This is a genomic window from Sphaerisporangium sp. B11E5, from assembly GCF_039871875.1.
In the GTDB taxonomy this organism is placed as follows: Bacteria; Actinomycetota; Actinomycetes; order Streptosporangiales; family Streptosporangiaceae; genus Sphaerisporangium.
The window spans coordinates 114,262-171,108 of record NZ_JBDPMD010000008.1; the positions used below are offsets into that span (position 1 = coordinate 114,262).

Below are 56,847 nucleotides of genomic sequence, written 5' to 3' on the forward strand. Positions count from 1 at the left end.
CTGGCCACCTCCACGGCGGTGGTGGCGGACGCCGCGGGGTCCCAGGTCCACAACTTCACCGCGCCGACCCGGTCGATGTGGTCGCCGAACACGGTGTCGCTCAGGCCCGGCGTGGTGGACGTGGCGTAGACGTACTCCAGCACCTGGCAGCCGCGCGGCAGGGTGGTCCCGGAGCACTTGCCGGCGTCGTCCACGCCTGGCTGGGCCGGGTTGACCACCCGTTTGAGCAGCATCCTCCCGCCGGAGGTGTCGTAGCCGTAGCGGGTGGTGGTACTCCCCGCCGCCGCCCAGGTGGAGGCGAGGGCCCAGACGCCGGCCTGCTGGGTGAACTCCGACACCGTGCCGTCGGTGTCGGACAGCCGGTACGTGCCGGCGTCGACCCGCGTGAGCGACAACTCCTCCACACCCGGTTCCGGGGTGAACGTCGAGCCGTCCGCGTTCCGGGAGAACGTGATCCAGCCGCCGTCGATGGTGTTCACCTGCGCGACCGACGGCTCAGGGAAGGCCAGCGTCGTGTACGTGGCCGCGGCCGGGCCGCCGGCGATCCCGGTGGACCACGCCGGGCCGAACGGCGCGACGATCTCGGTGAACGACAGGTTGTCCCAGTAGACCTTCTTCCCCGAGCCGCCCTGCGCGCCGTTGTACAGGCGGAAGAACGCCTCGGTCGCGCCGGCGGGCACGGTCATGTCGACCGACAGCTCCTGCCAGCCCTCGGTGAACCCCGCCATCGGCGAGGCCACCTCGTGGTAAGTGGTGCCCACCCGGTGGAAACCCACGACGCGCAGGCCGCGCGAGGCGAACGCCGGTGCCAGTCCGGTGCTCGCCGGCACGTAGATCCAGCCGGTCATCCGGTACGTCCGGCCGGGCTGCATGCCGAGCCGCAGGCCGCCGCTGTCGCCGCCCACCGCGACGAAGGTGTCGTTGCTGGTCGTGGTCACCGGCGTGATCTCCAGCGAGTCGACCGGGGTCTCCTCGCCCTGGCCGTACGCGGTGGACCGGGCCGCCGAGGACATGGACGGCACGGTGAACCCGGTCAGGTCGGAGATCTGCTGCTGGCCGGCGGTCAGCCGTTCCGGCATCGTCACGTAGCCGGTGGACGCGCCCCGCGAGGAGGCCGTCCGCGTCACCGTCAACCCCATCTCGTCCACGTCGGTGGCGGACAGGCCGTGATCACCGGTGAGCAGGTTGACCATCCCGGGGCCGATCTCCTCGTCGGCGCCGTGCGCTCCGCTGGTGTCCACGGTGATCCGCACCCAGGGCGTGTCGTAGACCGGCGTGGTGGAGGACGCGGTGAAGATGCGGGCGCGGACCTCGACGACACCGCCGATCTGCCCGAGGGTGGCGGCGGCGTTCCAGACGGCATGCCCGCCGAGCGCGGTGAAGGGCACCGGGGCGGCGGCCGTGGCGGTGATCGGCGCGCCACCGGCCGAGGTGAGGTTCGCCGAGGGAATCGGCCGTGCGGGGGCGCCGGGCCCGCGCCGGTATTCGAAGTACGCCCGGGTGTAGCCGGCGACCGGTGTGGTGATCTGCAGCTTGGTGCGCCTGACGACGTTCGCGCCCGGCAACGGCTGGGCGAGCGCCGCGTTGCCCGCGGAGAAGGTGTAGAGGTTCGGCTCCGACAGGTTGCCGGCCCGGTCCTTCGCCTGCACCGTCAGGACGCGCTGCCCGTCCCGGGGCTTGAGCGACACGCCGACGGGGCCGGTGGCGGCCACGGTCGTCGTGTCGCTGTCGGTGTCGAGGCGGTAGATGAACCCGGCCAGATCGGTCGTGTCCGCGGCGGGGGTGAAGGTGAACGTGTCCGCCTGGCCGGCGCCGCCATGCGGCTGGCCGTCGTCCTTGTAGATGAGCGCGGACACGAACGGCACGCCCGGCTGGCCGGTGTCGACCCTCAGGTCGGCCCATCCGGTCCATGGGCCGTAGCCGTGCGGGTCCTTCGCCCTGACCCGCCACTGGTACGTGTTCGCGCCGTTCAGATCGGTGGTCAGTTGCCAGGACGCCGGCGATCCGTTGGTCCACGCCGGACTGCCGGACCGCAGGCCGGAGACGGCCACCGCGGCGCCGGTCATCTTGTCGCGGACCTCGAACTCGGCCTGCAGGGTCTGGCCCGCGTTGCCGTCGTTCAGCTTGGCCGACAGCGTCGGCCGGGTCGCCGAGGTCCACGCGTCCGCCTCACAGGCGGCGTAGCACGGGGCCACCGACATCGCCGACGGCGTGGTCGGCGCGGCGTTGTAGGTGATGGAGACCGACGGCGGGTTGGCTCCCTCGGAGGAGTGGAACCGCTTCCAGGACAGGTGGTTGGTCTCGCTGGTGCCGCGCAGCATCAGGCTCACGTCGTTCCACCGCGAGCTCGCCGCGGACTGCAGCGCCTTGCCCACGTCGACGGACACCCAGCCGTCACCGCAGGAGGAGCTGTACCCCTTGGTCTGCGTCGACGTACCGACCTTCTCCCGGGCCACGGGCTGGGAGCCGATCCGGACGGAGGCGTCCACCCGGTCCGTGCGCCACGCTTCCCAGCTCGCGGCGGAACAGGACCACGAGTGGTAGTTGTACAGCCGTAACTGGGCTCCGATGACCTGCGTGTTCCAGATGCCCGTCGTGTCGAACCGCAGGAACGACCGCGCCACCCACGAGCCGCCGTCGTCGGAGTACCCGAGCTTCAGATCGCCCGTTCCCGACTGGTCGGAGGTGTACCCGGTCTGCACGAAGGTGTCGAACGCCACCGGAAGCGACGACGGCGGGTCGATGGTGACCGGGAACTGGAGGTCCGCGCGGTCCAGGAAGGCGGCGTCCGGGGTCAGCGTCATCGTCGCGCGCCCCGCTCCCCGGGTCTCGGTGGCCAGGCCGACCTCGCCCCGCTTGCGGTGTTCCAGCGTCTGCGGCGAGACCTCGGCGTCCCACATCGCCGGTGTCTGAGCGCGGGACACCGTCTGCCCCGACTTGTCCTTGAAGACCATCCCGCCCATGCCGTCCGGAGCCGCGGTCAACCGTCCGGTCCGCATCGGCAGCGAGAGCCGGCGCACCTGGGACAGCGCGGCCCGGTCCTTCACCACGAAGAACTGCTGGTAACCGGTGGCGTGGGCTTCCAGCACCAGGTCCACGCCCGGCAGCACGCCGGGGTAGGTGGCGACCCGCCCGGACAGCACCGGGTCGGGAAGCGGGCCCGTCCACGACACGCTGGTCCGCGTGTCCCCCTCACCGAGCCAGACCACCTCGTGCTCGCCGGGGGCGGTCGTCGCCCCGGAGAAACGCAGGCCACGCGGGTGCGCCTTCGGAGCCACCGACCCGTCGGCCTGCCGCTGCAGGGTCAGGTCGACGGGCACCCACGCGTCGCCGCGCTTGACCCGTACCGGCGCCAGCGACTGCTCCCGGGTCAGGGTGCCGTCCGGGTTGGCGAACACCTGGGTGGTCTCGGTGCGCAGGTCGGCGACCTCCACCCGGCCGCCACACAGCCGCGCGGCCACCGCGGCGGAAACCGCGTCGGCCCGCTCAGGCGCGCACTGCGGCTTCCGCGCCGCCTGTTCCCGCGCGGCCTGGGCCGCCTTCGCCGTCGCGGCTGAGGCGGCCTCCGCCGGGGGTACCGCGACCGCGGCCAACGTGACGGCCATGACCACCGCCATGGCCGAACAAGTGATACGGATCCACCACGATCGCCATCCGTGGCTGGTGGTGGACATGCGAAACAGAAGCCCTGGCATCAGAATTCCCCGTTTGATCGACCGGCAGGCGCCGTGATGGCTCGAACTGATGGCCGGTGCGGTCCCGAGACTCCGGGCACCGCGACGGCACTCGTGTGGTCAGTTGTGGATCATGTGGACGAGCAGGTCGCCTGGGAAGACCGCCTCTCGATCAGCGCTCGCGAGCGCTGCCTACAGCATCGGGAGATATCCGAGGGATGTCATTGACCGTGAGTGCTCCGCGCTTGACGATGCGTGCTGACATCACGCGTCGCGGTCTCGCGTTCAGGCCGCGCGGAGGGTCGGAGGGTGCTGGTCGAGATGGTGGCGTCTGCTGGGTGGACGGGACACACGAAGGGCCAGACGGCAGGGGCGAGGTCATCGGCGGTGTGGCGAACGCGTCCGCCGCCGGGGAACTCGATCTCCCATTGCTCTAGATCTTGACCGTTACGGCACCAAGTTGCAAGACCTCACGTGAGCGATCACTGCCGTGGGGGGGCCAGCCGTACGCCGGATACACCAGGTGGCCTCATTGAGCTGGGGATCTGTCCTCACGAGACTGATCAGCATCCCTCCAGAGAGGTCGCCATGGACGCCAAGCCGTACGCACGAGGCTTCACCGGTGCCAGGATCACGGCTCTGGCGATCATCGTGATCATGGTGGTCGCCCTCGGGTACGTGAGCGTGCGAGGCGAGGCGAGGCCGGTGGTGCCCGCGGGTGCCAGGGCGGGGACGCTGACCCTGAAGGGCTGCACGTACGACACCGAGGCCGGAGCCCTCCCGGCCGACTGCGGCACGCTGGTGGTTCCGGAGAACCCCCGGGTCCCCGGTTCGCGCCTGATCGCGTTGCCGGTGACCCGCGTCCGGGCCACGGGGCCGAATCCGGCCGAGCCGATCTTCCGGCTCGCGGGTGGGCCCGGCCAGTCGAACATGTCCTTCCCGGAGGCGAGCCGTCTGACCGAGCGGCACGACGTCGTCCTGGTCGGGTACCGGGGCGTCGACGGGTCGGTGGTCCTCGACTGCCCCGAGGTGACCTCGGCGCTGCGGCACTCGGCCGACCTGGTCGGGGCGGAGTCGTCGCGTCGCGTGTCACAGGCGTTCACCGAGTGCTCGGGGCGGCTGACCAGGGGCGGCGTCGACCTCGACGGGTACTCGCTGCCTCAGCGTGCCGACGACCTGGAGGCGGCGCGCACGGCCCTCGGCTACCGGCGGGTCAACCTGCTCAGCCAGAGCGCGGGAACCCGCACCGCGATGATCTACGCCTGGCGGCATCCCGAGTCGATCCGCCGGTCGGTGATGTTCGGTGTCAACCCGCCGGGCCACTTCCTGTGGGATCCCGCGATCACCGACGACCAGCTCGCCCACTACGCCGAGCTGTGTGCCGCGGACGACGGGTGCGCCGCGCGTACCGACGACCTCACGGCCTCCCTCAGGGCCACCGCGGCCCGCCTGCCGGACCGCTGGGGCCTGCTGCCCGTCAAGGACGGCAACGTCCGCGCCGCGACACTGTTCGGGCTGGTCAACTCCACGAAAGCCGCCGCGCCGCTCAACGCGCCGACGGTGCTCGACGCCTGGCTGGCGGCGGCCGACGGCGACCCGAGCGGGTTGTGGGCCCTCTCGGTGCTGGCCGACCTGTCGTTCCCGGCGTCCTTCGTCTGGGGGGAGTCGGCCTCGGCCGGCATGATCGACGCCGGGCCGGTCGACCGCTACTACGCCGCGGGCGGCGACCCGGGCTCGATCCTCGGCAACGCCGGCGCGGACCTGCTGTGGGCCGGAGGCGGTCTCACCAAGGCGTGGCCGATCAGCCCCGGCAACCGGGAGTACCAGACGGTCCGGCCGACCGGCGTGGAGACCCTCCTGATCAGCGGTAGCGTCGACTTCACGACCCCGGCGCAGCCGGCCACCGACGAGCTGTTGCCCGCCCTGTCGAACGGCCGTCAGGTGATCCTCACCGAGCTCGGGCACGGCACCGACTTCTGGCGCTACCAGCCTGAGGCGAACCGGCGGCTGCTGACCGCGTTCTTCGACGACGGCCAGGTCGACACCTCCCGGTACGAGACCCACAGGGTCGAGTTCGAGGTCGGGCCCCTCAGTCTGCCCACCGTCGCGAAGGTCCTCGTGGGCGTCCTGGCCGGCTTCGCGCTGATCGCCGTCGCCCTGCTCGGCGCGATGGCGTACCGGGTGCGCCGCCGGGGCGGCTTCGGCCCGAGGGCCGGCGTCTGGCTGCGTGTCCTGACCCCGATGTTCCTCGGCCTCGGCGGCTGGTCCACGGCCGTGCTGATCGTGTCGATCCTGTGGCCGGCGGCGTTCCCCGGCGACCTGCTCGTGACCGTGCCCCCCATCGGCGCCGCCATCGGGCTCGGCGCCTACCTGGCCTGGGTGCGGCGCGACCGGCCCCCCCGGATCCGGCATCGAGGCCTCGCAGCGGCACTGGCCGGTTCGTTCGCCGGCGCGTGGCTCGGTTCCTCCGCCGCCGAGGGCCTCGCCGGGACGATGACCACGATCGTCGGCGCGGCCGCCATCGCCAACCTCGCCCTTCTCGTCCTGGACGTCTTCTTCGCCCCCGGCCGATCGGCCCTCCCGGTCCCGGCCGCACCCTCCCCGACGGCCACCGCCACGAAGCCCGCTGGAGTCCCACCCAAATAGCAGGCCCGACTCGAACGTGTCACCACCGGCGCCGCTCGGTCTGTCCGTCCGCGAACTGGCGCGCCTCGACGACCCCGTCTCAGTCCGTACCGTCAGCAGAAAAGGCGGGAAAGCGACCACTTGAGGATGCGCTTGAACCCAGTCTCTCAATTCAGGCCCGAGCGCACCGTAAAGCTCGGCCTCCACCATCGTCGAGCACTGTCCCACCCGCGCCAGCAAATCCGCCACCCGCGCGTTGTGCGCCAGAGCCGCCGCCGTGTCGGCGTACTCCTCCAGGACCAGGTAGCTGCCGTCATCCGACGTGAAGAACCGGTAGGTGAGAGTGCCGGGCTCATCTTTCGTACGTTCGCGTAATTCCTGCACCAAGCCTTCGAATTCCGCTCGTCGCTGGTCCTGGACGTTGAACCGCGCTCGGGCAAAGATGCTCATATCCGTATTCGACCAGATCGTCAGCCGATCTGGTCACGCCGGCTGGGCGGCGCCCACGACACCCAAGGCTCGTGACTCACTCTTCGCTGAAGTAGGAGAACGGCGCGACTGACACACCTTCGGACACGGCTCTCTCGTCGTCCTCTCCGGCGTCCGGATCGAGGTCCAGGGCCCACAGCGAGTGCATGGACCACACGGAGAAACCGGCGTGGAAGTGGAACCCGATGTCGGACGGGACGCTCGTGTACCCCTTGGCCGCCAGGTCGGCGACGACGTCGTCAAGGAACCGGAAGGTCAACTGGACCCCGTCGAAGAAGACCTCCCCACCCCCGCGGCCGCCGTACCCGAGCTCGACCAGCTCAACGGTGTCGTCCCGGTCGTAGTGGACGACCAGGGCCGGCGTGGTGGGGTAGACGGCACGCGCACGGCCTGGCCCGTGCGCCGGTTCCCCGACGCGCTCCTCGACGTCCGCCCGGGTCTCCCCGATCTTCGCCAGAGCCACGCCCCGCCCAGGAATGATCTCCATGGACCGACATGCTGCCAGAGGCTCGCCGAGCTCACACAGGCGACGCCACCTCGAACCAGACGACCCGCGCCGCACCGTCCCGCTCCCGTCCCCAAGCTGTGGACAACTCCCGCACCAGCCCGGCCGGATCTCATGCGGCCCATATTCGTGATGCCCTGTGTGAGATGGCAGAAAGCCCATCGCCGAGAGCTATGAGAATGGGGGTCACGTGAACACATGCAGGCGATGCTCGCTCCGGCCGGCTGACTTACAGGATTTGATTTGGGGGACTGATGGAGGGCTTGTCCATCAGGGATATGACGATGCGCGATGTCCGCCAGGTGTCGACGGTTCGTATCACAGGGTGGAAAGCGGCTTACGTTGGCATGGTTCCTCAGGAGTATCTGGACGGGCTCAGCGTCGAGGCCGACATGGAGCAGCGGAGGAAGCTGTTCGGGAGGGATGCTCGGGTTCACGATGTCGTGGCGGAGCACGGTGGTGCGGTGGTGGGCTGGGCGGTCCTGGGGCCCTGCCGGGATGAGTGGGGTACCGGGCGGGACGGTGAGATCTATGCGCTGTACGTCGCTCCGGAGCTGATCGGGAGAGGTGTCGGACGCGGGCTCGTGCGTGAACTGGTGTCTCGTGCCCGGCGAGCGAACCAGGAGTTCCTTCACGTGTGGGTCATCGAGGAGAACCACCGGGCCCGGCGCTTCTACGAACGTGCGGGCTTCACGCCGGACGGCGAACGGGAGCTGTGGGATGTGGGCGGGGCGTCCGTGCCGGAACTGCGGTACGTCCGGGCACTGAGCGAGGCCGGACAGAGAGCCCGGCGGGACTGACGGCGGCGTACGCGTCGACCGCGCCACCCCTCTCCGCGCGACCTGGCCCCTTGACGGGAGGCCGGGTGTGCGCAGAAACTCATCACATGTTGAATTCAGTGGCCGTGGCCGTGGCCGTGGAAGGACTGCGGGTGCGGCGAGGGGGACGGGAAGTCCTCCATGGAATCGGGCTGTCGGTGCCTCGGGGAAGTGTCACGGGGCTCATCGGGCCGAGTGGGTGCGGGAAGACCACGCTCATGCGGGCGGTCGTGGGGGCGCAGGTCGTGCAGGGGGGGACGGTCACGGTGCTGGGGGAGGCGGCGGGCAGTTCGTCGTTGCGGCGGCGGGTGGGGTACGCGACCCAGCATCCGTCTGTCTACTCGGACCTCACCGTCGTGGAGAACCTCCGGTACTTCGCGGCGGTGCTCCGGGCGCCTCGGGGGGACGTCGAGAGGGTGATGGCCGAGGTCGGGCTGGAGGGGCACGGGAACCAGGCGGCGGGGCGGCTCTCCGGAGGGCAACTGTCGCGGACGAGTCTCGCGGTGGCGTTGCTCGGCGAGCCGGAGCTGCTGGTGCTCGACGAGCCCACGGTCGGGCTGGATCCGCTGCTCCGGGATGAGTTGTGGGGCCTGTTCCGGGGGCTCGCGGGGCGGGGGGTCACGCTGATCGTGTCCAGTCACGTGATGGACGAGGCGGCGCGGTGTGAGCGGCTGGTGCTCATGCGGGAGGGCCGGGTGCTCGCGGACGACACACCTGAGGCGTTGCGGGCGGGGACCGGGGCCGACGATCTGGAGCAGGCGTTCCTGCGGCTGGTGCGGGAGCGGGAGGCGATGGCGTCATGAGCGTTTCGCTGACTCTCGCGACGGCGCGGCGGATCCTCAGCCAGTTCCGGCACGATCCGCGGACGGTGGGGCTGATGGTGCTGATGCCGTCGGTGCTGCTCGTGCTGCTGCGGTACATGCTGAACTCCGAGCAGGCGTTCAGCCGGGCCGCGCCGGCGCTGCTTGCCGTGTTCCCGTTCGCGATCATGTTCATCGTCACGTCGATCACGACGCTGCGTGAGCGGACGTCGGCGACGCTGGAGCGCCTGATGACGCTGCCCATCGGGAAGCTCGACCTGCTGACCGGGTACGCCATCGCGTTCGGGCTGGTCGCGGTGGCGCAGGTATGCGTGGCGGCGGCGGTGTCGCTGGCCTGGCTGGGGCTGGACATCCAGGGCTCGGTGGGGCTGCTGCTGGCGATCGCGGTGCTGGACGCGCTGCTCGGGACGGCGCTCGGGTTGTTCGCCAGCGCGTTCGCGCGCACCGAGTTCCAGGCCGTGCAGTTCATGCCGGCGTTCGTGATGCCGCAGGTGCTGCTGTGCGGGCTGTTCATCCCCCGGGACGCGATGACGCCGGTGCTGGAGTGGATCTCGGCGGCGCTGCCCCTGTCGTACGCCGTGGACGCGCTCACGCAGGTCACGACGTCGAGCGAGGTGAGCGGCACCCTGCTGCGCAACCTGCTCATCGTGGCCGTGTGCGCGTTGCTGGGGCTCATCCTCGGCGCGGCGACGCTGCGGCGGCGGACCGCCTGAGCCGACGGAAGTCGTCCTGGCCGCCTACTTCGGTCGGCCGGGACGGCTTTTTCCGCTACCGGCGTCGGGTGGTCCGGTGCCGACGGCCGATTTCCGGGGGGACGGCGGGGGCCTAGCGTTCCCGTATGGACGAGACCGTGGTCGCGGCACGGCCGAGAGGCCTGGCGCGGGTGGCGCCCGCTGTGGGGTTGTTCTTCCTGGCGCCGCTGGTGGGGGAGTACCTGCTGGGCAACGTGCCGACATCGGAGATCCTCGCGATCCCCTTCCTGGCGCCCATGTACGGAGGCGGGGCCCTGCTGGTCCGGGAGGTCGCGCGGCGGGCCGGGCGGGGGTGGCCGACCATGCTGCTGCTCGCCGCCGCCTACGGGGTGTTCCAGGCGGGCATCCTCGACCAGTCGCTGTTCAACTCCGACTACGACGGCCGGTACGACTTCACGAGCATCGCGGCGGTGCCCTGGCTGGGCGTCAGCGCCTACCACGCCGAGGCCTTCGTGGCAGGGCACGTGATCTGGAGCATCGGGATCCCGATCGCGCTGGTCGAGGCGCTGGTGCCGCGGCGGCGGACGGCGCCGTGGCTGGGGTGGGGCGGGCTGGCGGTGACCGTCGTGCTCTTCGCGTTCGGCTGCAAGATCATCTTTGACGACCACACGCGGACCTTCATGGCGTCCGCGCCGCAGTTGGCCGGGGCGGCGGTGGTGACGGCCGGCCTGGTCGCCGCCGCGTTCGCCGTGCGGAAGGTCCCGGTCAGCGGACGGCGGACGCCCCGGCCCGTGGCGGTCGCGTTGATCATGTGTGTGCTGAGCGGGGTGTTCGCGGCCCGGTCGGAGAGCTGGGGAGGCGCGGTGCTCGGCGCCGTGCTGCTCGCGGCGATGGCGGTGCTGCTGGTCCGCTGGTCGGGGCGGGAGAAATGGAGCCCGCTCCATGTGGTCGGGGCGGCGGGGGGCGCGCTGGTGACGTACATGTGGCTCGGGTACCTGCTGCTGTACCTGACCGGGGTCGCGACGCCGGCCAACCTGGTGGGGCAGACCGTGCTGGTGGTGGCCGTGGCCGGCCTCGTGGTGCTCGCCGCCCGTCAGTCGTGGCGGGGGCGGCCGGAGAGTTCGTGATCGGCGTGGGAGAGGGCCTCGGCGATGAGGGCGCGGACGTGGGAGTCCCTCGCGCGGTAGCGGACGTGCCGCCCTTCTCTGCGGGTGTCGACCAAGCCGGCGAGGCGCAGCTTGGCGAGGTGCTGGGAGACGGAGGGGCGGGGCGCGCCGAGAGCCTCGGCGAGGGAGCCGACGTCGTACTCGCCGGAGGAGAGGAGCCACATCAGGCGCAGGCGGGTGGGGTCGCTGAGCATGCGGAACGCCTCTACGGCGGTGGTGACCTGGGCGGGAGTGGGTTGCTCCTGCGAGTGACTGGCACCTGATAGATTGTCGCGTGCGCACATGAATACATATAGTGGAGGCACTGGGACGTCGTTGGCAAATCGAGGGGCCTCTCATGCATGGTCACGGGCACGGTCACGGTCACGGGCACGGTCATGGGCACGGACGGGGAGTCCTGGGGAGGGTGCGGCGGGTGTTGGTGCCGCACAGCCATGACAGCGCGGACAGGACGGACGCGGCCCTGGAGGGCAGCGAGCGGGGGATGCGCGTGCTGGCCGTGTCGTTCGCGGTGCTGGTGGGCACGGCGGCGGTCCAGGCGGTGGTCGTCGGGGTGTCCGGGTCGGTGGCGTTGCTCGGCGACACGTTGCACAACTTCGCGGACGCGTTGACGGCGGTGCCGCTCGCCATCGCGTTCTCGCTGGGACGCCGGGCCGCCACACGGCGGTTCACCTACGGGTACGGGCGGGCGGAGGACCTGGCGGGCATCGTCATCGTGCTGGTCATCGCGGCGTCGGCGGCCCTGGCCGGGTTCGAGGCGGTCAGGCGGCTGCTTCATCCACAAGATGTGCACGCCCTGGGCTGGGTGGCGGCGGCGGCCCTGATCGGCTTCGCGGGCAACGAGTGGGTGGCCCGGTACCGGATCAGGGTGGGACGCGAGATCGGGTCGGCGGCGCTGGTCGCGGACGGCCTGCACGCCCGTGCGGACGGCTTCACGTCGCTGGCCGTGCTGCTCGGCGCCGGAGGCGCGGCACTGGGCTTCCCCCTCGCCGACCCTCTCGTCGGGCTGCTCATCACCGGCGCCATCTGCTTCGTGCTGCGGGACGCCGCGCGGGAGATCTACCACCGCCTGATGGACGCGGTGGACCCCTCCCTGATCGACGCCGCCGAGCGCATCCTGCTGGCGGTCCCCGGTGTACGCGGCGCCGGCGCGGTCCGGCTGCGCTGGATCGGCCACGCCCTGCACGCCGAGGTCGAGATCCTCGTCGACCACGACCTCACCCTGGTCGAGGCCCACGCGGTCGCCGTCGAGACCGAACACCGCCTCATCCACCACCTCCCCCGCCTGCGCGCCGCCACCGTCCACACCGACCCCCACGACCCCACCGGCGCCGACCACCACGCGGCCCTCTCCACCCACCGCTAGGTTCGGGGCATGCGCGTGTTGTTCGTGAGTCTTTCTTCGGCGGGACACACCTACCCGCTGGTTCCGCTGGCCGTGGCGGCGCGGGACGCGGGGCACGAGGTGCGGTTCGCGGTGGGGGAGGGCATGCACCCGGCGCTGGAAGGGCTGGGGGTGAGGCCCTTCCGGGTGGCGGACTCGTTCTACGAGGTCTACGCGGAGGACATGGAGCCGGAGCTGCGGCGGTGGCGGCCCGATCTCGTGGTGCACGGGTGGGGGGTGCCGGGCGCGGCCGTGGCGGCCGTCAGGGCGGGGGTGCCCGGGCTCTGGCACGGGTTCGGGCGCATGTTCCCCGACGGCATCGGGCTGGAGCCGCCGGCGCGGAACGCCGAGACACGCGGGCGGCCGCACATCGACATCTGCCCGGCGTCGCTGCAGGACAAGGAGTTCCTGGAGACAGAGGAGCGCGTCCCGCTGCGGCCGGTGCCGTTCTCGGGGACACACGGGCCGAAGGGATGGGACGTATCACCGGGGCCGGTCGTCTACGTGACGCTCGGGACGGCGTTCGGGACGCCGGAGCTGCTGCGCATGCTGATCGACGGGCTGGCGGTCACGGCCGCGCGGGTCGTGGTGGCGGCGGGCCGGGTAGCGGTGGAGGAGGTCGGGGCCGTGCCGGGGAACGTCACGGTGCGCACGTGGGTGGACCAGGCGGAGTTGTGGCCCCATGTGGACGTGGTGGTGCACCACGGGGGGAGCGGGACGACGCTCGGGGCGCTCGGCGCGGGGGTGCCGCAGGTGATGCTGCCGCAGGGGGCCGACCAGTTCGCCAACGCCGAGGCGGTCGCGGCGGCGGGGGCGGGGCTGCGGCTGCTCCCGGGGGAGGTGACCGCCGGCGCCGTCGCCGGGTGTGTCGCCGAGGCGCGGCACGGCGGGTACCGGGACGCGGCACGGGCGATCGCCGAGGAGATCGCCCGTATGCCCTCACCGCGGGAAGTGGCCCGCCGCCTGCCGGAGTTCGTCTAGAGCGTCACCAGGCGAAGGTGGTCTCCAGGTCGAGCACGCGGCCGGTGCGGGCCCTCGTCCTGAAGCGTCCACCACCGGGGCACGAGCAGATGCCGAGGAGTGACCGTCATGGGCCCCCGCCACCGGGACGCCGGCCGCGTCACCTGGCCGGCGAGCCGTGCGGCGTACTCCCGCCGGGCCGTGTGTGCCTATCCATGGGTCACCGGCTTCTCCGTCCCGGTTCAGTCCGCGCGCAGCGCCTCGTCGAAGACGTGGCGGTGGTCGCGGAGGTAGGTGATGTCGTTCAGGTACAACGAGTCGTGGCCCTCCGCGATGTGGTTCTGGAAGGCGGTCACGCCCGCGTCCGCCTGGGCGCGCATGAACGTCACCAGGGCGTCGAGGCGGCGGATCACGGTGTCCACGAGATCGCGGCGGGCGTCCGGGCGCAGGCCGTAGTGGTCGCAGAAGGCACGGGTCCGTGTGGCCTGTTGTTCCGGGGTGCCGAAGCCGGAGGGGTTGGCGGGGGCGGTGATGGGGGCCCAGCGGTAGGTGGCGTAGGCGACGTCCCAGAGGCGGGGACCGGGGGTGGCGGTGTCGAAGTCGATGACGCCGACCACTTCTGTGCCGTCGAGGACGCAGTTGTAGGGGGCGTAGTCGTTGTGCAGGACGACTTCGGCGGGCGACATCGCGGGGAACATCCACCCCGTCTCGTGGCCGGGGACGTAGGCCGCGGTGACGTCGTGGTAGGCGCGGAGGAGTTCGGCGGCTGATCTCAGGGCTTCGGTGGAGGTGACGGCCTCGGTCAGGGGGTACTCACCGACCTCGCCGGGGAGGTGGTCGAGAATCTCCAGGCCGTCGGGGGTCGTTCCGTGGACGCGGGGGGAGGCGGTGAAGCCCTCGTGCTCCAGGTGGCGAAGCAGGCCGTGAACGGCGGGGGTCCAGGGGCCGGTGGGGCGGTGGACGGTGAGGCCGACGCGCAGGACCTGGTTGACGCCGCCTCGCAGAGGGATTGGCTCCGTCATGTCGTCCATTCTCGGGAGTGAAAGCGCGGGAGCGCGGGGTTGACCTTGACGTCGGTGTCAGGGGTTACGTTCGGGGTGGCCACGGATCAGGGAGGGTCTGTGCGGATCGGGGAACTGGCGGCGCTCGCCGGGACCAGTGCGCGGGCGGTGCGGTACTACGAGCAGCAAGGGTTGCTCGCGGCGCGGCGGTCGGCGAACGGGTACCGGGAGTACGACGAGAGCGACCTTCGGGTGGTGCGGGAGATCCGGTCGCTGATGGCGGCGGGGTTCTCGCTGGAGGACGCGCGGCCGTTCGTGGAGTGCCTGCGGGACGGGCACGCCACGGGCGACGCGTGCCCCGAGTCGGTCGCGGTGTACCGGCGGCGGCTCGCGGTGCTCGACGCGGAGATCCACGCCCTGGTCCGCCGGCGGGCCGAGGTGGCCGAGCAACTGGCGCGGGCCTGCCCGGGCTGTGCCGTGGACCCGGAGGGAAACAATGATCACGTTGACGAGCGAGAACTTCGACGAGCAGGTGCTGCGCGCAGGCAAGCCGGTACTGGTCGACTTCTGGGCGGAGTGGTGCCCACCGTGCCGGATGATCGCCCCCGTCCTTGAGGAGATCGAGAAGGAGTACGGCGACCGCCTCACCATCGCCAAGCTCAACGGCGACGACCACCCGGACATCGCGGCGCGGTACGGCGTGATGGGGCTGCCGACGCTGAACCTCTACCGGGACGGCGAGGTCGTGCGGCAGGTCGTCGGGGCGCGGACCAAGCGGATGCTGCTCGCCGAGCTGGACGGCTGCTTCTAGATCAACCCGTGGTCGCGGGCGTAGACCGCGGCCTGGGTGCGGTCGCGGAGGCCGAGGCGGGTGAGGATGCGGGAGATGTGGTTCTTCACTGTGCCTTCGCTCAGGTAGAGGGTGGTCGCGATCTCGCGGTTGGTGGAGCCGGTGGCGATCAGGCGGAGGACCTCGGTCTCGCGGGGGGTGAGGACGGGGTCGAGGTCGGGTGGGCGGGAACCGGTGAGGTGGTGGGCGACGGTGGAGTCGATCTGGGTGACTCCGGCGTGGGCCAGTCTCACGGCTTCCGCGAGGTGGCCGGCGGGGAGGTCCTTCAGCAGGTAGCCGGCGGCGCCGGACCGGAGGGCCTGGAGGACGTACTCCTCGTCGTCGAAGGTCGTGAGCATGATGACGCGGCAGGCGGGGACCTGGCGGCGGAGGGCGGCGGTGGCTTCGACGCCGTTCATCACGGGCATGCGGACGTCCATCAGCACGACGTCGGGACGCAGGGTCAGCGCGGCTTCCAGCGCCGCCGCGCCGTCGGGGGCCGTGCCGACGACGGCGATGCCGGGCTGGATGGCGAGGAGGGACGCGATGCCTTCCCTGACGAGCTCCTGGTCGTCCACCACCAGGACCCGCACAGCGGTCACGCTCCCGTGTCCTGGCCGTCCCTCGCCGGGACGTGCGCCGGTCACGCGCGGGCTCCCGCGTCCCGGCCGTCCGCCGTCAGGGCGGGGACGCCGGTCGCGCGGGGGATCGTGACGGTGACGGTGGTGCCGGTGCCGGGGGCGCCGGTGACCGTGACGTCGCCGCCGAGGGGACGGACGCGTTCGCGCATGCCGCGCAGGCCGTAGCCGTCGGGGGGCGACGGGGGCAGGCCGCGGCCGTCGTCGGCGACGACGAGGCGGGCCTCGGATTCGCCGCAGGTGAGCGACAGGGTGACACGGGTCGCGGCGGCGTGCCTGCGGGCGTTGGTGAGGGCTTCCTGGGCGGCGCGGTACAGGACGGTGAGCACGGCGGGGGTGTACCGCGACTCCTCGCCGCTGATGTCCACGGTGACGCTCGGGTCGTGGCGGACCAGATCGGTGAGGGCGGCGCCCAGGGAGAACGGCTCGCCGTCCTCGCGCAGGGTCCGCACGGACTGCCGGACCTCCGCGAGGGCCCGTGCGGCCGACCAGCGGGCGTCGGCGAGCGCCCGCTCGGCCGCGGCCCGGTCGCGGTCCAGGAACGCCGACGACTTCTCCAACTGGATGCCGATCGCCGTGAGGTGGTGCCCCAGGCTGTCGTGGATCTCCCGGGCGAGCCGGTTGCGTTCCGTGGCCGCGGTCAGCTCCGCCACCCGGCCCGCGTACGCCGCCAGCCGCGCGTGGGACTCCTCCAGCCGCGCCTGGGCCCGCCGCGCGCTCACCGCGACCGCGGCCATGGAGAGCGCGAGCACCACCCCGAGGGTGAACATCAGCAGGTCGGAGAGGTACGCCGGCTCCAGCCACCACCCCGGCGCCGAGACCGTGAACCACACCCCGAGCAGCACGGCGGACGCGGCCCCGAGCGCCACCCCGGCCACCGGGCCGAACGCGAAGTACGCCGTGAACGGCACCAGCACGAACAGCACCCGCGACAATCCCGCGGCGTCGAACGCCGTGACCCCCACGTACAGCGCCAGGCGTACGCAGAGCAGCACCGCGGCCGCTCCGGCCCGGACGGGGTGGCGCCGCCGCTCCCACGCGTCCACCGCGAACAGTGCCGCCAGCGCGGCGGCGAACCCGGCGAGCCGCCCCGCCTGTGGCCCGTCCGCGCCGAACAGCTCGTAGTACACCCCGGCGGCCAGCACCGCCCCGTACAACACCGACGGCACCCACGGCACCGGCGGCCCGGGCCGCGTCATGACGGGTGCCACTCCCGCACCTCCGTGATAGCGGTTCGTGTGCAGGCTACGCCGAACCTGCCGCCATCTGGAGTGCGCACGGCAGACTCCGGCCATACGGCACGTGCCGGACGGCCAAGCACATGAGGCGGCCCGGCACTTACCGCCCGCCTCCGCCGCTCCCTACGTTCGAAGGCGTTCCCCCCTTCGTCGAATGGAGGCGCCATGCCTTCGTGGTTGCTGCGTTTCGGTGTGGTCTGCGGAGTCCTGACCGGTCTCACGCTCGGCCCACCCGCCCTGGTCGAGGTCTTCACCGGCGAGACCACCGCGACGAGCTTCGTCATCGGCCTCGGCACCGTCTTCGGCCCCCCGGCCCTGACCGCCCTCTACCTGCACCACGGCCTCGCGGCGGACCGGTTCTCCGCCGTCGCGTACGCGATGAACATCCTCGGCCTCACCTTGTTCGGCGCCGTCGCGTTCAGCCTGAACATCGTGCTCTTCCACCTCGACCAGCCCACCGTCGCCCGCCTGCTCGCCGGCCCGGCGCGGCTCGCCCTGCTCACCGCCGCCGTGGTCTTCGTCGCAGGCACCGTGCTGTTCGCCGCCTCGATGCTCCGTTCCCGCAGGTTCCCCCGCGTCCCCGTCTACGCCTACGCCGTCTCCCTCCCCCTGCTGGCCCTCCTCGCCCGCCTCCCCGACACCCCGCTGACCAGCGCCGTGCACGTCACGGCCGCCGCCGCCCTGATCTGGCTCTCCCTGTCCGCCTGGCCGGGGACGGGGGGCATTGCGGTGGCCCGGCGCGGCGGGACAGAATCAGGTCACGTCACTCGGGGGAGAGGCTGAGGCGTCACGAGCGGGGCGGGTTCCGGGTCGTGTCGGCCGGTGCGCGAAAGGCTTCACAGTGGTGTTCCAGCGGCGGGGGCGGCGCGTCGCCGAGGCGGTGCGCCGCATCACGGCCGCACAGGACTGGGACGAGTACGCCGCCGCCGTCCGGGAGTGCCCGCCTGAGCTGTTGCGGCCGGTGGAGGAGGTGCTCGTCGAGGGGTTGCGGCGGGCCAGGGAGGCCGAGGGGGACTCCGCGGACGTCCGCGCCTTCGAGCGGCTCACCTGGGCCCTCAACGCCTACCGCACCGGGCGTGCCACCGGCGGGTGGCCGTTCGGTGAGCCGTACCCCGGCGCCGTGGACCTCGCCGGCCCGCTGCGGGTCGTCGTCGACTCGGCCGACGCGGACGAGGTGCGCCGGGCCGTCGCCGAGCACCCTGAGCTGCTCACCCCGGAGACCGACGCCCTGCTGGCCGGGCTGCAGGGCGACCTGGAGGGCGCGTTCGAGCAGGAGTCCGCACATCAGGTGGCCCGGCGCCGGCGCATGCTGGCCGGGCTGCGGCGCACCGGCGAACTGGAGGACGGCGAGTTCGTCCCCGCCGAGGAGTCCGAGCGGGAGATGCTCGGCCTGCTGTCCGGCACGCAGGGGGCGCTCGCGACATACCGGTGGACCGGCGACGACACCGCGCTCGACCGGGCGGCGGGGCTCGCCCGGCGCATGACGGGGCACCGCATGTGGCACTCGCTCGACCGGGTGGCCCGGGCGTCCCTGGTGCACCAGGTCGCGATCGCCCTGCAGGACCGGTACGAGCGACAGGGCGAGGCCGCCGACATCGAGGCGGCCGCGCACCTGCTCGGGGTCAACGCCGCCACGTTCCCCGTGGACCACGTCGACCGGCCCGGCGCCGTCGGCAACTTCGGCAACGCCCTGCGGCTGCGGTTCCGCGAGTCCGCCGACCCCTCCGACCTCGACGCCGCGGTGCGGGAGCTGGAGGACGCGACCGTGACGTTCGGCCGTGACGACCCGTTCGGCCCGCTGTCGCTGAACAACCTCGGCAACGCGCTGCTCGACCGGTACCTGATCCGCGCCGACGGCGCCGACCTCGACCGGGCGATCGCCGCGTTCACCCTGGCCACCCGAGCCCACGCGGACGAGGAGTACCCCGTCTACCTGAACAACCTCAGCCGCGGCGCCCTGCACCGGTACCTGCGTGACGGAGCCGCCGGTGACCTGCGTCTGGCACAGGAGACCGCGGAACGCGCACTCGCGGCGGAAAGCGCGTCGCAGCGGCACTACCACCTGGCTCACGCGGCCGAGGTGCTGCGCGCACGGTTCCACCAGGACCGTGACGTGGCCCTGCTGCGCCGGGCCCGCGCCCTCGTGACGGAGGCGCTCGAACTGGTCCCGCACGGCCCGGGCACTCCCCGGCACACCTTGGTCCGCGAGCTGATCGACGACGACCTCGCCGCCGTCGCCGCCGGAACCGAGCCGCGTCCCCTGCGGGAGAGCCTCAGCGGCCTCACCCCCGGCCCGCCCGGCCCGTACGACGCCCTGCGCGAGCAGGTGAACTCGCTGGTGCTGCGGGAGGACCACCTCGGCGACCCCGCCGACCTGGAGCGCCTGATCGCCCTGCTGGAACGGGCCGTGGACACCGTGCCGCCCGACCGGCCCGAGCACGCGGGGTTCCTCAACAGCCTCGGGGCGTCCCTGCACGACCGTTACGCGCGCGACGGCGACCCCGCCGACCTGGAGCGGGCCGTCGCCGTGCTGGGGCGGGCCGCGCGCCTCGGCCCCGGCAGCGCGCCGGCGTCGTCCAACCTGGGTCTCGCCCTGCTGAAGCGCCACCTGCGCACCGGGGAGCCCGCCGACCTGGACCTGGCGGTGGGGCACATGGAGGAAGCCGTACGGCGTGCCCCCGGCGACGCGACGTACCTGTCCAACCTGAGCGAGGTGCTGCGCAGCCGGGCCGAGCACACCGGGAGCGTCGCCGACCTGGACCGCGCGGTCACCCTGGCAGGGGACGCGGTGCGCGCCGGGACCACCGGGCGCGGGCGGACGGCGACGCACCTCGCCAACCTCGGCAGCGCCCACCAGTTGCGTGCCGAGCGCACCGGCGCCGAGGCCGACCTGGACGAGGCGGTCACCTACCTGGACCGGGCCGCGCGTACCGTCCCCGCCGGCCACACCGCCGAGGTGGGCATCTGGTCGAACCTGGGCAACGCCCTGCGGATCCGCTACGAACGCACCGGCGAGGCCGCCGACCTGGACCGGGCGATCGAGGCGGGCCGCCACGCCGTCGGCGCCACCGCGCGCGACCACATCGACGGCGCGATGGCCAGGTCCAACCTGGCGAACGCCCTCCAGCACCGCCACCTGAGGAACGGAGCCCCTGCGCAGGCCGGCCGGGATGACGGTGTCCCATCGGACGGTGTCCCATCGGACGGTGTCCGGGAGGGTGTCCTTGACGCGGCGGCCGGCCATGGCACGTCCGACCTCGACGAAGCCATCGGGCATCTGTACGCCGCCGTGCGCGGGCTGCCCGCCGGGCACCCCTTTCTCGCCAAGTGCCTGTCCAACCTGGCACTGGCACTGGAGGACAGGTTCGAGCGCGGCGGCGACCCCGCCGACCTGGACGAGGCGCTGGCCCGCCTGGAGGAGGCCGTGCGGATCAGCCCGGCGGGCTCGGCGGGCCGGTGGATGTATCTGTCCAACCTCGCCAACGCGCTGCGCTCCAGGTTCACCCATGCCGGGGACCTCGCCGCCCTGCGGCAGGCGATACGCCACCTCGACGACATCCTCGCCGCGGCGCCGACCGACCACCCGAACCGTGCCGCCTACCTGACCAACCTCGGCAGCGCCCTGTCCGCCCTGCACGACCACGACGGCGACCCCTCACACCTGGACCGCGCGGTCGCCTCGTGGCGCGCCGCCGCCGAGCTGCCCGCCGCGGCCACCGAGCAGCGCATGCGGGCCGCCGTCCTGTGGGGTGCGCGGGCCCGGACCCCGGAGGCCGCCGCGGACGGCCGCGCCGCCGCCGTACGGCTGCTGCCCCGGCTGGCCTGGCACGGCCTGACCCCGGCGACCCGGCGCCGGCACCTGACGCAGTGGCCGGGTATGGCGCGGGCCGCCGCCGAGGCCGCGATCACGGCGGGCCGCGTCACCGAGGCGGTGGAGCTGCTGGAGCTCGGCCGGTCCATCCTGTGGTCCCAGACCCTGCGGCTGCGCACCGACCTCACCGCGCTGGAGCGGGCCGCTCCCGAGCTCGCCGCCCGCCTCGCGGAGATCCGGCACGTCCTGGACGCCCCCGCCGAGGACCCCGACGGCACCGCCGGGCGCAGGACCCGGCTGGCCCGCGAGTGGGACGACCTGGTGGAGCGGGTCCGGGGGCTGGACGGCTTCGCCAACTTCCTGCGCGCCGTCCCGTACGCCGAGCTGCGCCGCGCGGCGGACGGCGGCCCCGTCGTGATCGTCAACGTCGGCACCGGCCGGTGCGACGCCCTGATCGTCACGTCCGGCGCGGAGGACCCCCTGCTGGTGCCCCTGCCCGGCCTGCGGGCCGGGGACGCCGACGCGCGGACCCTCGCCTGGCTGACCGCCCTGCTCCGCGTGGACGAGGGCGACCGCTCACGGACGGCCCTGGTCAACCTGCGCCAGACCCTCGCCGCCACCCTGGAATGGCTCTGGGAGACGGTCGCGTCCCCCGTCCTCACGGCCCTCGGCGCCGAGCCGGGGACCCGGTTGTGGTGGTGCCCCACCGGCCCTCTCGTGCTGCTCCCGCTGCACGCCGCGGGGGCCCGCGACGGCGCGTCGGCGCTCGACCGGGTGGTCTCCTCCTACACCCCCACCCTGGACGCCCTCATCCGCGCCCGCCGCAGACCCCCGCGGGGCGACCCGCGCCTGCTGGCCGTCGGCATGTCCCGCACCCCGGGGCAGCCGCCGCTGCCCGCCGTGGCCGGCGAGCTCGCCGAGATCGCCCGGCGCCGCGCCGTCACCACCCGCCTGGTGGACGGCGACGCCACCCGCCGCCGGGTGCTCGAGGCGCTCGCCGAGCACGAGTGGGCGCACCTGGCCTGCCACGGCACCCAGAACCTGCTCGACCCGATGACCGCCGCCGTCCACCTGCACGACGGCCCGCTCACGGTGGCCGACATCGCGGCGAGACCGCTGGAGCACGCCGAGCTGGTCTGCCTGTCGGCCTGCCAGACCGCCGTCGGCGGCGTCGGCCTGCTGGACGAGGCCGTGCACCTCGCCGCCGCCCTGCACGTCGCCGGGTACCGGCACGTCGTCGCCACCCAGTGGTCGATTCCCGACGACGACGCGCCCCGCCTGGCGGCCCACCTGTACGAGACGCTCACCGCGGACGGCCGCCCCGACGCCGCCCGCGCAGCCGCGGCCCTCCACCAGGCCACCCTCGCCCTGCGCGCCGCCCACCGCAGCCGCCCCGACCTGTGGGCACCGTACCTGCACATCGGCCCGTAGGCCGCCGGAAGGAGGCGCATGACGCCCGAGGAACGCAGCGAGCCGCTCACCGAGGGGTGGGCGCTGGCGTTGTGGTGCGAGGAACTGCCCCGCCTGCGCGCCGACGCCGAGGCGGGCGGCTGGACGGTGCCTCTGGAACGGCAGGCCGCCGCGGTGGCCGAGGGCGGCTCCGCGGCGACCGCGTGGGAGGAGCTCGGCGTCTCCATGGCGGGCGGCCACATCGTGCCCGACCCCGCGATCCGCACCCGGGGCGCGGTGGTCGTCGTGCCCGGGCAGGACCCGGTCCGCCTCACCGGCGACTACGCTTGCCCCCACCGCCGCTGCCCCCGCCGCGCCACCCGCGACCACCACGGCCGCCCCCCGGCATGCGCCCTCGACGGCGCCCCGATGCGCTTCGTCCCCACCTCCTGATGGAGGCCCTCCTCGGCGAGCTCGGCCGCAGGATCGCCGACCGCTGGCTCGTGCAGCTCGTGCTGCCCGGCCTGTTGTGGCTGGCCGCGGCCGTCACCGCGCTGACCCTCGGCCACGCCCACGCCCTGGACGGCGGACGCCTGCTGCGCCGGGCCGACCTCGCCGCCATGGCCGTCCCCGCCCGTCCCGTCCCGATCGCGGTGACCATCGCCGCCGCCCTGGCCCTGGCCGCCCTCGCGGGGCTGGCCGCGCAGGCCGCGGCCCGCGCGCTGCAGTCGATCTGGGTCGGCCAGTGGAGACCGCCCGCCGCCGCTCTTGGCGCGCGGCTCACCGCCCGCCGCGCCGGGGACGCCCGCGCGAGGTACGCCCGCCCGCCCTTCCCCGAGCGTTACCTCCCGGCCCGTCCCACCTGGATCGGCGACCGCCTGCGCCTGGCCGGTGAGCGCGTCGACGCCCAGTACGGCCTGCGTCTCCCTGTCATCTGGACCGCCCTGTGGCAGGTCATGGACGACGCGGCCCGTGCCCCCGTGCGCGACGCCCGCGACGACTTCGACCAGGCACTGAGACTCGCCGCCTGGGGTGTGCTCCACACCGCCGTGGGCCTCGCGTGGTGGCCGGGCCTGCTCGCCGGCGCCCTGACGTTCGCCGTCGCCTGGCGCAGGGGCCGCGACGCCGCCGCCACGCTGGCCGACGTCGTCGAGGCGACCGTCGACACCCATCACCGCGCCCTGGCCGAGGCCCTGGGCGTCGCGTTACCGCACGGCCGGCTTACGCCCGCGGAAAGCGCATCGATCAACGACCTTCTTCACAAAGGCCATTCCCGCCCCTGAGTAATAGATCATGTTTTTCGCCGTGACCGGCGCCGCTGTTCCCCTTTTTCCGGCAAATGCGCGACGTAGGATATTAGCCCGCCAGTTCAGCGCCAGAACGTGAACCGGCTCGGGGAAAACGTACGCCGGTGGGAGCCGTTCACGGAAGGTCGTACGACGTGGAGCCGAGGGCATGGGAGCCGTTGGGGGACGGCGATCCCCGGACACTGGGGTCGTACCGGCTGCTCGGGCGTCTCGGGGAGGGCGGCATGGGGATCGTCTACCTCGGTGAGGACGTCCACGGGCTGAAGGTCGCGATCAAGGTGGTGCGGAAGGAGTACGCCGCGTCGCCGGCCTTCCGGCGGAGGTTCCAGGCCGAGGTGGAGGCGGCGCGGCGCGTCCGGTCGTTCTGCACCGCGCCGGTGCTCGCATGGCGGCTGGACGACTCGCGGATCCACCTGGTCACCGAGTACGTCGACGGTCCCGACCTCGGGCGCGCGGTGGACGAGCGGGGGCCGTTCGAGGGCTCCAACCTGGAGGCCCTCGCGGTGGGCACGGCCACGGCGCTCGCCGCCATCCACCAGGCCGGGCTGGTGCACCGCGACTTCAAGCCGGAGAACGTGCTGCTGTCCCCGGTCGCGCCCCGGGTCATCGACTTCGGGCTGGCCCGGCCCCTGGACATGACCAAGCGCCTCACCGAGCCGGGCAACATCGTGGGCACGCCGCGGTACATGGCGCCGGAGGTGCTGGACCCCGCGCGGGTGACCACGGCGTACGACGTCTTCGCCTGGGGCGGTGTCATGGTGTTCGCCGCCACGGGACGCCCGCCGTTCGACGGCGACAGCCTGCTGCACCTGCTGCACCGCATCACCCACGACCAGCCCGACCTGGACGGCCTGCCCGAGGGCCTCGCCAAGGTCGTGGCCGCCGCGATGGCCAAGGACCCCGCCGAGCGGCCCACCGCCTGGGACCTGCTCACCACGCTGGTCGGCCCCGGCGCCGACCCCGCGCGCACCGCCGAGATGGTCCGCATGGACCTGACCCGCGCCGAGATCGTCCTCTGCGGCCCGCAGGCCCGCGCCGAGTACGCCGACCGGCTGACGCGGTCGCTGCGCGAGGACGGCCTGCCCGTGCGCTCGGCCTACGAGGCGCCGGACGGCGACCAGCGGCTGGACGGCGCGCCGGCCCTCGTCGCCCTGATGACGCCGGACGAGCCGGAACCCGTGGCCCGCGCGCTGAGCGACGCCCGGCGCCTCGGCGTCCCGGTGCTGCGTGTGCTGCTCGCCGGGCACGAGCCCGGCCACGTGCGCTTCTACGACGCCAGGGACGGCTCGCTGCCCGGCGAGGCCGAGATCGCGTGGCTGCGGCGCCTGTGCGAGACGCCGCCAAGACCCGCGCGTGCCGTCCCCGCCGCGGGCCTGGAGAGGTTGCGCCGTCTCACCGCCGCCGGGGACCTGGTGGCCGCCGACACCCTGACCACGGCGCTCCTGCTCGACGCCGCGGGGCGCACCGAGGAGGGCTGGATGGCGCAGTCGGACGGCGCACGCCTGACCACCCCGTTCCTGCGCGACATCGAGGCCGCCTGGGCGGACGGCACGGCGGGGCGGCACGGGTTCGCCGCGCAGCTCGGCCGGTACTGGGGCCACCAGCGCGCCGGCACGCGGACCGATTTCACCGAACTGGCACGGGCGCTCGGCTGGACTGTGAACTTATCCGCAAAAAATGGGACATATCCCCAATGGGCTACCCGCTCGGATTATCGGCCGGGTTTCTTTCCCACGCTCCGCAATCCATCCCGAGAGTTGCAAAATGGATGGTACGACCGGTGGACGCTGACGGTCATGGCGGTTCACCATCAGCTTCGGAGACGCCTGTGAAGTTGTTCGAGGACCTACGAGTGATCATCACACTCGTCGGCCTGATTTTACTCACGTTGGTATGGATCATCACCGGCCACGAATTCAGCACCCTGGTCATCGTGCTGCTCACCCTCGCTGTCGTCTTCGGCGCCCCGATGCTCGCGTGGCGTCTCTACAACCGGTGGATGATCCATGTGCCGGGGGACAGCATCGGCGTCGTCCACCGCAGGCTCGGGCGGCTGCACCCCGGGGACATCTACGGGGTGAGCCTCTACGGCTCGCCGGGTCCCCAGGCCACGGTGCTCGGCCCGAACGCGGTCGTCTGGCTTCCGCCGTTCGTCTACTCGGTGGAGTTCGTCCCGCTGGTCGTCATCCCGATCGACTCGATCGGCGTGGTCAGCGCCAAGGTCGGCGCGCTCCTGCCCGCGGGCAGGGTGCTCGGACGCCACGTCGAGTGCGACTACTTCCAGAAGGGCCACAACTTCCTCGCCGGGGGCGGCGAGCAGGGGCCCCAGCTCGCGGTCCTCCAAGGCGGAGGCCGTTACGCCATCAACCCGTACATGTTCGACGTGCTGGTGAAGCCGGTGACCTACATCCGCCCCGGCAACATCGGGGTGGTCGTCGCGCGGGTCGGGGAGAACCTCCCGCACGGCCGGCCGTTCGGCCGCCACGTCGAGTGCGACTACTTCCAGGACGGGCCGGGCTTCCTCGCCCGCGGCGGGCAGCAGGGCCCGCAGCTCGCCGTCCTGCAGGGCGGCAACCGGTACAACATCAACCCGTACATCTTCGACGTGATCACCGAGGACAACGTCGAGTCCAGCCGCACGGGGCTGACCAAGGAGGACCTGAAGCTCATCTCGCTGCTGGACGGCAACACGGGCGTCGTCGTGGTCCGCGAGGGCGCCCCCGTCCCCGACGGGACCGAGCTCGCCCCGCGGATCCCCGGCCACAACCGGTTCCAGCTCCCCTGGGTCTTCCTGGAGCGGGGCGGCCGGCAGGGCACCCAGACCGAGACCCTGCCCGGCGGCGCCGACTACGCCATCAACCCCTGGTTCGCCCGCGTCGTGCGCATCCCGACAAGGGAGCTGATCCTGGAGTGGGCGGACAAGGACGGTCCCGACGACCGGTACGACTCGGCGTTGCAGCCGATCCCCGTGACCATCGAAGGGCACACCTTGCGCGTGCACCTCACCCAGACCCTGCGCATCCCCGCGGAGTCGGCGCCGTTGCTGGTCAGGAGGTTCGGCGAGCAGGAGACCGCGGACGCCGACCAGTTCGGCTTCGTGGCCAGGCCCGCGCCGGTCAAGCGGTTCGTGGAGCGGGTCCTCGGCTCGGTGGTGATCGGATACTTCTCCTCCATCTCCGCCGAGTACCGCATCACCGACTTCGTGGACAGCCCGCAGCGTGTGCAGGCGGACCTGCAGACCAGCATCGAGCGCAAGCTGGAGGAGTGGTCGGTCGTCGCCACCAACACCACCATCGGGCGTATCGAGTTCGAGGACTCCAAGTTCAACGACATGCGCCAGACCCGGGTCGTCGCGCGGGAACAGCACCCGCTGCTCGAACAGGAGGAGCGCAACGCGCGGATCCGGCGCCGCATAGAACTGGACGACCTGGAGGTGGACCGGGCCCGCCGCGAGGTGGAGGTCGGCACCGAGGTGCGGGTGCTCATCCAGATGCTCGGCCGCGAACAGGTCGCCAAGGAGCGCTTCATCGCCCTGCTCACCAAGATGGGCGTCCCGTCGGTGATCGCGTCCGGCGGCGACGCGGACTCCATCACCCAGTGGATCACCCCGACGGCGCTGGTGGAGGCCATCAACAGGGCGATGAGCGAAGGCAGGGGGGCGATCGCCGGCGGCACGGCGAACGGCGCCCCGCCGGCGCACCCGGACGGCACCCAGGAGGACGTCCCTGAGCGGCGCCCTCATTCGTCCACGGGCTCGGCCGACCCCTCGGGGGAGACCTTCCAGGCGCCGGGGGTGTAGGGGTACGGCGACGTGGGCCGTTCCCGCTCGCGGTCCCAGACGTACGAGGCGTACTGGTCGAGCGCGAAGTACGGGGCGTCCAGCCGGGTGGCCCAGTGGGCCACCCAGGCGTGGGCGGTCAGCGTGCGGGGGTGCCGCTTCCCGTGGCGGTGCCGCAGCAGGAGTCTGAGCATGTCGGTCAGGCGGAAGGCATCCATGGCCTGGCCGGCTTCGCCCGTCCACCGGGCGAGCTGGGAGAACAGGGCGACCCCGGTGTCGTCGTCGAGGAGGCCCTGGGCGACCCGCAGGGAGAGCAGCTCCTTGGCGAGGTCCCTGGCGTCCCCTGGGCGGCCGGCCTCCCCGGTCCAGCGGATGAGCTGCACGGCGACGGCCATGGTGTCCGGATCCGTCATGTCCGGCGGGACGCGCGCCTCCAGGATCCGGGCGCACAGGTCGCTCGCCCGCGCCGGGTCGCCCGCCTCGCCGGTCCAGTACGCCTCCTCGGCTCGCATGCGCAGCACCCAGGCATCAAGCTCGTCGCCGTGCGCGTCGGCGAGCCGCCGGTACTGGTCGCGGGCGGCCTCGGGGTCGCCGGCCTCGCCGGTCCAGTGGGCGAGCTCGGAGCGCGCGTCCAGGGTGTCGGGGTGCCGGGGACCGGCGGCCCGCTCCCACGCGGCGGCGATGTCCGCGAACAGATCGCGTGCCCGGGCCGCGTCCCCCGACTTCCCGGTCCAGTGCGCGAGCTTGGCGCGCACGGCGAGGGTCGCCGGGGCGTCGCGGCCGGCGTCCCGTTCCCGCACCCAGGCGAGCACGGTGTACAGGTCGCGCGCCCCGGCCGCGTCACCGGTCGCGCCCCTCCAGTAGGCCAGGTTGCCCCGGGTGATCAGCGTCTCCGGGTCCTCGTACCCCGTGACCCGCTCCCGGACCGGCAGCAGCGCCTCGTACATGGCGAGCGCCTCCTCCCCGCGGCCGGACCTGCCGGTCCAGTAGGCGAGGTTGGCCCGCGTGGTCAGCGTCTCCGGGTGCTCCTCCCCGAGCACGACCTCACGCACGGGCAGCAGCTCGGCGTACCGCGCCCGCGCCCCCTCGGGATCCCCCGCCTCGCCCGTCCAGCGCGCCAGGTTGGCCCACACCGTCAGCGTCTCGACGTGCTCCTCCCCGAGCACCCGATTGCATACGGGCAGCAGCTCCGCGTACAACTCCCGTGCTCCGGCCGCGTCCCCCGCCCGTCCCGTCCAGTACGCGAGGTTGGCCCGCGTGGTCAACGTCTCCGGATGCTCCACCCCGAGCACCCGCCCACTCGCCCCCACCAGCGCCGCGTACTGCTCCCGCGCCCCCGCCGCGTCCCCCGTCTCCCCGGCCCAGTACGCCAGCCACCCCCGGTTCCGCAGCGTCACCGCGTCCTCGGCCTCCCCGGTCACCGGGGTTCCCCCGTCCCCGGCCGGCCCGCGTCCGCTCCCGGCGGGAGATTCCTTGTCCCCGGCCGGCCCGCGTCCACTCCTGGCGGGAGATTCCTTGTCCCCGGCCGGCCCGCGTCCGCTCCTGGCCGGAGTGTCCTCGTCCCCGGCCGGCCCGGCCTCGTCCACCCCAGGCATGCCTTCGGCCACCGCGGGCCCCGCCTCGGACACCTCCTCGGCCACCTCGGCCACCGGCGCGGCCAGCGGCATCGCCGCGGCCGGCCTATCGGCCGGAGGTGGCCCGGCGGTCCGCGCCGGGGGCGGTCCGGGCGGGGCATCCGCCGGGGGCCGTCCGGCCGCCTCCTCCGCCGGGGCCCTCTCCGGAGGCGTCCCCGGCTCGCCCCGCTCGAGGTCGGCCACGATCGCCGCGAGCTCGCGCGCGTACGGCGGGCCGGCGTCCGCGGCGGCCTCCAGCGTGAGACGCGCCGCGCGCATGGTGTCCAGGCCGGGCAGCCCGCCGGCGGCCTCCTGCTCCAGCCGGACGAGGGCCGTGGTGTCGCCCCCCGCCGAGGCCACCAGGTCGCGCAGCCGTCCCGCCGCCGGGCCGCCCGCGGCCCCGGCACTCAGGCCCCACACCAGATGGGCCACGGCCCGCCCGGCGAGCTCCTCGAACTCGGTCACCCTCTCGATGTAGCGCACCCTCGCCCGCGCCGCCACCCATTCACCCAGGGAAGTCCAGCGAAATGGCGATATCTCATGACTGCTGGAAATTCTCCCTACCGATATCGCCCTGGATATCGAGGCCGCACGATATATCCGTCATATGCTGCCCATCGTGCAGTGGGTGGATGATTTACTCGGCCTCGTCCAGGAGCTCCTGGCGGCCTTCGGCGCCGACGTGAGCCTCCTCACGCTCCGCAGGATCTTATGGCTGCTCGTGGGCGTTCTCCTGCTGTACTGGACCGCCAAATTGATCAAATCACTTCTGTCGTTCGGCGAAAGTGCGTACGGCTTCGCCCGCCGCCAGATCAGGAGAAGTTCTGGCGCGAGACGGACAAGATGGCGCCCTTCATCAGCTTCGTTCTCCTGGTGATCGCTTACGCCTTCTACGGCCAGGAACAGAAACGCACGCTGCCCGACGCCCTTCTCCACCTCGGAAAGGAGCAACTGGCGGAGGTGCTGCCGGCGGCGATCGTGACGCAGTGGGTGTTGCTGATCGGGTTCTGGCTGCTGTTCGGCCTGCTCCTCGGAACGCCGTTCGGGAAGCTTGCCTCGCCGCTCACCACGATGGCCTTCCTGCTGGTGCTCACGGGCTACCTGGCGGTGTTCACCCCGGCGCTGATGGCGTTGTTCTCGGGCGGCGCCGGGCGGGCGGAGATGGGCGTGTTCGCGCTGGCCGTACCGCTGATGTACGCCGGCTACGTCCTGGAGGGCCCGGAGCGGCGGCTGGAGGTGGCCCGGCTGCGTCGCGAGATGCGGGCCCAGCAGGGGCTCCCCGAGGTGCGGCGCGGGCCGGTGCGCCGGCTGCTGTGGGGGAGCGAGGAGGGGCCGCGTTCGCGCTGGCTGCCGCCGCCGGGGTATGTCGCGGCCGGGGTCTTCGCCGTGTTCCTGCTGTTCTCGCTCCTGGTGGGGGTCGTCTACGGCGTCAAGGCGTTCGGTGAGCCGCGTCCGCCGTCACCGGACGAGGTCGTGCGCGGCGTGCTGGTCCTGATGACGTTCCTGTTCCTGCTGTCGTGCTTCTCCTTCAGGACCACCGCGCTGACAGATCTGAACCCGCCACCGGCGCTGTTCCACTTCGTGGACCTCAGCCTGGCGCTGTCCGCCTGCGTGGTGGCCGTGGTGGGCCTGCCGGACTCGCCGGTGACGCTCGGCCCCGTGCCGCCGTGGATGATCGCGGTGGGGCCGCCGCTGGTGGTCGCGGCGCTGATCCTCGGCATCCATCTGCGGGAGCAGCGCGCGGACACGCCGCGCTGGGGTGTCTGCCTGGCGGTCAGCGTGGGGGTGGCCCTGCTGGTGTGGCCGCTGAAGATCCTGCTCATCGAGGTGTTGCCGCCGTACCTGCGCCTGTTGCCGCTGCCGGGCTGGGTGCCGCTCGCCGGGGGGTGGTGAGGCGCGTGAGCGTGTTGCCGGCTGCCGTAGGGTAACGCCATTGTTCGTGCGCCGCACGCGCCCGAATGGTACGCACGGGGTGAGGAGAGGCCGATGAGCGGCACGGGAGAGCTGGCCGTACCCGAGGTGATGGACAGCCCGGTGCCGCCGAGGGCGCCCGGGAGCCGGTTCGGGCGGTGGATGCTGGAGCATCGGGTGCAGCCGGTGGGGCCGGAGGCGGACGAGAGCCACGCCCGCCCGCAGGCCTGGTGGAAGATCATGTGCCTGACCGGCGTGGACTACTTCTCGACGCTGGCCTACCTCCCCGCCATCGCCGCGCTCGCCGCGGGGGCGCTGTCACCGCTCGCCACGCTGCTCATCGTGGCGCTCACCCTGCTCGGCATGCTCCCCATGTACCGGCGGGTGGCCAGGGAGAGCCCGAACGGCCAGGGCTCGGTGGCGATGCTGGAGAACCTGCTGCCGTTCTGGTGGGGCAAGCTGTTCGTGCTGGTCCTGCTGGGTTTCGTGGTCACCTCGTGGATCGTCACGATCACCCTGTCCGCCGCGGACGCCTCGGTGCACGTCCTGGAGAACCCCTATGCCCCTGGCTTCCTGCACGGCCAGGCGGTGCCGCTGACGATCGTGCTGCTGCTGGTGCTCGGCGGGGTGTTCCTGCTCGGCTTCAGCGAGGCGGTCGGCGTCGCGATCCCGCTGGTGGCGCTGTTCCTCGGGCTGAACGCCGTGGTCGTGGCCGTCGGTCTCGGGGACGTGCTGACCCACCCGGAGACCTGGTCGCGGTGGACCGACGCCCTCACCCACAGCGGGGGCGGACTCGGCGGCGTGCTCGGCCCCGCGGTGCTGGCGTTCCCGCTGCTGGTGCTCGGCCTGTCGGGCTTCGAGACGGGTGTCAGCATGATGCCCCTGGTGGCGGCCGAGGGAAAGGACGCGGCGGAGCGCAAGGAGGCGCGCATCCGCAACACCCGCAAGCTGCTGACCGTCGCGGCGCTGATCATGAGCGTCTACCTGATCGCCACGAGCTTCGTGACCACCCTGCTCATCCCGCCGGAGCGGTTCCAGCCGGGCGGCGAGGCCAACGGCCGCGCGCTGGCGTACCTGGCGCACGAGCGTCTCGGTGAGGTGTTCGGCACCGCGTACGACATCAGCACCATCCTCATCCTGTGGTTCGCGGGCGCCTCCGCCATGGCCGGCCTGATCAACATCGTGCCGCGGTACCTGCCGTCGTACGGCATGGCGCCGGAGTGGGGCCGCGCGGTACGGCCGGTGGTGATCGTCTACACGGTGATCTCCGTCGTCATCACCGTCGTCTTCGGCGCCGACGTCAACGCCCAGGCCGGCGCGTACGCCACCGGCATCCTCGCGATGATGGTGTCCGGCGCGGTCGCGGTGACCATCTCGGCCCTGCGCCGCCGGCGGCGCGCCGCCGCCGCGGGCTTCTGCGTGCTCACCCTGGTCCTGCTGTACGCGCTGGTGGAGAACATCAGGGAGAAGCCGGACGGCATCGCGATCTCCGCGATGTTCATCCTCGGCATCGTGGTGGTGTCGCTCGTCTCCCGGGTGTCACGCACCACCGAGCTGCGCGCCGACCGCATCGAGTTCGACGGGAACGCCCGCCGCTTCGTCGCCGGCTCCCTGGCCCACGACGGCGCGCTGAACATCATCGCCAACCGCAGGCAGGACGGCGACGCGGCCGAGTACGACGCCAAGGAGGCCGAGCAGCGGGGCATGAACCCGGTGCCGAACCCCGCCGACGTGCTGTTCCTCGAGATCGACGTGGTCGACCCGTCGGAGTTCAGCGGCGTGCTGCGCGTGCGGGGCATCGACGTCGGCGGCCACCGCGTGCTGCGCGCGGAAAGCCCGGCCGCCCCCAACGCCATCGCGGCGATCCTGCTCGCGCTGCGCGACGCGACCGGCGTCCGGCCCCACGCGTACTTCGAATGGTCGGAGGGAGCTCCGCTCACCCACCTGTTCCGTTACCTCCTCCTCGGCCGCGGCGACACGCCCCCGGTCGTGCGCGAGATCATCCGGCAGAACGAGCCGGAGCCGTCCCGCCGCCCGGGAATCCACGTGGGCGGCTGAGTTCGCCGGGGAGCCTCACCGTACGACGCCGTCGCGTCGGGAACTCGTCAACAAACGGCTGACCGGCGTATGAAAACCGTCAAGACCCGTCAAAAGCCCTAAATCCCGCGATTTCCTGGACATGGGCCGCCTCTCCGGGCGGCCTGAAGCGTGTTGTCCGGAATCTGAGGAGTGGGGATGGCCGACGTCATCTTCGTCGTCCTGACGATCGCGATCTTCGTGATCTTCGGGTTCGTGGTCAAGGCGGTGGAACGGCTGTGAGTGCCGTCAACGCCATCGGCCTGGCCGGTGCGGTCCTGCTGGTGATCTTCATGGTCGCCGCCCTGCTCTTCGCGGAGCGCTTCTAGATGAGCACGACCACCGCCGGGGTCATCTTCGTCGCGTCGCTCGTCGCGGTGCTCGCCCTGGTGCACAAGCCGCTCGGCGACCACATGTACCGGGTGTACACCGGGGCGCGCCACCTCGCCGTCGAACGCGTCATCTACCGCCTTCTCGGGGTGCGCCCCGACGCCGAGCAGAGATGGGGCGTCTACGCCCGCAGCCTGCTGGCGTTCTCGATCGTCTCCATCGGGTTCGTCTACCTGACGCAACGCGTGCAGGACAAGCTGTTCCTGAGCCTCGGCCTCCCCGCCGTCCCCGACCACATCGCGTGGAACACGGCGATCAGCTTCGTCACCAACACCAACTGGCAGGCGTACTCCGGCGAGAACACCATGGGGCACCTGACCCAGATGGCCGCGCTCGCCGTGCAGAACTTCGTCTCCGCCGCGGTCGGCATGGCCGTCGCCATCGCCCTGGTCCGCGGGTTCGCCCGCAGCCGCAGCGACACCATCGGCAACTTCTGGGTGGACCTGGTGCGCGGCATCGTCCGGGTCCTGCTGCCCGTGGCCTTCGTCGGCGCGCTGATCCTGGTGGCCGGCGGCGTGGTGCAGAACCTCACGGGCCCGCACGACGTCACCACCCTCACCGGCGGCGTTCGGCACATGACCGGCGGCCCGGTGGCGAGCCAGGAGGTCATCAAGGAACTCGGCACCAACGGCGGCGGCTTCTACAACACCAACTCCGCCCACCCGTTCGAGAACCCGACGACCTGGACCGACTGGTTCGAGATCTTCCTGCTCCTGGTCATCCCGTTCAGCCTGCCGCGCACCTTCGGCAGAATGGTCGGCCAGGTCCGCCAGGGCCACGCCATCCTCGCCGTGATGGCCGTCATCGCGCTCGGCAGCGTGGCGCTGACCAACGTGTTCGAGCTGAGCGGCGGGGCCACCGTGCCGCAGGCCGTCGGCGCGGCGCTGGAGGGCAAGGACGTCCGGTTCGGCGTGTCGAACTCCGCGACGTTCGCCGCGGCCACCACGCTGACCTCCACCGGCGCGGTCAACTCGTTCCACGACTCGTTCACGCCGCTCGGCGGCATGATGACGCTGTTCAACATGATGCTGGGCGAGGTCGCGCCCGGCGGCGTCGGCGCGGGCCTGTACGGCATGCTCGTGCTCGCCGTGATCACGGTGTTCGTGGCGGGGCTCATGGTCGGCCGCACCCCCGAGTACCTGGGCAAGAGGATCGGTGCGCGCGAGATCAAGCTCGCCTCGATGTACTTCCTGGTCACGCCGGTCCTGGTGCTCGCCGGCACCGCGGTGGCGATGGCCAACGAGGCGGGCCTCGCGGCCATGCTGAACAGCGGCCCGCACGGCTTCTCCGAGATCCTCTACGCCTTCACCAGCGCGTCCAGCAACAACGGTTCGGCGTTCGGCGGCGTCACGGTCAACACCCCGTTCTACGACGTGGCGCTGGGTCTGTGCATGGTGCTCGGCCGGTTCCTGCCGATCATCTTCGTGCTCGCCCTCGCGGGTTCGCTCGCCCGGCAGGCCCCGGTACCGGAGTCGGCGGGCACCCTGCCCACGCACCGGCCGCAGTTCGTCGGCCTGGTCGTCGGGGTGACGATCGTGCTGGTCGCGCTGACCTTCCTCCCCGCCCTCGCGCTCGGACCGCTCGCAGAAGGAATCCACTGATGTCCACCCCAGTCCCGCGGGACCGTACCGCCGAGGCGCGGAAGAACTCCCGCGTCGGCGGCGGGCTGCTCGACCCCCAGCAGTTGATCACCTCGTTGCCCGACGCGTTCCGCAAGCTCAACCCCCTCACGCTGTGGCGCAACCCCGTCATGCTGATCGTGGAGGCCGGCGCGCTCGCCACGACGGTGCTCGCCGCCACCGGCGAGGCGTCGTTCTTCGCGTGGGCCATCGCGGTGTGGTTGTGGCTCACCGTGGTGTTCGCCAACCTGGCCGAGGCGGTGGCCGAGGGCCGCGGCAAGGCCCAGGCCGCCACGCTGCGCGCCGCCAAGCGCGACACCACGGCCCGCAGGCTCACCGGCCGGCGTCCCGGCGCCGAGGCGTCCCGGTGGGACACCGTCGGCGCGTCCGAGCTCAAGCAGGGCGACTTCGTGGTCGTCGAGGCCGGGGAGATCATCCCCGGGGACGGCGACGTGGTGGAGGGCATCGCCAGCGTCGACGAGTCGGCCATCACCGGCGAGTCGGCCCCCGTGATCCGAGAGTCGGGCGGCGACCGCTCGGCGGTGACCGGCGGCACCAAGGTGCTGTCGGACCGCATCGTCGTGCAGATCACCCAGAAGCCCGGCGAGAGCTTCATCGACCGCATGATCGCCCTGGTCGAGGGCGCCGGCCGGCAGAAGACGCCCAACGAGATCGCGCTGAACATCCTGCTCGCCGCGCTGACGATCATCTTCCTGGTCGCCACCGTGACCATGCAGCCGATGGCGATCCACGCCAGGAACATCAACCCCGGCGTGCCCGACTCCCTGGCGCTGAACGCCGACGGCGTGACCGGCGTCGTGCTGATCTCGCTGCTGGTCTGCCTCATCCCCACCACCATCGGCGCCCTGTTGTCGGCCATCGGCATCGCGGGCATGGACCGCCTGGTGCAGCGCAACGTGCTCGCCATGTCGGGCCGCGCGGTCGAGGCGGCGGGCGACGTCGGCACCCTGCTGCTCGACAAGACCGGCACCATCACGCTCGGCAACCGCCAGGCGTCGGAGTTCCTGCCCGTCGACGGGGTCGCCGCCATGGACCTCGCCGCGGCGGCCCAGCTCTCCAGCCTCGCCGACGAGACCCCCGAGGGCCGGTCCGTCGTGGTGTACGCCAAGCAGGCGTACGGCCTGCGTGAGCGTGGCCTGGGCGAGCTGGCGCACGCGCACTGGGTGCCGTTCACCGCGCAGACCCGCATGAGCGGCGTCGATCTCGACGGCCGGCAGGTCCGCAAGGGCGCGGCCACCGCCGTGATGAAATGGGTGCGCGACAACGGCGGGCACCCCACCGACGACGCCGGCCACCTGGTGGACGGCATCTCGTCCGGCGGCGGCACACCCCTGGTGGTGGGGGAGCACGTGGCGGGCCGGGCCCGGGTGCTCGGCGTGATCCACCTCAAGGACGTCGTCAAGCAGGGCATGCGCGAGCGTTTCGACGAGATGCGGCGCATGGGCATCCGCACCGTCATGATCACCGGCGACAACCCGCTGACCGCCAAGGCCATCGCGGACGAGGCCGGGGTGGACGACTTCCTCGCCGAGGCCACCCCCGAGGACAAGCTCGCCCTGATCCGCGAGGAACAGGAGGGCGGCCGCCTGGTCGCCATGACCGGCGACGGCACCAACGACGCGCCGGCGCTCGCGCAGGCCGACGTCGGCGTGGCCATGAACACCGGCACGTCGGCCGCCAAGGAGGCCGGCAACATGGTCGATCTCGACTCCAACCCCACCAAGCTCATCGAGATCGTGGAGATCGGCAAGCAGCTCCTCATCACCCGGGGCGCGCTCACGACTTTCTCGATCGCCAACGACATCGCCAAGTACTTCGCGATCATTCCCGCGATGTTCGCCGCGGTGTACCCGGGCCTCGACGCGCTCAACATCATGCGCCTGGCCAGCCCCCAGTCGGCGATCCTCTCCGCGGTGATCTTCAACGCGGTCGTCATCGTCGCGCTGATCCCGCTCGCCCTGCGCGGTGTGCGCTACCGGCCGGCCGCGGCGTCGAAGCTGCTGTCGCGCAACCTGTACGTCTACGGGCTCGGCGGCGTCATCACCCCCTTCATCGGCATCAAGCTCATCGACCTGCTGGTCCAGTTCTTTCCCGGGATGTCGTGATGGAACGTCTACCTGGCTGGCTCCGCCGGCACGTCGCCGCGATCCGCGCGGTCGTCGTCCTGACCCTGCTTCTCGGCGCGGTCTACCCGCTCGCGGTGACCGGGGTCGCGCAGGCCCTGTTCAACGGCAGGGCCAACGGCTCGATGATCGAGCGGGACGGCAGGGCCGTCGGCAGCGCGCTCATCGGGCAGTCCTTCACCGACGCCGAGGGCAAGGCGGTCGGCACGTACTTCCAGAGTCGCCCGTCGGCCGCCGGCGACGGCTACGACATGCTCTCCACCGCGGCGAGCAACCTCGGCCCTGAGGACGTCGTGGACGTCCTGCCGGTGCCCGGGGCCGAGGAGGGCGGGCGGCAGAGCCTGCTCACGCAGGTGTGTGCCCGCTCCAAGGAGATCGGCGAGCGCGAGGGCGTGTCCGGCGCCCGGCCGTACTGCACCCCCGACGGCGTGGGCGCGGTGCTGAAGGTGTTCCCGGCGGTCGGCCTGCCCATCCGCGTGGTCAGCGTCAACCAGGCCTGCCCCGCCACGCCGTTCGTCGCCGAGTACGGCGGCGTTAAGGTGGAGTGCGGCAGGCCCGGCGAGGACTACTCCGCGGGCCGCACCGTCCCGGTGCGCGGCGACGTCACCCACATCAGGGTCCCCGGCGACGCGGTCACCGCCAGCGGCTCCGGTCTCGACCCGCACATCTCGGTGGCCTACGCCGAGCTGCAGGCGCCCCGGGTCGCCAAGGCGCGGGGCATGGACGAGGGCAGGGTGCGCGCCCTGATCGCCGCGCACACCGACGGCCGCGGCCTCGGCTTCATGGGCGAGCCCGCGGTGAACGTCCTGGAACTCAACCTGGCCCTCGACCAGGGATGAACGAGGGGAGGGCCGGCAGCGGATGAGCACAGCGCGCGGGCGGCTGCGGGTGTACCTCGGCGCCGCCCCCGGCGTCGGCAAGACCTACGCGATGCTCTGCGAGGGCCGCCGCGCGAGGGAACGCGGGCGTGACGTGGTGGTCGGTTTCGTCGAGACGCACGGCCGCGCCCGCACCGCCGCCCTGCTGGAGGACATGGAGGTCGTCCCGCGCCGGAAAGTGGTCTACCGGGGCGCGACCTTCACCGAGCTCGACACCGCCGCGGTCATCGCCCGCCGCCCGAGGGCCGTCCTGGTCGACGAACTGGCCCACACCAACGTGCCGGGCTCGGCGAACGTCAAGCGCTGGGAGGACATCGAGGACATCCTGGATGCCGGCATCGACGTGATCTCGACCGTCAACATCCAGCACCTGGAGTCGGTCAACGACGTGGTGCGCGAGATCACCGGCGTGCCTCAGCGGGAGACCGTGCCGGACGAGGTGGTGCGCCGGGCCGACCAGGTCGAACTGGTCGACATGTCCCCCGACGCGCTGCGCCGCAGGATGGCGCACGGCAACGTCTACCCGCCGGAGAAGATCGACGCGGCGCTGTCCAACTACTTCCGGGTCGGCAACCTCACCGCGCTGCGGGAACTGGCCCTGCTGTGGGTCGCGGGGAAGGTCGACGACCAGCTCGACCGCTACCGCGCGGCCCACGGCATCGCCGGCACCTGGGAGACCCGCGAACGGGTCGTCGTCGCGCTCACCGGCGGCCCCGAGGGCGACACCCTGGTGCGGCGGGCCGCCCGCATCGCCGACCGCAGCAAGGGCGCCGACCTGCTGGCCGTGCACGTCACCCGCGCCGACGACCTCACCGGCGCCGACCCCGCCGCCCTCGCCAGGCAGCGGGCCCTGGTGGAGAGCATGGGCGGCAGCTACCACCAGGTGGTGGGCGACGACGTGCCCCGGGCACTGCTGGAGTTCGCCCGCGGGGTGAACGCCACCCAGCTCGTGCTCGGCGCCTCGCGGCGGGGACGGCTGGCGCAGATCTTCTCCCGGGGCGTCGGCGTCGAGGTCACCGCCCTGTCCGGGAGCATCGACGTCCACATGATCACGCACGCGGAGGCGCGGCGTGGACGCCGGCGCGTCGCCCGGTCCAGGGCCGCGCTGACCCGCACGCGGCGGCGCACCGGGTGGGCCATGGCGGTGGCGGGCATGCCTGTGCTCGCCGCCGGATTGGTGCCGTTCCGCGAGATCGTTTCCCTGCCCAGCGAGATCCTGCTGTTCCTCAGCATGGTGGTGGGCGTCGCGCTCGTCGGCGGCATGTGGCCCGCGATCACGGCGGCCGTCGCGGGGTCGCTGCTGCTCAACTACTTCTTCACCCCGCCCACCGGCACCTTCACCATCGCCGCGCCGGAAAACCTGCTGGCGCTCGCCGTGTTCGTCGTGGTCGCCGCCGCCGTCGCCGCGGTCGTGGACCTCGCGGCGCGCCGCACCAGGGAGGCGGCACTCGCGGGCGCGGACGCCGAGGTGTTGTCCACGCTGGCCGGGCACGTGCTGCGCGGCGACGCGGCGTTGCCGTCCCTGCTGGCCCGGCTGCGTGAGATCTACGGCCTCACCTCGGTCACCCTGCTGGAACGCACCACCGCACCCAGTCCCGACGACCGCGCCGACTCCGGGGTGTGGCGCATCGTCGCGAACGCCGGAGGTGTGCCCTGCACCAGCCCGGCGTCCTCCGACAGCGACGTGGTCATCGACGAGGACCTGGTGCTGGCGCTGCGGGGCAGGCTGCTCGGCGCGTCCGACCGGCGCGTGCTCGAGGCGTTCGCCGCCGAGGCGGCCGTCGCGCTGCGCCAGGAACGGCTGAGCGAGCAGGCCGAAAAGGCCAAGCCGCTCGCCGAGGCCGACCGCATGCGCACCGCGCTGCTCGCCGCGGTCAGCCATGACCTGCGTACCCCGCTGGCGTCGGCGAAGGCCGCCGTGGACAGCCTGCGCACCACCGAGATCGAGTGGAGCGAGACGGACCGGCGCGAGCTGCTCGCCACGGCCGACGAATCGCTCGTCAAGCTCCAGCGCCTGGTCGAGAACCTGCTCGACATGAGCCGCCTGCAGGCCGGGGTGCTCGGGCTGGCGCTGCGGCCGGTGCCGCTGGAGGAGATCGTCCCGCGGTCCGTCGACGACCTCGGGCCGCTCAGCGAGCGGATCGAGGGGGACGTCTCGCCCGAACTCCCCGAGATCGTGGCGGACCCGGCGTTGCTGGAACGCATCCTCGTCAACCTGATGGCCAACGCCGTCCGCCACAGCCCGCCGGACCAGAAGGTGCTGATCACCGCGAGCCGGCTCGGCGACCACGTCGAGATCCGCGTCGTGGATCGCGGCCCCGGCATCCCGCCCGGCGACTACGAGCGCGTCTTCCTGCCGTTCCAGCGCCTCGGCGACCGCGACAACGAGACCGGCGTCGGCCTCGGCCTCGCGCTCTCCCGCGGCCTCGCCGACGCCATGGGCGGCACACTCCTGCCCGACGAGACCCCAGGAGGAGGCCTCACCATGATCCTCACCATGCCCATCTCCTCACGCGCCGGCGCCGTCCCCCTGGAGGAAACAGCATGACCCGCGTCCTGGTCGTCGACGACGAACCCCAGATCCTCCGCGCCCTGCGCATCAACCTCGCCGCACGCCACTACGAGGTCGCCGTGGCCCCCGACGGCGGCTCCGCCCTGCGGGAAGCCGCCGACTTCCGCCCCGACGTCGTCCTGCTGGACCTCGGCCTCCCCGACATCGACGGCGTGGACGTCATCCACGGCCTACGCGGCTGGACCACCGTCCCGATCCTCGTCCTCTCCGGCCGGGCAGGCAACGACGACAAGGTGGAAGCCCTGGACGCCGGCGCCGACGACTACGTCACCAAGCCGTTCCACATAGAGGAACTCCTGGCCCGCGTCCGCGCCGTCACCCGCCGCGCCGGCGCCCACGAGCCCGAACAAGCCAAGATCCTCATAGGGCCGTACGAGATAGACCTCTCCGCCCACACCGTCTCAGGCGACCTCCACCTCACCCCCACCGAATGGCACATCCTCCAGATCCTCGTCCGCAACCCCGGCAAGTTGATCACCCAACGCCGCCTCCTCACCGAGGTCTGGGGCCCCCAATACGTCAAAGAAACCCACTACCTCCGCCAATACATGGCCCAACTCCGCCGCAAACTCGAACAAGACCCCACCCACCCCACCCACCTGATCACCGAACCAGGCATGGGCTACCGCTTCACCCCGTAAGAGCTCCTAACGCAATGAGGTGAGGCGTCGCCAGCAGATGAGGGCGCAGCCGAGGCTGAGGAAGGCTCGGTGGATGTCCTCGCGGATCTCCCAGCGGATGCGCAGCCGTCGGAAGTGGTGCAGCAGGGCGAAGGTCTGTTCGACGACCCAGCGTTGTTTGCCCAGGCCGGAGCCGTGCTCGGTTCCTCGGCGGGCGATGAGCGGTCGGATGCCCAGGGCTCGGACCTGCTTGCGGTACTTGTCGTGGTCGTAGCCGCGATCGGCCAGGACGACATCGGGACGCCTGCGAGGCCGGCCACGCTTGCCGCGTACGTTTGGGACGGCCTCCAGCAACGGCACCAGCTGGGTGACATCGTTGCGGTTGCCGCCGGTCAGGATGACTGCCAGCGGGACGCCGGTCGCTTCGGTGATCAGGTGATGCTTGCTGCCCAACCGGCCTCTGTCGACGGGGCTCGGACCGGTCTGCGCCCCCCTTTTAGCGCTCTGATGTGGGAAGAATCCACCGCGGCGCGAGAGAAGTCCAGGGCGTCGGCGGCGCGGAGCCGATCGAGCAGCACTTCGTGCAGGCGCTGCCAGACCCCGGCCTTGTTCCACTCGGCCAGCCGCCGCCAGCAGGTCATACCCGAGCCGTACCCCAGCTCCTGCGGCAGATGCTCCCAGGCGATCCCGGTGTGCAGGACGAACAGGATGCCCTGCAAGGCCAGGCGGTCATCCAGCCGCTTGCGTCCCGGATGGCGGACCCGCCGCTGATGCTTGGGCAGCAACGGCTCGATGACCGCCCATAACTCGTCACTGACCTCCCACGGCTTCAGCCGCGCCACGACCCACCCCTCTCGCCACCGCTACAGCGAGAGATCAAAGCACAACAGAGATCATTCTGTTAGGAGCTCTAAGCCCCTCGCCCCGGCTCCCTGGAATCGTGCCCGCGGCCCTTGAACGGCGCCTTCGGCGCTGTTCTTTTCTCAGGCGACCCTCGCCCCACGGAGTGCCCGCCGCGTCGCGGTTTCGTGAGTGTCCGCTGTATTCGCTGGGATGTGGGTGAGGTCGCGTGTCACCAGCACATGGTGAACCAGAAGACCTTGCCGTCGTGCCGGAGGGCGGCTGAGGTGGGAGGACGAAGGGTGGGCCATGGCCGGCGACCTCCCCGGACAGGCATCGGCCCGCAAGGCCCAGGCGGAGGGTGATGGGTGGGTGCCGTATTGGATCGCGTTCGTGCACAGCTCGCTGACGACCACCAGGACGTCGCTGATCATGTCAGAGGGGACCACGCCGGGGAGACCCATGCGGTCAGCGTGTCCTGGACCATGTCACGTGCTCTCCCGGCTGCCTCGGCGTCGACCGGGAGATCCCAGAGGATCTCACGAGGGGTGCGGGAGAAGGCCAGGTCGCGCGGGAGCGTGCCCGGGCCGTTACCGTCGGGTGGAACGGCCGGGCGGTGGAGATCCATCGTCACGACATCGAGTACACGCTTTCGTCCCTCGGCAAGGGAGATGACATCCGATGACGTTGTGGCGGCGGCTGTGCCTGACACGATAACGATCAGTGGCACCAGGTCGACCAGTCACCGGCCGCTCGGCGAGTACCGGCGGATGTTCGCTGAGTACCTCGCTCCCTTCGCCGGGCCGGGCAGGCGGTTCTACATCGGTGGAGCCAGTGGAGTGGACTCGTTGACACTGCTGTGGCTGGCGTCCGAGACACGGGCCGAACTCGTCGTGGTCGTCCCCGGCGCAATGGACGGTCAGCCTGCCGACGCTCGTGACGCGGTGGCCGTGGCCCGCGGCCGCCTCCGCGAGCTCGTCGAGCTCGCCCACCCTGCGCATCCCTCGGCGGAGGCTTACCACCACCGCAACCGATGGATGGTCGATCGCAGTGAGTTCGTCATCGGTTTTCCGCGTGCCGATGTTGCCGGAGGAGGCACCTGGTACACCCTCGACTACGCCGCCGAGCACGGCAAACCTCGCCTTGTCCTGCCCGTATAGGCCGTCGCGTGCTGTAATGACCATGACGCAGAGGGATCGTTGTGCCACCCCGCGTGCCCTGCGGGCGCTGCGGGAGCGGCGCGGCTGGTCCTGGGCGGATCAGGCGCGGGCACTCAAGGACGCCGCCCGTGTCCTGGCCGTCCCGGGAGTGGCCGGCATGAGCGTGGCCAGTTTGGTGCGCACGATCGCGCGCTGGGAGAGCGAGGGCGCCGCCGTGATCCCAGGAGAGCGGTACCGGCTTCTGCTCGCCTACGCCTATGCGCGCGTGGCGATGACGGAGCGGTCGCTGCGGGCTCGGATGTCGAGCGGTTGTTGTCGTTGATGGCCGAGTGGGGCACGTCAGCCGGACGGATCGCCGAGTTGCGGGCCCAGGTGGTCCAGGTGGCCACACGAGGCCACAGCATTCTGGCCTTCCTCGCCCCAGGGGACGACGGCGCGATCGGCGCCGCCCTGGCGGCTCCCGAGACGCTCGACGCCGAGGTCGTGGACGCGCTCGGCAAGATCGTCGATGCCGTGGACGCTCAAGTGGGCAGCGTGCCTTTCGCGCGGCTTCAGGTGGCGCTGGCCCCGGCCGTCGAGGCGTGATGAGGCCGTTCGTATCGCCCGGCGCGGTGACAGCCGGGTCATGCGAGCGTGCGCACATGCGTTGCGGGCGGAGATGGCGGCCCGGGCGGGACGGGAGTTGCAGGCCTTCGCGGCGCTGCATCAGGCCTGGCGTGACGTGGACGGCTCAGACCCAGGTGCCCCAGCCGACCTCATCGCGACAGCCGGGCGCGCCTGGGGATACCGCGTCGACCGCTGACGGGTCAGAGGCCTACTTCGCGGGAAAGGAGGTCGGTGGGGGCCTCGCGGCGGACTACCAGGCGGGCGGTGCCTTCGGAGATGGCGATTACCGGAGGGCGGGTGGTGAGGTTGTAGGTGGAGGCCATCGAGTGGTTGTAGGCGCCGGTGGCGGCTACGGCTATCAGGTCGCCGGGGTGGATGTCGGCGGGCATGGGGACGTTCTCGGCGATGACGTCGCCTGATTCGCAGTGGCGGCCTACCACGGTGACACGGCGTTTGATGGGTGTGGTGCGGCGGCCGATCAGGGACATCGTGTAGGGGGCGCCGTACAGGGAGGGGCGGGGGTTGTCGCTCATGCCGCCGTCCACGGCGACGAACGTCGTGGAGCCTTGGCGTTTGACGACGATCACGCGGTACAGGGTGATGCCGGCGGGGCCGGAGACGGCGCGGCCTGGTTCGATGGTCAGGCGGGGCGCCGGGAGGCCCAGGGCGGTGCAGTGGTCGTGGATGGTCGAGGTGACGGCGGCGGCGTAGTGGCGGGGGTCCAGGGGGTGGTCGCCGGGGAGATAGGCGATGCCGTGGCCGCCGCCGAGGTCGAGTTCGGGGAGGACGACGCCGTGGGTGTCGCGGATGTGGGCCAGTTGGCGGACCATGACGCGGGCCGCTTCCTGGAAGGGCTCCACGGTGGTGATCTGGGAGCCGATGTGGCAGTGCAGGCCCGCCAGTTCCAGGCCGGGCTGGCCGAGTACCTGGTGGACGGCGGTGGCGGCGTCGCCGGAGACCAGGGACAGGCCGAACTTCTGGCCTTCGCCGCCGGTGCGGATCGCGGCGTGGGCGCCTGCCAGGACGTCGGGGACGATGCGCAGCAGTACCTTCTGCCGTTTGCCCAGAGGCACAAGGACGGCGAGGCGGGCGATCTCGGGGAGGTTGTCCAGCACGACGCGGCCGACGCCGTACTCGACCGCCTCGTGCAGTTCGTGCGGGGTCTTGGCGTTGCCGTGGAAGATGATCCGCTCGCCGGGGAAGCCGACCGAGCGGGCGAGGGCGAGTTCGCCGCCGGAGCACACGTCCAGGCTGAGGCCCTCGGTGCGGATCCAGTCGGCCATCGCGCGGCACAGGAACGCCTTGGCCGCGTACGCGATGGTCGCGTCCGGCAGCGCCGCCTTGTACGCGCGGGCGCGCCGACGGACGTCGGTCTCGTCCATGACGTAGGACGGGGTGCCGAACCGCCCGGCGATGGCGCACAGCGACACGCCGCCGAGGGTGGCGTCGCCGTCGGGGGTGCGCAGGAACGTGGACGGCCAGGGGCCCGCGTCGAGCCGTCCCGGCTGGTCCCGCTCGGTGCGGGACTCCCGGCCGACGAGGCGCATCACGCGACCCTCCCCGTGGGACGGCGCGTGGTGCCGGCGGGGTCGATGACGATGCCGGTCACATCGAGGCCGGCGATCATCTGCCGGACGGCGGGCTCGCTGAGCCGGACCCAGCGCTGGCCGGGGCCGAGCACCTTGGCCAGCTTGACCGGTGAGGAGAACGCCACCGCCGTCCGCTTGCCGGACGCCGTGCGGAACAGGCACAAAGTATCGCTGCAACCCGTCCCGCGGATCGGGACGAACAGGGGAACGCTCGACATCTTTCTCTCCTTGGAGAAGTCGGACGTTCGTGACGCTAGGCCAGGTGAAGCGGGGTGACGCCTGATCGCTACGACATTCCGACGGCAGGGGCGCCAATGCCTACGCGACGTTGACGCCCTTCGCCGTGATCTGCTTCGTCCATCCCGCCGATCACCGCCGACGGGTCGAAACCGCCGCCTGGACGATGCCGGCCCTCGGACGGCCGCCGTGCCGCGGGCCCATCGGTGGCTGTTCGACTCTGGTGAAAGATTCAACGATCAAGGAATAGTATGAACCGGTCAAGTTTGTGGAATTGACCTATTGTCGAAGTGGATTCGACGAGATCTCGCGGCAGTCAGGTGCGGTGTAAAGCGTGACGGTCAGGGCTGGTGGAGCGGGGTTTCACTCGTTCCATCGAACACGTCTGCGGGGGAGGGCATGACCATGGGGAACGCCATTTGTTGATCTTTTTGACGGCCTACCATTGATCGGCTTCATGACCTCTGAAACTTTCAGGTTTTCTCAGTCATGTTCTGCAACTAGATGGCGTCAGGTAATATCCCCTTAACACAGATGGGAGCGCTCCCATCCCTCCTGCCCCCCGGAATCCCCCCGACGGAAGACGAGGACCGCACATGGATCGTCGCGATCAAGCGCACCCCCGCCGCAGGGCACTGCGCCCCCTCGCCGCCCTGCTGACCACGATGGTGCTCTTCATGGTCCCGTGGGTGGACAGCGCGTCCGCGCACGGCTCGGTCATCAACCCGGCGTCCCGCGTCTACGGGTGCCACCAGCGCTGGGGCAACGACCACCTCAACCCCGCCATGCAGCAGCAGGACCCGATGTGCTGGCAGGCATGGCGCACCGAACCCAACGCCATGTGGAACTGGAACGGGCTCTACCGCAACGGCGTCGGCGGCAACCACCAGGGCGCGGTGCGCGACGGCCAGCTCTGCAGCGGCGGCCTCGCCGAGGGCGGTCGTTACCGCGCCATGGACACCGTGGGTGACTGGAAGTACACCACCATCCGCAACCAGTTCACCATCCAGCTCTACGACCAGGCCAGCCACGGTGCGGACTACTTCCGCGTCTACATCACCCGTCCGGGCTTCAACCCCGTGACGACCCCGCTGACCTGGGGCAGCCTGGAGCTCGTGACCACCACCGGCCGCTACCCCCAGACCCAGAACTACTCGATCAACGTCAACACCTCCGGCCGCTCCGGCCGTGCGGTCGTGTTCACGATCTGGCAGGCCTCGCACATGGACCAGGCGTACTACATCTGCAGCGATGTGAACTTCACCTCCTGATCCCGCCAGTAGTGACAGGCCCCGCCCGGACCCCGGCGGGGCCTGTCCCCTTTTCGGGGGACATGACGGATGTCATGCCGTTCCGGCGCGAGATCCACATCGCCCCGGTGATAACGGCGACTGCCGCCGGCGGGGCCCCGGCGGCGACGATCGGCGCATGCGAACACCACATGACCGGCCCGCCGTCGAAGTGGACGGCCTGCGCCAGGCGTACGGGGACTTCGAGGCGGTGCGCGGCATCTCGTTCACGGTGCGTCCGGGTGAGCTGTTCGCCCTGCTCGGCACGAACGGGGCGGGCAAGACCACGACCATGGACGTGCTCGAGGGCCTGCGCCCGGCCCGGCAGGGTGACGTCCGGGTACTCGGCCTCGACCCGCACCGGCAGCGGCGGCGGCTGCGGCCCCGTGTCGGGGTCATGCTGCAGGAGGGCGGGTTCGTCGGCGACCTGACGGTGGCGGAGACCGTGCGGGTCTGGGGTGGTCTGTCGGCCGACGTCGGGCGGCCGCCCGACGGGGACGTCCTGGAGACGGTCGGCCTGGCGGGCAAGGCGCGGACCCGGGTGCGGCAGTTGTCCGGCGGGCAGAAGCGCCGCCTCGACCTGGCGCTCGCCGTGTTGTCCCGCCCCGAGTTGCTGTTCCTCGACGAGCCCACCACCGGCATGGACCCCGAGGCGCGCCGCGACACCTGGGACGTCATCAAGGGCCTGCGCGCCGCGGGCACCACGGTGCTGCTGACCACGCACTACCTGGAGGAGGCGGAACGCCTCGCCGACCACCTGGCGATCATGCACGAGGGCACCGTCCACGTCCGCGGCACCGTCGACGAGGTGGTGGCCGAGGCCGGCGACCGCATCGTCTTCCGGCTGCCGCGCCTGCCCCGCGGCGGGCCGCCGTCCCTGCTGGACACCACCGCCGAGATCGCCCGCTCCGGCGACGGCGCCGCCGTCACCTACACCCTCACCGGCACCTCGCCCGCCGGCCGCGCCCACGCCGCCCTGCGTCCCCTCCTCGCCTGGGCCGACGAGCACCGCCTGACCCTGCACGGCCTCGAAATACGCAAGGGAACTCTGGAGGACGTGTTCCTGCGCGTGGTGGGGGACGCCCGATGAGCACATCCACCGGCGAAGGCGAGCGGGGCCCGATGACCACGTCCACGATCGGCCACGACGGCGAGGGAAGCCCGATGACCACGTCCACCGTCGGCACGCGGGCCCATGGATCGGCGATGCTCACCGATGTGAGGCACTCCGTGCGGCTCGCGCGGCTGGAACTGACGGTACTCGGCCGCAACCAGACGGCCCTGTTCACCGTGCTCTTCCTGCCGCTGCTGTTCGGCTGGATGTTCAGCGCGCTCGCGGGGGAGGCCGTGATCGCCGGCCTGCCCGCCGAGGTGTTCGTGCTCACCGGCCTGCCGGGGCTGCTGCCGTTGTTCGCCGTCTTCGTCAACCTCGTCAACACCTTCACCGCGCGGCGCGAGGAGCTGGTGCTGCGGCGGCTCAGGGGCGGGCAGGTCTCCGCGGTGGGCATCCTCGGCGGCGCGGCCCTCGGCGGCCTGGCCGTGCAGCTCGTCCAGACGGGGCTGGTCCTGGCGTGGCTCCGGGCCGTGGACGGCCCGGTTCCCGCGAACATCCCGCTGCTGCTGGTCGCCGCGGTGCTCGGCGCCGCCGTCTTCACGCTGCTCGCCGCCGCGTGCTCCGGTCTCACCCGCACCACCGAGCACGCCCAGGTCACCGTGCTGCCCGTGCTCTTCGTCGTCATGATCGGCGCGCCGCTGTTCACGCCGCTGTCCGCGCAGCCCCCGCAACTGGCGGTGCCCGCCGAGTTCGTCCCCGCCACCCCGATCGTCGAGATCACCCGCACCGCCATTCTCGGCGCGGACTTCATCGGCGGCGCGGGAGGGAAGCTGACCGTCGCCGGGCAGTGGCTGGCCGCGCTGCCGTCCCTCGGTGTGCTGGCCGCGTGGCTGCTGATCGCCGCGATCGCGGCGAAAGTCCTGTTCCGCTGGGACCCCAAGCGCGGCTAGCCCTGTTTTCCGCACGAGCCCGAATGTCCCTGGTCAGGTGTTCTGTGTTATTCGGTACGGTGAGTGATCCGTCCAGGTCGTCGAGGGCGATGTGCGGAAAATGGGGCTGGCGTGGCGGCAGCATGAACATGGACCAGCGGTTGCGGGCGATCGGGCTGTGGCCGTCCGGCCGGCACAAGCGTTCCCGCTCGGAGCGGGTGCGCCGGGTCACTCTCTGGACGCTGACCGGCACCGTGATGGCCGCCTGGGGCGGCCCGCTGGCGGGCCTCGGGGACATCGGCCGGCAGAACGGCGGGACCCTGACCCCCGTCATGATCGCCGGGGTGGCGGGCCTGGCGTTGTTCAGCGTCCTGTACGTCCGGGCCATGCTCGCCGCCGTGGCCGGGCGCCGCGCGCGGTGGGACATCGTGCTCGCCGGGGTGGTCACCGTCGTGTTGATCCTCACCCAGGACGGCGAGGAATGGACCTGGGGGCTGCTCGGGCCGGCGTGGGCGGCCGTGGCGGTGCTCGGCGTCAGCACGTCGGCCGCCGTCCTCATCTGCGTGGTCTCGACCGTGGCGTCCGCGGTGCTCGTCTCCCGCGGCTTCCCCGAGCCCGGCCTGCTGGTCACCCTGGGTTTCCTCGCCACGGCGATCTCCTGGGCCAACCGGTTCCAGCTGTGGCTCTGGGAGGTCGTCCGGGCCGCAGAGGAGGGCGAGGAGGCCCGCGCCCGGCTCGCCGTCACCGAGGAACGGCTCCGCTTCGCCCGTGACCTGCACGACCTCGTGGGGCACAGCTTGTCCGCGATCGCCGTCAAGAGTGAGGTCGCAACCAGGCTGGCCGCCACCGACGGCGGGCGGGCCGCCGCCGAGATGGCCGAGGTGCGCGTCCTCGCCCGGCAGTCGCTGCACGAGCTGCGCGGCGCGGTGCGCGGGTATCGTACGGTCGACCTCGCCGCGGAGCTGCGCAGCGTGCGGGCCGTCCTCGAGGCGGGCGGCATCCGGTGCGCCCTCGACCCGGTGCCGGACGGCCTGCCGCAGGACGTCGCCACCGTGCTGGCCTGGGTGGTGCGGGAGGGCACGACCAACGTGCTGCGGCACAGCAAGGCCGGCGAGTGCCGCATCGGGCTCGCCGTACGGGACGGGAAGGCGGTGCTGGAGATGGCCAACGACGGAGCGGACGGCCCGTCCGCCGGGAGCGGCAGCGGCCTCGCCGGCCTGACCGAGCGTGTCGCGTCACTCGGCGGCGTGCTCACCGCCCGTGGCGACGGCGGCCGTTTCCTGCTGTCGGCGGTCGTCCCCCTCCGAGGGGCGCCGTGATCCGGGTCCTGCTGGCCGACGACGAGCACCTCGTGCGCGCCGCCATCGCCACGCTCCTCGCCCTGGAACCCGACCTGGAGGTGGTGGCCCAGGTGGCCCGCGGCGACGAGGTGGCCGGCGCCGTCGCCGAGCACGACCCCGACGTGGTGGTGCTCGACATCGAGATGCCCGGCATGGACGGCCTCACCGTCGCCGACGCACTGCCGGGCCGCGCCGTCGTCATCCTCACCAGCTTCGGCCGCCCCGGCTACCTGCGCAGAGCCCTCGCCGCCGGCGTACGCGGCTTCCTCCCCAAGGACGCCCCCGCCGACGAACTCGCCACCGCCATCCGCAAGGTCCACACCGGCGGCCGCTACCTCGACCCCGAACTGACCGCCACAGCCATGATGGCCGGCGACAACCCCCTGACCGACCGGGAACGCGCCGCCCTCCGCTCCGCCGCCACCGGCGCCTCCGTCACCGAGATCGCCCAATCCCTGCACCTCACCGAAGGCACCGTCCGCAACTATCTCTCCAGCGCCATCACCAAACTCGGCGCCGCCAACCGCATCACGGCCATCCGCACCGCCCAGGAGAAGGGCTGGCTGTGAGCCGGCGTTCACCGCAGATCCCTGTTGGCGACGGCCAGCCAGATGACGGGCAGCGGCGACACGGCGAGCCAGACCCGATGGACCTCCTCCCAGCCCGGCTCTCCCGGCATGATCCATGGGGAGGCGTCTCCGCGCAGGAACAGCGTGGCCGCGAGGACACCGGACAGGACCACCGCCCCCACCAGCGCCGCCGGCCGGTCGGGATACCGGCGCAGGGTGGACGCCGTGCAGGCGAGCGCGAGGGCCAGGCACACCCCCGCCTCGGCGGCGAGCCCCGCCAAGGGCAGCGGCACGCCGGGGAGCCGCGACCGCACCACCGTGAAGACGCAGGCCCAGATCAGGGTCCCGGCGGCGACGCCGAGAAGCGCGCGCACCCCCTGGCGTAACCAGCGGGGCACCGGCACCGGCCCCGTACCGGCTGCCAGGGGATCCACCAGCACGAATCCCGCGGCGGCGCCGATCAGTATCGCGGAGAGCCTGAGCAGGACGACCGCGTAGTACAGGGCCGGCCCGGGGTCCGCGCCGGCGCCGGCGAACAAGGCGAGGGGAACGGTGAGCAGCGCCGAGACCGCCAGCGGGGTCCAATCGATCGTTCGTGCCAGCGGCCGGAGCATCAGTCTGGCGACACGCATCAGGGGCACGCCTCCTCGCGCATCCGGTCGGCGGGCAGTGCCGAGTACGTGGCGGGGAGAGGCCGGAGGCCGAGCAGCGGCAGAGCCTGCCGGACGGTCGTCCGCGGGTCGAGGAGCCGGTCCCAGTGCTCCCAGACGGCTTGACGCGCGCCGGGCCGGGCCAGCAGGTGGCGGGAGTACTCCAGTTCGGCCGCGCTGTAGTCCACCCAGCCCATGTCGGACCTGCCCATGGTCCCGACGCGCCGGTTGCCGAACTTCCTGATGATCTCGACGTCGACGGGGAGTCGCTGCGCGGCGGTGTGACCGGCCAGCCAGAGCGCGACGACGGTCCGGGCCTGGTCGCGGGCGTCGCAGGACAGACTGTCGACCTGCGAGTTCCTGCCGCCCCACGGCAGCCCGGTGATCGCCGCGGCCGTCCGCGCCGCGAGGGTCCTGCGGTAGGCGGTCTCCCCGCCGTTGCGTCCCCACGTCTGCCCCGGCCGTACCGAACGGTCGGCGTCGGCCTGCGGCAGGTAGAACTCCATGTCCCCGCCGGCGCGCTGCCTGATCTGCGGCAGGTGAGCCCGCGCCGCCGGAGGGAGGGCCCTCGCCACCGGTTCCACCGCACCGGCCCACAGCGCGATCCACGGCTCGTAGCCGGGGAAGGCGCAATAGGTGAGATCGCCGCGGCGCTCGCAGTGCTGGGTGGCCGCCGGGACGTCCTGGGCCTCTCCCGCCGTGGCCGTCGTCACGCCGGCCGCCACGGCCAGGGCCGTGACGGCGGCCGTGACGCGCGCCGGCCGGGGCCCGTACCGCAGGAGGGCGGCGGCGCCGGCGAGCACGACCAGGGCGCAGACGTACACCACGTGCAGGCCGGAGGGCCGGGACAGGTGGACCGGCATGTCCCACACGAACACCACCGGGAGCAGCCGGCCGCCCGCTCCTACGATCATGGCCATGCCGAGCAGGAAGATCGCCACCAGAGGTGCCATGGGGTGCGGGATCCAGCGCCCGAGGGCGACCCCGAGGGCCGCCGCGAGCGCCACCGCGGCGACACCGCCGCACAGTTCGTAGACGTCGAGGCGGCCGGCGGGCACGGCATCGACCGACAGGGTGGCCAGCAGGAGAAGGGTCGCCGCGGTCGCGCCGAGGACGGCGACCGCGCAGGTGGCGACGACCGCCGCCGAGGTACGGGCCGGCGCGCGCACCGGCAGTGCGGCCAGTGCCTCCCGTATGCCGTCGCGGCGGTCGCGCGTGGTGACCAGGTTGGCGGCCACGAGGGCCGCGGCGCCGACGATGAGGGTCGCCGTGGCGGTGTGCACCGCCTCCAGCGACCAGTTCGGCATCATCTGCCATGTCATCGTGGCCCGCCACGTCACCGCGAGCGCCGCCGCGGCCCACAGCAGGGGAGAGCGCAGCAGGCGTCTGACCTCGAAGAGGGCGAGGGCCGTCCTCATGCGGCGGTCGCCGTGGAGGAGGTGTCGAGGGCGAGCAGGTAGCCGTCCTCGATCGTGGGGTCGGCGGGTTCCGCTCCCGCCGGCCGCTGCCCGAGGGTGCGGTACATCCCCTCGGACGTCCGCCAGAACAGCCCCGCGTGCGGCCGCTCGGCCGACTGCCAGACCAGCCCCGCGGCGCCGGCGGTGAGGCCGGCCGGAGTGCCGTCGAACACCACCTGGCCGTCCTTCATCGTGATGACCCGCTCGCACAGGGCGGCCACGTCCTCGGTCTGGTGGGTGGACAGCAGCACTGTGCGGCTCTCGCCCAGCCGGGAGATCAACGCGCGGAAGCGCATCCGCTGCTCGGGGTCCAGGCCGACGGTGGGCTCGTCGAGCACGAGGAGCTCCGGCTCGCCGAGCAGAGCCTGAGCCAGGGCGAGCCGTTGCCGCATGCCGCCGGACAGCTTGCGGATCCGGGTCGTGGCGCGGTCGGCCAGGTCCACCTCCGCCAGCACGCGCCGCACCTCGCCGTGCCGGTGGCGCCGGTCGGTCATCTCTTTGAGAATCGCGATGTAGTCCAGCAGCTCGAACGCCGTGAAGCGGGTGAAGAATCCCGGCTCCTGCGGCAGGTAGCCGAGACGGCGGCGCGCCTCGGTGCGCTGCTCACGGTCGGCGATGTCCAGGCCGAGGACACGGATGTCTCCGCGGTCGGGGGCGAGGGTGGTGGCCAGGCAGCGCAGCAGTGTCGTCTTCCCGGCGCCGTTCGGGCCGAGCAGCCCGGTGACTCCCGGTCCGAAGTCCAAGCTGAGCCCGTCGAGCGGCTTGACCCGGCCGAAGGTCTTGGTCAGCTCGTGAACGCTGACGGTTGTGGTCAACGGGTCCCTCCCGCGTCGAGGCGGCTGCGCCGCAGGTAGACGAAGACGGCGAGTACCGCGGCCGTGGTGCCGTACACCATCTGCGCCGGCGGCTGGAACGGCAGCAGACGGTCGCCGGTGAACTGGCCGGCGGCGAACACCCCGATGAGCCATGCCACCACGAGCAGCGGCGCGGCGGTCCGCACCGGAACGCGGACGGACAGCGCGAGGCAGGCCGTGACGAGCGCCAGCCCCGGGCACAACCAGGCGACCGTCACCACCGGTGGGGCCGGGAGGAACGGCATCGTCGCCGCGGCCAGGGGCGTCGCGGTGACCAGCACGGCGCCGGTGCGCACCAGCAGGAGCCGGCTCCCCGCCATGGGGGTGGCGGCGAGCATCTCGTGGGCCGCGTCGATCCGGGGGGCGTAGGCGATCGCCACCCCGACCAGGGGCGACACCGGAGCCGCCACGAGGAAGGGCAGCAGCGCCGCGGGATGGGCGGGTGCCCAGTGCGCGGCCGCGACGGCGAACGTCAGCACCGCGGCGACCCCCAAGAGCCACGCCCGGCTGAGCATCGGGGTGGCCGCCAGCAGCCGTGCCATGTGCTCGGGGACGCCGAGCCGGCGCAGCGTGCGCTCGATGACGGTGAGCCGCGGCCTGCCGATCGTGTCCTCGATGGCGGCCCAGGAACGTGACAGCCACGCGTCCTCACGGGGCAGGGTGTTCCGGCATCGTTCACACCGGGTCAGGTGCGTCTCGATGGACATCGAGGTCACCGGGTCGAGCCGGCTCGACACGTAGCGTTCCAGCAGATCGGTGTCGACGTGCCAGGTTCCGCTCATGCGAGATGCTCCCGAAGTCGCGCTTTGGCCCTCATCACACGGGTCTTCACGGTGCCCTGAGGGATACCGAGGAGGATCGCGGCCTCGCGCACGGTCAGCCCGTCGAGGACGGTCGCCTGGAGTGCCGCCCGCAGTTCGGGCGAGAGGCGCTGGAGCGCGGTGGCGAGGTCACCGTGCCCCAGTTTGAGCATGACGACGTCCTCCACCGAGCCCTCAGGCACCTGGACGTCCTCAAGCGGCACACCGGAGCCGATCCAGCGGTTCCCGCGTCCGCGCAGCAGCGAGACCAGCCGGCGGACCGCGATCGTCCACATCCAGGCCGCCGGCTCTCCCCGCGACGGCGCGTAGCGGCCGGCGCTGTTCCAGATCGCCAGGAAGGTGTCCTGGATCGCCTCGTCGACGATGTCGTCGTCGGGGCACCTGCGGGACAGCCGCATCCGCAGCCACGGCGCGTGCCGTGTGTGGAGGGTTCGCAGGGCCTCGACCCTGCCCTCGGCCGCGGCGGCCAGCAGGGCGACGTCGTCCTCCACGTCCGGCGGAGGGGAATGCGCTTGCCGGCTGCGAAATAATCGCTTCACACCATGTCTATCGCAGCGTGGCGTGTGCCAGGTTCGTCATATGCGGCAGAATCCGAATATCCCGCCATGGACGAGTCCTTCCTCTTGGCGGTGGAGAAGGTGGACGAACGTATCGACAGGCTGACGGTGGGGTCGCCGGCCACAGGGGCGCGGCGTTCGGTGTGGGTGATGAGGCCGGTGACGTGGACGCGCGGGTCCACGGGCTGGCGTGCGTTGTCCATGCTTCACAGTTGTTGTGCCGGTGGTGGGTGGGACTGGCTGAGGACGGGGGAGGTGGCGGCACTCACCGCCTCGCTGGATGTCGTCGTGATCGTTCCCGAGGCCGGGCCGATGGGGTGGTACACCGATTGGCGGGAGGGGCCCGCGTGGGAGACCTTTCACATGACTGAGGTGCGAGGTCTCGTGGAGCCCCGTTACGGGGTGGGTGACCGGCGTTCTGTCGTCGGGTACTCCATGGGGGGGGCACGGCGCTTTCATGTACGCCGCCCGCCATCCGGGCGTCTTCGAAGCCGCCGCCTCGCTTTCCGGTGTGCTGGACATTCGCGCCGACGTGGGTGGGTACCAGTCCTTCTTCCAGAGCAAGGGTGAATCCACCGACGCCGTCTGGGGACCGCCTTCGGACTGGCCGCCGCACAATCCCGCCGACCAGGTCTCCCGGCTGGGAGGGATCCGTCTGTACGCCTCCACCGGCGACGGCGACCCCGGTCTCCTGGACGGGGGTGACGCGACGTACGACTGGGTGGAGGCCGGTATCCACCGGCAGAACACGAACTTCGCCGAAGCCGCGGAGAAGGCCGGTGTTCCCCTGACCAAGGACTTCTACGGGCCCGGCACCCACACCTGGCCCTACTGGATCGCCTCGTTGGAGAAGGCCCTTCCTCTGCTTCTTCCTTGAGCTCGGGGGCTCGCGGGACGGTGGGACCGGTGACGCTGAACGTACTCGCGCAATCCGGGGCCCGGAACTTCGGCGCGCCTGGGGCGGTAAGTGACAGGAGAGGCCGCACCTTAGGGAGACCCCATGCGTGACCACGCGAGGCCACCCGTCATCGCTCTAGCCGTCGCCGCGGTCCTCGCCGCGTGCGCCCCGGCGCCGGAAGCCGCGCCGAAGGCGGTGCCGGTCGTCACGCCGGCGGCGACGGCCCCGGCGCCGCCCCGTGTGCCGTCCGGCGACGGCCTGCCCGGGCAGGCCGTCTTCGTGACCTTCGCCGGCGCGGACAGCGCCTTCGTGCTGCTCGCCGAGTGTGAGGGCGAGCAGGGCACCGCCGGGCAGCGCTGCCGCCAGCACATCGGGGTGCTGGAGGACGGGCGCTGGCACCTGCGCCGCTCGCCCCTGCCTGACATCACCGGCGACGACGGCATCACCGCGGACATCCGGGCCCTCGCCCCGGGTCAGGCGCTCGTGACGGTGGGCACCGGCAGGGACCCCGACCGCACCTGGGTCACCGCCGACGGCGCGCGGACGTGGACCCGCGGCACCACCGAGGTGAAGGGCACCGTGGACGCCGTCCCGCCCGGTGCTCTCCTCGTCACGGACTGCCGGGGCATCGAGGACGGTGGCTGCGTCGAGTCCCGCCTCGCGCTCGTCATGCCGGGCACCGGCGAGCACCGTGCCCTGGCCACCCAGCCCGCCCTCACCGGTGTCCTCGTCCCCGCAGGCACCAGCCGGGACGGCGCCCGCTGGGTGTCCGGTGTGGACCCCGCCACCCGCCTGCCCGCCCTGGCCGTCACCCACGACGCCGGGCGCACCTGGCAGACCCGCGCTCTCCAGGGCCCGGGCCGCGAGGACACCTGGGGCCTGCGCGTCGTGGACTCCGGCACCGTCCTCTACGCGGTGGAGCGCGGCCAGCTCCCCCCGGAGGAGGTGGTCAAGAACGGCCTGCGCGCCATTCACCGCAGCACCGACAACGGCCGAACCTGGGAGCGCGTCTGGTCGTTCCGCCCCGGCAGGGACCCCCGTTCGGTCCT

51 protein-coding genes (2 of these 51 cut by a window edge) are annotated in these 56,847 nt (G+C 72.1%); 35 read left to right on the forward strand and 16 right to left on the reverse strand.

Annotated elements, in window-relative coordinates:
• Positions 1 to 3,605: the start of a LamG-like jellyroll fold domain-containing protein gene (locus tag ABGB17_RS10860; RefSeq protein WP_347628066.1), read on the reverse strand. It extends 3,727 nt beyond the left edge of the window; only the first 3,605 of its 7,332 coding nucleotides appear in the window; it begins with the start codon at positions 3,603 to 3,605; its stop codon lies beyond the left edge, outside the window.
• Between ABGB17_RS10860 and ABGB17_RS10865 the strand changes: the two genes are divergently transcribed.
• Entirely contained in the window at positions 3,604 to 3,732 is a 129-nt protein-coding gene (locus tag ABGB17_RS10865; protein ID WP_347628068.1) for a hypothetical protein, read from the forward strand. The two genes, ABGB17_RS10860 and ABGB17_RS10865, sit on opposite strands and share 2 nt — an antisense overlap.
• 530 nt (positions 3,733 to 4,262) lie before the next feature.
• Complete coding sequence (locus ABGB17_RS10870; protein ID WP_347628070.1) at positions 4,263 to 6,320, forward strand: alpha/beta hydrolase; 2,058 nt, start codon at positions 4,263 to 4,265, stop codon at positions 6,318 to 6,320.
• Between the two features lie 505 nt (positions 6,321 to 6,825).
• Here the strand turns inward: ABGB17_RS10870 and ABGB17_RS10875 are convergent.
• Entirely contained in the window at positions 6,826 to 7,275 is a 450-nt protein-coding gene (locus tag ABGB17_RS10875) for a hypothetical protein (protein WP_347628072.1), read from the reverse strand.
• Between the two features lie 272 nt (positions 7,276 to 7,547).
• On the opposite strand from ABGB17_RS10875, the gene ABGB17_RS10880 reads away from it, so the two are divergent.
• The 4 genes from ABGB17_RS10880 to ABGB17_RS10895 all read left to right on the forward strand — a co-directional run bounded on the left by ABGB17_RS10880 (position 7,548) and on the right by ABGB17_RS10895 (position 10,751).
• Positions 7,548 to 8,093, forward strand: a complete 546-nt coding sequence (locus ABGB17_RS10880; protein WP_347628074.1) for a GNAT family N-acetyltransferase — start codon at positions 7,548 to 7,550, stop codon at positions 8,091 to 8,093.
• A gap of 86 nt (positions 8,094 to 8,179) precedes the next feature.
• Positions 8,180 to 8,914 (forward strand): ABC transporter ATP-binding protein, encoded by a 735-nt coding sequence (locus tag ABGB17_RS10885; RefSeq protein WP_347628076.1) that lies wholly within the window; start codon positions 8,180 to 8,182, stop codon positions 8,912 to 8,914.
• Positions 8,911 to 9,645: an ABC transporter permease gene (locus tag ABGB17_RS10890; RefSeq protein ID WP_347628078.1), complete on the forward strand. Its 735-nt coding sequence runs from the start codon at positions 8,911 to 8,913 to the stop codon at positions 9,643 to 9,645. Before ABGB17_RS10885 ends, ABGB17_RS10890 begins: the two co-directional genes overlap by 4 nt.
• Positions 9,646 to 9,770: 125 nt before the next feature.
• Positions 9,771 to 10,751 carry a hypothetical protein gene (locus ABGB17_RS10895; protein WP_347628080.1) on the forward strand — a complete coding sequence of 327 codons (981 nt, stop codon included), beginning with the start codon at positions 9,771 to 9,773 and terminating at the stop codon, positions 10,749 to 10,751.
• On the opposite strand, the gene ABGB17_RS10900 is transcribed toward ABGB17_RS10895, so the two are convergent.
• Positions 10,718 to 11,074, reverse strand: coding sequence for a metalloregulator ArsR/SmtB family transcription factor (locus tag ABGB17_RS10900; protein ID WP_347628082.1), 357 nt, complete (start codon positions 11,072 to 11,074; stop codon positions 10,718 to 10,720). The two genes, ABGB17_RS10895 and ABGB17_RS10900, sit on opposite strands and share 34 nt — an antisense overlap.
• Before the next feature lie 122 nt (positions 11,075 to 11,196).
• On the opposite strand from ABGB17_RS10900, the gene ABGB17_RS10905 reads away from it, so the two are divergent.
• Positions 11,197 to 12,156, forward strand: coding sequence for a cation diffusion facilitator family transporter (locus ABGB17_RS10905; protein ID WP_347628084.1), 960 nt, complete (start codon positions 11,197 to 11,199; stop codon positions 12,154 to 12,156).
• A gap of 9 nt (positions 12,157 to 12,165) precedes the next feature.
• Positions 12,166 to 13,155, forward strand: coding sequence for a glycosyltransferase (locus ABGB17_RS10910; protein ID WP_347628086.1), 990 nt, complete (start codon positions 12,166 to 12,168; stop codon positions 13,153 to 13,155).
• A gap of 221 nt (positions 13,156 to 13,376) precedes the next feature.
• On the opposite strand, the gene ABGB17_RS10915 is transcribed toward ABGB17_RS10910, so the two are convergent.
• Positions 13,377 to 14,156 (reverse strand): aminoglycoside phosphotransferase family protein, encoded by a 780-nt coding sequence (locus tag ABGB17_RS10915; protein WP_347628088.1) that lies wholly within the window; start codon positions 14,154 to 14,156, stop codon positions 13,377 to 13,379.
• Between the two features lie 99 nt (positions 14,157 to 14,255).
• Between ABGB17_RS10915 and ABGB17_RS10920 the strand changes: the two genes are divergently transcribed.
• Together ABGB17_RS10920 and trxA are read left to right on the forward strand one after the other, a co-directional pair.
• Positions 14,256 to 14,750, forward strand: coding sequence for a MerR family transcriptional regulator (locus ABGB17_RS10920; RefSeq protein ID WP_347628090.1), 495 nt, complete (start codon positions 14,256 to 14,258; stop codon positions 14,748 to 14,750).
• Positions 14,632 to 14,946, forward strand: coding sequence for a thioredoxin (gene trxA, locus ABGB17_RS10925; RefSeq protein ID WP_347628092.1), 315 nt, complete (start codon positions 14,632 to 14,634; stop codon positions 14,944 to 14,946). Before ABGB17_RS10920 ends, trxA begins: the two co-directional genes overlap by 119 nt.
• Here trxA and ABGB17_RS10930 read toward each other — a convergent pair.
• Both ABGB17_RS10930 and ABGB17_RS10935 read right to left on the reverse strand, forming a co-directional pair.
• The gene (locus ABGB17_RS10930) at positions 14,943 to 15,566 is read right to left on the reverse strand and encodes a response regulator transcription factor (RefSeq protein ID WP_347628094.1); all 624 of its coding nucleotides are present in this window, start codon (positions 15,564 to 15,566) and stop codon (positions 14,943 to 14,945) included. The two genes, trxA and ABGB17_RS10930, sit on opposite strands and share 4 nt — an antisense overlap.
• Before the next feature lie 41 nt (positions 15,567 to 15,607).
• Positions 15,608 to 16,813, reverse strand: a complete 1,206-nt coding sequence (locus ABGB17_RS10935; protein ID WP_347628096.1) for a sensor histidine kinase — start codon at positions 16,811 to 16,813, stop codon at positions 15,608 to 15,610.
• A 192-nt stretch (positions 16,814 to 17,005) separates the two neighbouring features.
• Between ABGB17_RS10935 and ABGB17_RS10940 the strand changes: the two genes are divergently transcribed.
• From ABGB17_RS10940 to ABGB17_RS10965, 6 genes are all read left to right on the forward strand, one after another.
• The gene (locus tag ABGB17_RS10940) at positions 17,006 to 17,623 is read left to right on the forward strand and encodes a hypothetical protein (protein ID WP_347628098.1); all 618 of its coding nucleotides are present in this window, start codon (positions 17,006 to 17,008) and stop codon (positions 17,621 to 17,623) included.
• Positions 17,624 to 17,684: 61 nt separating this feature from the next.
• A complete protein-coding gene (locus ABGB17_RS10945; protein ID WP_347628100.1) occupies positions 17,685 to 22,082 on the forward strand; it encodes a CHAT domain-containing protein in 4,398 nt (1,465 codons plus the stop codon).
• 18 nt (positions 22,083 to 22,100) lie between these two features.
• On the forward strand, positions 22,101 to 22,493 hold the full coding sequence (locus tag ABGB17_RS10950) for a hypothetical protein (RefSeq protein ID WP_347628102.1): 393 nt from the start codon (positions 22,101 to 22,103) through the stop codon (positions 22,491 to 22,493).
• Positions 22,493 to 23,323, forward strand: a complete 831-nt coding sequence (locus tag ABGB17_RS10955) for a hypothetical protein (RefSeq protein ID WP_347628105.1) — start codon at positions 22,493 to 22,495, stop codon at positions 23,321 to 23,323. Before ABGB17_RS10950 ends, ABGB17_RS10955 begins: the two co-directional genes overlap by 1 nt.
• Before the next feature lie 158 nt (positions 23,324 to 23,481).
• A complete protein-coding gene (locus ABGB17_RS10960) occupies positions 23,482 to 25,179 on the forward strand; it encodes a protein kinase (protein WP_347628107.1) in 1,698 nt (565 codons plus the stop codon).
• Between the two features lie 20 nt (positions 25,180 to 25,199).
• Complete coding sequence (locus ABGB17_RS10965) at positions 25,200 to 27,146, forward strand: SPFH domain-containing protein (RefSeq protein ID WP_347628109.1); 1,947 nt, start codon at positions 25,200 to 25,202, stop codon at positions 27,144 to 27,146.
• Here ABGB17_RS10965 and ABGB17_RS10970 read toward each other — a convergent pair.
• The gene (locus ABGB17_RS10970) at positions 27,086 to 29,239 is read right to left on the reverse strand and encodes a tetratricopeptide repeat protein (protein ID WP_347628112.1); all 2,154 of its coding nucleotides are present in this window, start codon (positions 29,237 to 29,239) and stop codon (positions 27,086 to 27,088) included. The genes ABGB17_RS10965 and ABGB17_RS10970 overlap by 61 nt on opposite strands.
• A gap of 106 nt (positions 29,240 to 29,345) precedes the next feature.
• On the opposite strand from ABGB17_RS10970, the gene ABGB17_RS10975 reads away from it, so the two are divergent.
• The 9 genes from ABGB17_RS10975 to ABGB17_RS11015 all read left to right on the forward strand — a co-directional run bounded on the left by ABGB17_RS10975 (position 29,346) and on the right by ABGB17_RS11015 (position 40,969).
• Positions 29,346 to 29,615: a hypothetical protein gene (locus ABGB17_RS10975; protein WP_347628114.1), complete on the forward strand. Its 270-nt coding sequence runs from the start codon at positions 29,346 to 29,348 to the stop codon at positions 29,613 to 29,615.
• Positions 29,582 to 30,631, forward strand: a complete 1,050-nt coding sequence (locus ABGB17_RS10980; RefSeq protein WP_347628116.1) for a hypothetical protein — start codon at positions 29,582 to 29,584, stop codon at positions 30,629 to 30,631. Before ABGB17_RS10975 ends, ABGB17_RS10980 begins: the two co-directional genes overlap by 34 nt.
• A gap of 93 nt (positions 30,632 to 30,724) precedes the next feature.
• On the forward strand, positions 30,725 to 32,707 hold the full coding sequence (locus tag ABGB17_RS10985; protein WP_347628118.1) for an amino acid transporter: 1,983 nt from the start codon (positions 30,725 to 30,727) through the stop codon (positions 32,705 to 32,707).
• A 257-nt stretch (positions 32,708 to 32,964) separates the two neighbouring features.
• Positions 32,965 to 33,054 carry a potassium-transporting ATPase subunit F gene (locus ABGB17_RS10990; RefSeq protein ID WP_347628120.1) on the forward strand — a complete coding sequence of 30 codons (90 nt, stop codon included), beginning with the start codon at positions 32,965 to 32,967 and terminating at the stop codon, positions 33,052 to 33,054.
• Complete coding sequence (kdpA, locus tag ABGB17_RS10995; RefSeq protein WP_347628122.1) at positions 33,055 to 34,716, forward strand: potassium-transporting ATPase subunit KdpA; 1,662 nt, start codon at positions 33,055 to 33,057, stop codon at positions 34,714 to 34,716. It begins immediately after the preceding gene.
• Positions 34,716 to 36,860 (forward strand): potassium-transporting ATPase subunit KdpB, encoded by a 2,145-nt coding sequence (gene kdpB / locus ABGB17_RS11000; RefSeq protein WP_347628124.1) that lies wholly within the window; start codon positions 34,716 to 34,718, stop codon positions 36,858 to 36,860. The genes kdpA and kdpB overlap by 1 nt, the downstream gene beginning before the upstream one ends.
• Positions 36,860 to 37,717, forward strand: coding sequence for a potassium-transporting ATPase subunit C (locus ABGB17_RS11005; RefSeq protein ID WP_347628126.1), 858 nt, complete (start codon positions 36,860 to 36,862; stop codon positions 37,715 to 37,717). The genes kdpB and ABGB17_RS11005 overlap by 1 nt, the downstream gene beginning before the upstream one ends.
• A 22-nt stretch (positions 37,718 to 37,739) precedes the next feature.
• Positions 37,740 to 40,304, forward strand: coding sequence for a DUF4118 domain-containing protein (locus tag ABGB17_RS11010; protein WP_347628129.1), 2,565 nt, complete (start codon positions 37,740 to 37,742; stop codon positions 40,302 to 40,304).
• Positions 40,301 to 40,969 carry a response regulator gene (locus ABGB17_RS11015; protein ID WP_347628131.1) on the forward strand — a complete coding sequence of 223 codons (669 nt, stop codon included), beginning with the start codon at positions 40,301 to 40,303 and terminating at the stop codon, positions 40,967 to 40,969. The genes ABGB17_RS11010 and ABGB17_RS11015 overlap by 4 nt, the downstream gene beginning before the upstream one ends.
• Positions 40,970 to 40,975: 6 nt before the next feature.
• Here the strand turns inward: ABGB17_RS11015 and ABGB17_RS11020 are convergent.
• A protein-coding gene (locus ABGB17_RS11020) for an IS5 family transposase (RefSeq protein WP_347628319.1) occupies positions 40,976 to 41,781 on the reverse strand; the annotation gives its coding sequence in 2 pieces (ribosomal slippage) (positions 40,976 to 41,436 and positions 41,436 to 41,781; 807 coding nt in all).
• Positions 41,782 to 42,459: 678 nt separating this feature from the next.
• Here ABGB17_RS11020 and ABGB17_RS11025 point away from each other — a divergent pair.
• The 3 genes from ABGB17_RS11025 to ABGB17_RS11035 are packed head-to-tail and all read left to right on the forward strand — an operon-like array spanning position 42,460 to position 43,533.
• Positions 42,460 to 42,948, forward strand: coding sequence for a hypothetical protein (locus ABGB17_RS11025; protein WP_347628133.1), 489 nt, complete (start codon positions 42,460 to 42,462; stop codon positions 42,946 to 42,948).
• A 16-nt stretch (positions 42,949 to 42,964) separates the two neighbouring features.
• Complete coding sequence (locus ABGB17_RS11030) at positions 42,965 to 43,270, forward strand: hypothetical protein (protein WP_347628135.1); 306 nt, start codon at positions 42,965 to 42,967, stop codon at positions 43,268 to 43,270.
• Positions 43,261 to 43,533, forward strand: a complete 273-nt coding sequence (locus ABGB17_RS11035) for a hypothetical protein (RefSeq protein ID WP_347628137.1) — start codon at positions 43,261 to 43,263, stop codon at positions 43,531 to 43,533. The genes ABGB17_RS11030 and ABGB17_RS11035 overlap by 10 nt, the downstream gene beginning before the upstream one ends.
• Positions 43,534 to 43,754: 221 nt before the next feature.
• Here the strand turns inward: ABGB17_RS11035 and lysA are convergent, their stop codons facing one another.
• Positions 43,755 to 45,101, reverse strand: coding sequence for a diaminopimelate decarboxylase (lysA, locus tag ABGB17_RS11040; RefSeq protein WP_347628321.1), 1,347 nt, complete (start codon positions 45,099 to 45,101; stop codon positions 43,755 to 43,757).
• Positions 45,101 to 45,361, reverse strand: coding sequence for an SAV_915 family protein (locus tag ABGB17_RS11045; protein ID WP_347628139.1), 261 nt, complete (start codon positions 45,359 to 45,361; stop codon positions 45,101 to 45,103). Before ABGB17_RS11045 ends, lysA begins: the two co-directional genes overlap by 1 nt.
• A gap of 684 nt (positions 45,362 to 46,045) precedes the next feature.
• On the opposite strand from ABGB17_RS11045, the gene ABGB17_RS11050 reads away from it, so the two are divergent.
• The 5 genes from ABGB17_RS11050 (at position 46,046) to ABGB17_RS11070 (ending at position 50,561) form a co-directional block, all read left to right on the forward strand.
• Complete coding sequence (locus tag ABGB17_RS11050; RefSeq protein WP_347628323.1) at positions 46,046 to 46,651, forward strand: lytic polysaccharide monooxygenase; 606 nt, start codon at positions 46,046 to 46,048, stop codon at positions 46,649 to 46,651.
• A 157-nt stretch (positions 46,652 to 46,808) separates the two neighbouring features.
• Positions 46,809 to 47,759, forward strand: coding sequence for an ABC transporter ATP-binding protein (locus tag ABGB17_RS11055; RefSeq protein WP_347628141.1), 951 nt, complete (start codon positions 46,809 to 46,811; stop codon positions 47,757 to 47,759).
• Positions 47,756 to 48,673, forward strand: coding sequence for an ABC transporter permease (locus ABGB17_RS11060; protein ID WP_347628143.1), 918 nt, complete (start codon positions 47,756 to 47,758; stop codon positions 48,671 to 48,673). The genes ABGB17_RS11055 and ABGB17_RS11060 overlap by 4 nt, the downstream gene beginning before the upstream one ends.
• A gap of 122 nt (positions 48,674 to 48,795) precedes the next feature.
• Complete coding sequence (locus tag ABGB17_RS11065) at positions 48,796 to 49,971, forward strand: histidine kinase (protein ID WP_347628145.1); 1,176 nt, start codon at positions 48,796 to 48,798, stop codon at positions 49,969 to 49,971.
• Positions 49,968 to 50,561, forward strand: a complete 594-nt coding sequence (locus ABGB17_RS11070; protein ID WP_347628147.1) for a response regulator transcription factor — start codon at positions 49,968 to 49,970, stop codon at positions 50,559 to 50,561. The genes ABGB17_RS11065 and ABGB17_RS11070 overlap by 4 nt, the downstream gene beginning before the upstream one ends.
• Positions 50,562 to 50,569: 8 nt before the next feature.
• On the opposite strand, the gene ABGB17_RS11075 is transcribed toward ABGB17_RS11070, so the two are convergent.
• From ABGB17_RS11075 to ABGB17_RS11100, 6 genes are read right to left on the reverse strand one after another with little or no spacing between them, the layout of a single operon-like run.
• Complete coding sequence (locus ABGB17_RS11075) at positions 50,570 to 51,193, reverse strand: hypothetical protein (RefSeq protein WP_347628149.1); 624 nt, start codon at positions 51,191 to 51,193, stop codon at positions 50,570 to 50,572.
• Positions 51,193 to 52,629, reverse strand: a complete 1,437-nt coding sequence (locus ABGB17_RS11080) for a hypothetical protein (protein ID WP_347628151.1) — start codon at positions 52,627 to 52,629, stop codon at positions 51,193 to 51,195. Before ABGB17_RS11080 ends, ABGB17_RS11075 begins: the two co-directional genes overlap by 1 nt.
• Positions 52,626 to 53,483: an ABC transporter ATP-binding protein gene (locus ABGB17_RS11085; RefSeq protein WP_347628153.1), complete on the reverse strand. Its 858-nt coding sequence runs from the start codon at positions 53,481 to 53,483 to the stop codon at positions 52,626 to 52,628. The genes ABGB17_RS11080 and ABGB17_RS11085 overlap by 4 nt, the downstream gene beginning before the upstream one ends.
• Positions 53,480 to 54,304: a zf-HC2 domain-containing protein gene (locus tag ABGB17_RS11090; RefSeq protein WP_347628155.1), complete on the reverse strand. Its 825-nt coding sequence runs from the start codon at positions 54,302 to 54,304 to the stop codon at positions 53,480 to 53,482. Before ABGB17_RS11090 ends, ABGB17_RS11085 begins: the two co-directional genes overlap by 4 nt.
• Positions 54,301 to 54,882, reverse strand: coding sequence for an RNA polymerase sigma factor (locus ABGB17_RS11095; RefSeq protein WP_347628157.1), 582 nt, complete (start codon positions 54,880 to 54,882; stop codon positions 54,301 to 54,303). The genes ABGB17_RS11090 and ABGB17_RS11095 overlap by 4 nt, the downstream gene beginning before the upstream one ends.
• The gene (locus ABGB17_RS11100) at positions 54,879 to 55,103 is read right to left on the reverse strand and encodes a hypothetical protein (RefSeq protein WP_347628159.1); all 225 of its coding nucleotides are present in this window, start codon (positions 55,101 to 55,103) and stop codon (positions 54,879 to 54,881) included. The genes ABGB17_RS11095 and ABGB17_RS11100 overlap by 4 nt, the downstream gene beginning before the upstream one ends.
• A gap of 203 nt (positions 55,104 to 55,306) precedes the next feature.
• Between ABGB17_RS11100 and ABGB17_RS11105 the strand changes: the two genes are divergently transcribed.
• Both ABGB17_RS11105 and ABGB17_RS11110 read left to right on the forward strand, forming a co-directional pair.
• Positions 55,307 to 55,777, forward strand: coding sequence for an alpha/beta hydrolase-fold protein (locus tag ABGB17_RS11105; RefSeq protein WP_347628161.1), 471 nt, complete (start codon positions 55,307 to 55,309; stop codon positions 55,775 to 55,777).
• Between the two features lie 123 nt (positions 55,778 to 55,900).
• Positions 55,901 to 56,847 carry the 5' portion of a hypothetical protein gene (locus tag ABGB17_RS11110; RefSeq protein ID WP_347628163.1) on the forward strand. The gene runs 235 nt beyond the window's last position, so 947 of the gene's 1,182 nt are visible here — the first part of the coding sequence; the start codon lies at positions 55,901 to 55,903; its stop codon lies beyond the right edge, outside the window.

Coding starts and splice junctions, on each gene's coding strand:
- ABGB17_RS10865 (WP_347628068.1), top strand. CDS start 3,604: ATGACCACCGCCATGGCCGAACAAGTGATACGGATCCACCACGATCGC.
- ABGB17_RS10870 (WP_347628070.1), top strand. CDS start 4,263: ATGGACGCCAAGCCGTACGCACGAGGCTTCACCGGTGCCAGGATCACG.
- ABGB17_RS10875 (WP_347628072.1), bottom strand. CDS start 7,275: ATGGAGATCATTCCTGGGCGGGGCGTGGCTCTGGCGAAGATCGGGGAG.
- ABGB17_RS10880 (WP_347628074.1), top strand. CDS start 7,548: ATGGAGGGCTTGTCCATCAGGGATATGACGATGCGCGATGTCCGCCAG.
- ABGB17_RS10885 (WP_347628076.1), top strand. CDS start 8,180: ATGTTGAATTCAGTGGCCGTGGCCGTGGCCGTGGAAGGACTGCGGGTG.
- ABGB17_RS10890 (WP_347628078.1), top strand. CDS start 8,911: ATGAGCGTTTCGCTGACTCTCGCGACGGCGCGGCGGATCCTCAGCCAG.
- ABGB17_RS10895 (WP_347628080.1), top strand. CDS start 9,771: ATGGACGAGACCGTGGTCGCGGCACGGCCGAGAGGCCTGGCGCGGGTG.
- ABGB17_RS10900 (WP_347628082.1), bottom strand. CDS start 11,074: ATGTGCGCACGCGACAATCTATCAGGTGCCAGTCACTCGCAGGAGCAA.
- ABGB17_RS10910 (WP_347628086.1), top strand. CDS start 12,166: ATGCGCGTGTTGTTCGTGAGTCTTTCTTCGGCGGGACACACCTACCCG.
- ABGB17_RS10915 (WP_347628088.1), bottom strand. CDS start 14,156: ATGACGGAGCCAATCCCTCTGCGAGGCGGCGTCAACCAGGTCCTGCGC.
- trxA (WP_347628092.1), top strand. CDS start 14,632: ATGATCACGTTGACGAGCGAGAACTTCGACGAGCAGGTGCTGCGCGCA.
- ABGB17_RS10940 (WP_347628098.1), top strand. CDS start 17,006: ATGCCTTCGTGGTTGCTGCGTTTCGGTGTGGTCTGCGGAGTCCTGACC.
- ABGB17_RS10950 (WP_347628102.1), top strand. CDS start 22,101: ATGACGCCCGAGGAACGCAGCGAGCCGCTCACCGAGGGGTGGGCGCTG.
- ABGB17_RS10955 (WP_347628105.1), top strand. CDS start 22,493: ATGGAGGCCCTCCTCGGCGAGCTCGGCCGCAGGATCGCCGACCGCTGG.
- ABGB17_RS10975 (WP_347628114.1), top strand. CDS start 29,346: ATGCTGCCCATCGTGCAGTGGGTGGATGATTTACTCGGCCTCGTCCAG.
- ABGB17_RS10980 (WP_347628116.1), top strand. CDS start 29,582: ATGGCGCCCTTCATCAGCTTCGTTCTCCTGGTGATCGCTTACGCCTTC.
- ABGB17_RS10985 (WP_347628118.1), top strand. CDS start 30,725: ATGAGCGGCACGGGAGAGCTGGCCGTACCCGAGGTGATGGACAGCCCG.
- kdpA (WP_347628122.1), top strand. CDS start 33,055: ATGAGCACGACCACCGCCGGGGTCATCTTCGTCGCGTCGCTCGTCGCG.
- kdpB (WP_347628124.1), top strand. CDS start 34,716: ATGTCCACCCCAGTCCCGCGGGACCGTACCGCCGAGGCGCGGAAGAAC.
- ABGB17_RS11005 (WP_347628126.1), top strand. CDS start 36,860: ATGGAACGTCTACCTGGCTGGCTCCGCCGGCACGTCGCCGCGATCCGC.
- ABGB17_RS11010 (WP_347628129.1), top strand. CDS start 37,740: ATGAGCACAGCGCGCGGGCGGCTGCGGGTGTACCTCGGCGCCGCCCCC.
- ABGB17_RS11015 (WP_347628131.1), top strand. CDS start 40,301: ATGACCCGCGTCCTGGTCGTCGACGACGAACCCCAGATCCTCCGCGCC.
- ABGB17_RS11025 (WP_347628133.1), top strand. CDS start 42,460: ATGACATCCGATGACGTTGTGGCGGCGGCTGTGCCTGACACGATAACG.
- ABGB17_RS11030 (WP_347628135.1), top strand. CDS start 42,965: ATGACCATGACGCAGAGGGATCGTTGTGCCACCCCGCGTGCCCTGCGG.
- lysA (WP_347628321.1), bottom strand. CDS start 45,101: ATGCGCCTCGTCGGCCGGGAGTCCCGCACCGAGCGGGACCAGCCGGGA.
- ABGB17_RS11045 (WP_347628139.1), bottom strand. CDS start 45,361: ATGTCGAGCGTTCCCCTGTTCGTCCCGATCCGCGGGACGGGTTGCAGC.
- ABGB17_RS11050 (WP_347628323.1), top strand. CDS start 46,046: ATGGTGCTCTTCATGGTCCCGTGGGTGGACAGCGCGTCCGCGCACGGC.
- ABGB17_RS11055 (WP_347628141.1), top strand. CDS start 46,809: ATGCGAACACCACATGACCGGCCCGCCGTCGAAGTGGACGGCCTGCGC.
- ABGB17_RS11060 (WP_347628143.1), top strand. CDS start 47,756: ATGAGCACATCCACCGGCGAAGGCGAGCGGGGCCCGATGACCACGTCC.
- ABGB17_RS11065 (WP_347628145.1), top strand. CDS start 48,796: ATGAACATGGACCAGCGGTTGCGGGCGATCGGGCTGTGGCCGTCCGGC.
- ABGB17_RS11075 (WP_347628149.1), bottom strand. CDS start 51,193: ATGCGTGTCGCCAGACTGATGCTCCGGCCGCTGGCACGAACGATCGAT.
- ABGB17_RS11080 (WP_347628151.1), bottom strand. CDS start 52,629: ATGAGGACGGCCCTCGCCCTCTTCGAGGTCAGACGCCTGCTGCGCTCT.
- ABGB17_RS11090 (WP_347628155.1), bottom strand. CDS start 54,304: ATGAGCGGAACCTGGCACGTCGACACCGATCTGCTGGAACGCTACGTG.
- ABGB17_RS11100 (WP_347628159.1), bottom strand. CDS start 55,103: ATGGACAACGCACGCCAGCCCGTGGACCCGCGCGTCCACGTCACCGGC.